The 57,671-nt window shown below is 63.0% G+C and carries 49 protein-coding genes and 1 riboswitch (1 of these 50 only partly in view); of the genes, 15 read left to right on the top strand and 34 right to left on the bottom strand.

Annotated features, from left to right (window positions below):
• Positions 1-34: 34 nt before the first annotated feature.
• From ABEA02_RS13270 to tssA, 12 genes are all read right to left on the bottom strand, one after another.
• The gene (locus ABEA02_RS13270) at positions 35-1,054 is read right to left on the bottom strand and encodes a M35 family metalloendopeptidase (protein WP_345533501.1); all 1,020 of its coding nucleotides are present in this window, start codon (positions 1,052-1,054) and stop codon (positions 35-37) included.
• 22 nt (positions 1,055-1,076) lie between these two features.
• On the bottom strand, positions 1,077-3,800 hold the full coding sequence (gene tssH / locus ABEA02_RS13265; protein WP_345533499.1) for a type VI secretion system ATPase TssH: 2,724 nt from the start codon (positions 3,798-3,800) through the stop codon (positions 1,077-1,079).
• Positions 3,801-3,893: 93 nt separating this feature from the next.
• Complete coding sequence (locus ABEA02_RS13260; protein WP_345533497.1) at positions 3,894-4,334, bottom strand: GIY-YIG nuclease family protein; 441 nt, start codon at positions 4,332-4,334, stop codon at positions 3,894-3,896.
• Positions 4,331-5,410: a type VI secretion system baseplate subunit TssG gene (gene tssG, locus ABEA02_RS13255; RefSeq protein ID WP_345533495.1), complete on the bottom strand. Its 1,080-nt coding sequence runs from the start codon at positions 5,408-5,410 to the stop codon at positions 4,331-4,333. The genes ABEA02_RS13260 and tssG overlap by 4 nt, the downstream gene beginning before the upstream one ends.
• Positions 5,374-7,248, bottom strand: coding sequence for a type VI secretion system baseplate subunit TssF (tssF, locus tag ABEA02_RS13250; RefSeq protein WP_345533493.1), 1,875 nt, complete (start codon positions 7,246-7,248; stop codon positions 5,374-5,376). The genes tssG and tssF overlap by 37 nt, the downstream gene beginning before the upstream one ends.
• Complete coding sequence (gene tssE, locus ABEA02_RS13245; RefSeq protein ID WP_345533492.1) at positions 7,248-7,760, bottom strand: type VI secretion system baseplate subunit TssE; 513 nt, start codon at positions 7,758-7,760, stop codon at positions 7,248-7,250. The genes tssF and tssE overlap by 1 nt, the downstream gene beginning before the upstream one ends.
• A 4-nt stretch (positions 7,761-7,764) precedes the next feature.
• On the bottom strand, positions 7,765-8,601 hold the full coding sequence (locus ABEA02_RS13240) for a type VI secretion system accessory protein TagJ (protein ID WP_345533490.1): 837 nt from the start codon (positions 8,599-8,601) through the stop codon (positions 7,765-7,767).
• A gap of 99 nt (positions 8,602-8,700) precedes the next feature.
• Complete coding sequence (locus ABEA02_RS13235; protein WP_345533488.1) at positions 8,701-9,249, bottom strand: Hcp family type VI secretion system effector; 549 nt, start codon at positions 9,247-9,249, stop codon at positions 8,701-8,703.
• Between the two features lie 122 nt (positions 9,250-9,371).
• Positions 9,372-9,857: an Hcp family type VI secretion system effector gene (locus tag ABEA02_RS13230; protein WP_345533486.1), complete on the bottom strand. Its 486-nt coding sequence runs from the start codon at positions 9,855-9,857 to the stop codon at positions 9,372-9,374.
• A 57-nt stretch (positions 9,858-9,914) separates the two neighbouring features.
• A complete protein-coding gene (gene tssC, locus ABEA02_RS13225; RefSeq protein WP_345533484.1) occupies positions 9,915-11,402 on the bottom strand; it encodes a type VI secretion system contractile sheath large subunit in 1,488 nt (495 codons plus the stop codon).
• 47 nt (positions 11,403-11,449) lie between these two features.
• Positions 11,450-11,950 (bottom strand): type VI secretion system contractile sheath small subunit, encoded by a 501-nt coding sequence (gene tssB, locus ABEA02_RS13220; RefSeq protein ID WP_345533482.1) that lies wholly within the window; start codon positions 11,948-11,950, stop codon positions 11,450-11,452.
• Between the two features lie 48 nt (positions 11,951-11,998).
• The gene (gene tssA / locus ABEA02_RS13215) at positions 11,999-13,045 is read right to left on the bottom strand and encodes a type VI secretion system protein TssA (RefSeq protein WP_345533480.1); all 1,047 of its coding nucleotides are present in this window, start codon (positions 13,043-13,045) and stop codon (positions 11,999-12,001) included.
• Between the two features lie 368 nt (positions 13,046-13,413).
• On the opposite strand from tssA, the gene tssJ reads away from it, so the two are divergent.
• The 5 genes from tssJ (at position 13,414) to tagF (ending at position 20,937) form a co-directional block, all read left to right on the top strand.
• Positions 13,414-13,908 (top strand): type VI secretion system lipoprotein TssJ, encoded by a 495-nt coding sequence (tssJ, locus tag ABEA02_RS13210; RefSeq protein ID WP_345533478.1) that lies wholly within the window; start codon positions 13,414-13,416, stop codon positions 13,906-13,908.
• Positions 13,909-13,956: 48 nt separating this feature from the next.
• Positions 13,957-15,291 (top strand): type VI secretion system baseplate subunit TssK, encoded by a 1,335-nt coding sequence (tssK, locus tag ABEA02_RS13205; RefSeq protein WP_345533477.1) that lies wholly within the window; start codon positions 13,957-13,959, stop codon positions 15,289-15,291.
• A gap of 85 nt (positions 15,292-15,376) precedes the next feature.
• Positions 15,377-16,681, top strand: coding sequence for a DotU family type VI secretion system protein (locus ABEA02_RS13200; RefSeq protein ID WP_345533475.1), 1,305 nt, complete (start codon positions 15,377-15,379; stop codon positions 16,679-16,681).
• Positions 16,682-16,696: 15 nt separating this feature from the next.
• The gene (gene tssM / locus ABEA02_RS13195; RefSeq protein WP_345533473.1) at positions 16,697-20,269 is read left to right on the top strand and encodes a type VI secretion system membrane subunit TssM; all 3,573 of its coding nucleotides are present in this window, start codon (positions 16,697-16,699) and stop codon (positions 20,267-20,269) included.
• 2 nt (positions 20,270-20,271) lie between these two features.
• Entirely contained in the window at positions 20,272-20,937 is a 666-nt protein-coding gene (gene tagF, locus ABEA02_RS13190) for a type VI secretion system-associated protein TagF (RefSeq protein ID WP_345533471.1), read from the top strand.
• Positions 20,938-21,220: 283 nt separating this feature from the next.
• Here the strand turns inward: tagF and ABEA02_RS13185 are convergent, their stop codons facing one another.
• The 4 genes from ABEA02_RS13185 to ABEA02_RS13170 all read right to left on the bottom strand — a co-directional run bounded on the left by ABEA02_RS13185 (position 21,221) and on the right by ABEA02_RS13170 (position 25,731).
• On the bottom strand, positions 21,221-21,970 hold the full coding sequence (locus tag ABEA02_RS13185; RefSeq protein ID WP_345533469.1) for a SprT-like domain-containing protein: 750 nt from the start codon (positions 21,968-21,970) through the stop codon (positions 21,221-21,223).
• A gap of 75 nt (positions 21,971-22,045) precedes the next feature.
• Entirely contained in the window at positions 22,046-22,879 is an 834-nt protein-coding gene (locus ABEA02_RS13180) for a hypothetical protein (protein ID WP_345533467.1), read from the bottom strand.
• 482 nt (positions 22,880-23,361) lie between these two features.
• Positions 23,362-24,939 carry a hypothetical protein gene (locus ABEA02_RS13175; protein WP_345533465.1) on the bottom strand — a complete coding sequence of 526 codons (1,578 nt, stop codon included), beginning with the start codon at positions 24,937-24,939 and terminating at the stop codon, positions 23,362-23,364.
• Positions 24,940-25,053: 114 nt separating this feature from the next.
• On the bottom strand, positions 25,054-25,731 hold the full coding sequence (locus ABEA02_RS13170; RefSeq protein ID WP_345533463.1) for a cysteine hydrolase family protein: 678 nt from the start codon (positions 25,729-25,731) through the stop codon (positions 25,054-25,056).
• 354 nt (positions 25,732-26,085) lie between these two features.
• Between ABEA02_RS13170 and ABEA02_RS13165 the strand changes: the two genes are divergently transcribed.
• Positions 26,086-27,036: a GAF domain-containing protein gene (locus ABEA02_RS13165; protein ID WP_345533461.1), complete on the top strand. Its 951-nt coding sequence runs from the start codon at positions 26,086-26,088 to the stop codon at positions 27,034-27,036.
• A 334-nt stretch (positions 27,037-27,370) separates the two neighbouring features.
• On the opposite strand, the gene ABEA02_RS13160 is transcribed toward ABEA02_RS13165, so the two are convergent.
• Positions 27,371-28,135, bottom strand: coding sequence for an SDR family NAD(P)-dependent oxidoreductase (locus ABEA02_RS13160; RefSeq protein ID WP_345533460.1), 765 nt, complete (start codon positions 28,133-28,135; stop codon positions 27,371-27,373).
• 308 nt (positions 28,136-28,443) lie between these two features.
• Here ABEA02_RS13160 and ABEA02_RS13155 point away from each other — a divergent pair, with 308 nt between their 5' ends.
• From ABEA02_RS13155 to ABEA02_RS13145, 3 genes are all read left to right on the top strand, one after another.
• Positions 28,444-29,358 (top strand): LysR family transcriptional regulator, encoded by a 915-nt coding sequence (locus ABEA02_RS13155; protein ID WP_345533459.1) that lies wholly within the window; start codon positions 28,444-28,446, stop codon positions 29,356-29,358.
• Positions 29,359-29,982: 624 nt separating this feature from the next.
• Positions 29,983-30,681 carry a hypothetical protein gene (locus ABEA02_RS13150; RefSeq protein ID WP_345533458.1) on the top strand — a complete coding sequence of 233 codons (699 nt, stop codon included), beginning with the start codon at positions 29,983-29,985 and terminating at the stop codon, positions 30,679-30,681.
• Between the two features lie 18 nt (positions 30,682-30,699).
• The gene (locus ABEA02_RS13145; protein ID WP_345533457.1) at positions 30,700-31,512 is read left to right on the top strand and encodes an abortive infection family protein; all 813 of its coding nucleotides are present in this window, start codon (positions 30,700-30,702) and stop codon (positions 31,510-31,512) included.
• 349 nt (positions 31,513-31,861) lie between these two features.
• Here the strand turns inward: ABEA02_RS13145 and ABEA02_RS13140 are convergent, their stop codons facing one another.
• The 4 genes from ABEA02_RS13140 to alc form a co-directional block, all read right to left on the bottom strand.
• Positions 31,862-32,086 (bottom strand): SDR family oxidoreductase, encoded by a 225-nt coding sequence (locus ABEA02_RS13140; RefSeq protein ID WP_345533641.1) that lies wholly within the window; start codon positions 32,084-32,086, stop codon positions 31,862-31,864.
• Between the two features lie 491 nt (positions 32,087-32,577).
• Positions 32,578-33,081, bottom strand: a complete 504-nt coding sequence (locus tag ABEA02_RS13135) for an ureidoglycolate lyase (RefSeq protein ID WP_345533455.1) — start codon at positions 33,079-33,081, stop codon at positions 32,578-32,580.
• 108 nt (positions 33,082-33,189) lie between these two features.
• Positions 33,190-33,489 (bottom strand): GIY-YIG nuclease family protein, encoded by a 300-nt coding sequence (locus ABEA02_RS13130; protein ID WP_345533453.1) that lies wholly within the window; start codon positions 33,487-33,489, stop codon positions 33,190-33,192.
• A 99-nt stretch (positions 33,490-33,588) separates the two neighbouring features.
• The gene (gene alc / locus ABEA02_RS13125; RefSeq protein WP_345533452.1) at positions 33,589-34,596 is read right to left on the bottom strand and encodes an allantoicase; all 1,008 of its coding nucleotides are present in this window, start codon (positions 34,594-34,596) and stop codon (positions 33,589-33,591) included.
• A gap of 182 nt (positions 34,597-34,778) precedes the next feature.
• On the opposite strand from alc, the gene ABEA02_RS13120 reads away from it, so the two are divergent.
• Positions 34,779-35,522 carry a hypothetical protein gene (locus ABEA02_RS13120; protein WP_345533451.1) on the top strand — a complete coding sequence of 248 codons (744 nt, stop codon included), beginning with the start codon at positions 34,779-34,781 and terminating at the stop codon, positions 35,520-35,522.
• Between the two features lie 53 nt (positions 35,523-35,575).
• On the opposite strand, the gene ABEA02_RS13115 is transcribed toward ABEA02_RS13120, so the two are convergent.
• The 4 genes from ABEA02_RS13115 to ABEA02_RS13100 form a co-directional block, all read right to left on the bottom strand.
• On the bottom strand, positions 35,576-37,714 hold the full coding sequence (locus ABEA02_RS13115) for a glycosyl hydrolase family 28 protein (protein WP_345533449.1): 2,139 nt from the start codon (positions 37,712-37,714) through the stop codon (positions 35,576-35,578).
• A 180-nt stretch (positions 37,715-37,894) separates the two neighbouring features.
• Positions 37,895-38,656 carry an ABC transporter permease gene (locus ABEA02_RS13110; protein ID WP_345533447.1) on the bottom strand — a complete coding sequence of 254 codons (762 nt, stop codon included), beginning with the start codon at positions 38,654-38,656 and terminating at the stop codon, positions 37,895-37,897.
• The gene (locus ABEA02_RS13105) at positions 38,653-39,597 is read right to left on the bottom strand and encodes an ABC transporter ATP-binding protein (protein ID WP_345533445.1); all 945 of its coding nucleotides are present in this window, start codon (positions 39,595-39,597) and stop codon (positions 38,653-38,655) included. The genes ABEA02_RS13110 and ABEA02_RS13105 overlap by 4 nt, the downstream gene beginning before the upstream one ends.
• Positions 39,598-40,254: 657 nt before the next feature.
• On the bottom strand, positions 40,255-43,398 hold the full coding sequence (locus ABEA02_RS13100) for an EAL domain-containing protein (RefSeq protein WP_345533443.1): 3,144 nt from the start codon (positions 43,396-43,398) through the stop codon (positions 40,255-40,257).
• A gap of 331 nt (positions 43,399-43,729) precedes the next feature.
• Between ABEA02_RS13100 and ABEA02_RS13095 the strand changes: the two genes are divergently transcribed.
• Entirely contained in the window at positions 43,730-44,434 is a 705-nt protein-coding gene (locus ABEA02_RS13095; RefSeq protein WP_345533441.1) for an HNH endonuclease, read from the top strand.
• 294 nt (positions 44,435-44,728) lie between these two features.
• Here the strand turns inward: ABEA02_RS13095 and ABEA02_RS13090 are convergent, their stop codons facing one another.
• The 6 genes from ABEA02_RS13090 to thiC form a co-directional block, all read right to left on the bottom strand.
• Entirely contained in the window at positions 44,729-45,280 is a 552-nt protein-coding gene (locus ABEA02_RS13090) for a lipocalin family protein (RefSeq protein ID WP_345533440.1), read from the bottom strand.
• Positions 45,281-45,534: 254 nt separating this feature from the next.
• Positions 45,535-46,023, bottom strand: coding sequence for a DUF6152 family protein (locus ABEA02_RS13085; protein ID WP_345533438.1), 489 nt, complete (start codon positions 46,021-46,023; stop codon positions 45,535-45,537).
• A gap of 29 nt (positions 46,024-46,052) precedes the next feature.
• The gene (locus tag ABEA02_RS13080) at positions 46,053-46,508 is read right to left on the bottom strand and encodes a DUF6644 family protein (RefSeq protein ID WP_345533436.1); all 456 of its coding nucleotides are present in this window, start codon (positions 46,506-46,508) and stop codon (positions 46,053-46,055) included.
• A 15-nt stretch (positions 46,509-46,523) separates the two neighbouring features.
• Positions 46,524-47,099, bottom strand: coding sequence for a histidine phosphatase family protein (locus tag ABEA02_RS13075; protein WP_345533435.1), 576 nt, complete (start codon positions 47,097-47,099; stop codon positions 46,524-46,526).
• A 69-nt stretch (positions 47,100-47,168) separates the two neighbouring features.
• Positions 47,169-48,188, bottom strand: coding sequence for a metal-dependent hydrolase (locus ABEA02_RS13070; RefSeq protein WP_345533434.1), 1,020 nt, complete (start codon positions 48,186-48,188; stop codon positions 47,169-47,171).
• A 27-nt stretch (positions 48,189-48,215) separates the two neighbouring features.
• A complete protein-coding gene (gene thiC / locus ABEA02_RS13065; RefSeq protein ID WP_345533433.1) occupies positions 48,216-50,141 on the bottom strand; it encodes a phosphomethylpyrimidine synthase ThiC in 1,926 nt (641 codons plus the stop codon).
• Between the two features lie 51 nt (positions 50,142-50,192).
• Positions 50,193-50,304: riboswitch (TPP riboswitch) on the bottom strand.
• A 129-nt stretch (positions 50,305-50,433) separates the two neighbouring features.
• Here thiC and ABEA02_RS13060 point away from each other — a divergent pair.
• Both ABEA02_RS13060 and ABEA02_RS13055 read left to right on the top strand, forming a co-directional pair.
• A complete protein-coding gene (locus ABEA02_RS13060) occupies positions 50,434-51,039 on the top strand; it encodes a hypothetical protein (RefSeq protein WP_345533432.1) in 606 nt (201 codons plus the stop codon).
• Positions 51,040-51,151: 112 nt separating this feature from the next.
• On the top strand, positions 51,152-51,862 hold the full coding sequence (locus tag ABEA02_RS13055) for a hypothetical protein (RefSeq protein WP_345533431.1): 711 nt from the start codon (positions 51,152-51,154) through the stop codon (positions 51,860-51,862).
• A gap of 61 nt (positions 51,863-51,923) precedes the next feature.
• On the opposite strand, the gene ABEA02_RS13050 is transcribed toward ABEA02_RS13055, so the two are convergent.
• The 3 genes from ABEA02_RS13050 to ABEA02_RS13040 all read right to left on the bottom strand — a co-directional run bounded on the left by ABEA02_RS13050 (position 51,924) and on the right by ABEA02_RS13040 (position 55,323).
• A complete protein-coding gene (locus ABEA02_RS13050; RefSeq protein WP_345533430.1) occupies positions 51,924-53,603 on the bottom strand; it encodes a TRAP transporter large permease in 1,680 nt (559 codons plus the stop codon).
• The gene (locus tag ABEA02_RS13045; RefSeq protein WP_345533429.1) at positions 53,600-54,208 is read right to left on the bottom strand and encodes a TRAP transporter small permease; all 609 of its coding nucleotides are present in this window, start codon (positions 54,206-54,208) and stop codon (positions 53,600-53,602) included. Before ABEA02_RS13045 ends, ABEA02_RS13050 begins: the two co-directional genes overlap by 4 nt.
• Before the next feature lie 101 nt (positions 54,209-54,309).
• Positions 54,310-55,323, bottom strand: a complete 1,014-nt coding sequence (locus ABEA02_RS13040; RefSeq protein ID WP_425584681.1) for a TRAP transporter substrate-binding protein — start codon at positions 55,321-55,323, stop codon at positions 54,310-54,312.
• A 192-nt stretch (positions 55,324-55,515) separates the two neighbouring features.
• Between ABEA02_RS13040 and ABEA02_RS13035 the strand changes: the two genes are divergently transcribed.
• Both ABEA02_RS13035 and ABEA02_RS13030 read left to right on the top strand, forming a co-directional pair.
• Positions 55,516-57,516, top strand: coding sequence for a sensor histidine kinase (locus ABEA02_RS13035; RefSeq protein WP_345533425.1), 2,001 nt, complete (start codon positions 55,516-55,518; stop codon positions 57,514-57,516).
• A protein-coding gene (locus ABEA02_RS13030; RefSeq protein WP_345533423.1) for a response regulator transcription factor crosses the window boundary here: on the top strand, positions 57,513-57,671 show its 5' end (the start). Its footprint extends 480 nt past the window's final position; the window shows 159 of its 639 coding nt (coding positions 1-159); it begins with the start codon at positions 57,513-57,515; its stop codon lies off the right edge, out of view. The genes ABEA02_RS13035 and ABEA02_RS13030 overlap by 4 nt, the downstream gene beginning before the upstream one ends.

The raw sequence follows: 57,671 nt of genomic DNA, 5'->3' as shown, positions 1-57,671 counted from the left end.
GCCTGCGCTAAGCGCGGCACATAGCAGCGCAAAATTAGCGAGCCATCGCATTTTTGATCAGCGCATCGGTCAATGCGCCACCGCAATCAGCACAGAACCAGGCCCAACTATCCGCATTCTCGATCGCTTTGGAGGCAGTCAATTTGCGGGGATTGATGCCCTGGTGTTCGTAGGCATGATCTTCGGTATCAAGCTCGCGGTGAGTGAGCTCATGCACCACGATGCGCGCCCAATTGGTAAGGCCGGTAAGTGTATTACGCGCACCGAAAAACTCTTCTTCGATGTACACCACATCAAGCGGGTCGCCCCAGACGAAGGCCTCCACCCCATCGTTATCAGTACCACCGCGCTCGGACACAGAGTCTGTATAGATGAGGTGACCTGACATCAGCTTGGCGGCAATTTTTTTCAGGCCCGCATTGAGCGTTGCCGCAGCGGCCACCACGTCAGCATCGGTACTGGATGCGTCGGCGAACCAGCGGGCAACCTTCGCGAAGTTAGTGTCTTTCTTGACATTGCTGCAAACCGTCATGGCACGCTGCACCCACTTCATCCCTTCGGCCGAGGCATCACTGAGATTCTTGCGCTGCTCCAGTGAGAAACGTTCCGTCGTGTCAGCAAGCTTAGTCGTCGCACCCGCGAGGCCACCCTTGAGCGCCTCGTGAGGCCAGTCGGTGAAAGCCGGCGGAATCGACACGCACCATACTTTGTGCGCACCAAACCGCTTGAGCAAATAGGTGTGACGCAAGGTTTTGAAGGCGCCGAGGCGCCGCGCAAGATCCGCATCGATCATCACGCCAGCGCCCTTACCACTCAGATCCTCGCCGGCCGCTTCGAGCAGAGATACTGCTTCATTCGTTCCTTTCACTGCAGCCACAGAGAGCTTTGCACGTAGCTCATTCACCACACTGGCTTCACCCACATTGAAGCCATCAATGGCTGCGAATTTGCGCGCGCGCACGATGATTGCCTGCCACTTGTCGTCTTTCGACAGCTTCTTGCTGGCAAGGCCATCGAGCACCTCGCTATAGGCCTCTGAAAATCGGGTTCCCATCAGATTGTTCCAATGTCAGGTTTCAGTTGAAGTCATAGGCAAAACTTTCGCCCGTTACAGACACACGGACCCCTGCAATTTCCTTGCCTTCCATCATGCGGGTCAGGAACTCGCGCGAGATGTCCGGCAGCATGGTGTTGGTGAGGATGGCGTCGATCATGCGGCCGCCCGATTCGCTCTCGGTGCAGCGCGACACGACGAGCTTGACCACATCGTCGCCATACTCGAACGGAATCTTGTAGCGGGCTTCAACGCGCTTCTTGATGCGGTTGAGCTGCAGCTTGACGATCTGGCCGAGCATGGTGTCGGACAGCGGGTAGTACGGAATCGTCACGAGGCGACCGAGCAGCGCGGGCGGGAAGATCTTAAGCAGCGGCTCTCTCAATGCCTTGGCCATGCCCTCGGGATCGGGCATCAGCTCGGGGTCCTTGCACATGCTGGCGATGAGGTCGGTGCCGGCATTGGTGGTCAGCAGGATGAGGGTGTTCTTGAAGTCGATGAAACGGCCTTCACCATCTTCCATGAAGCCCTTGTCGAAGACCTGGAAGAACATCTCGTGCACGTCAGGGTGAGCCTTTTCGACTTCGTCGAGCAGCACGACGGAATACGGCTTGCGGCGTACGGCTTCGGTCAGCACGCCGCCTTCGCCGTAACCGACGTATCCGGGAGGCGCGCCCTTGAGCGTGGAAACGGTGTGCGCTTCCTGGTACTCGCTCATGTTGATGGTGATGACGTTCTGCTCGCCGCCGTACATGGCCTCGGCCAAGGCGAGCGCAGTCTCGGTCTTACCGACACCCGAGGTACCGGCCAGCATGAACACGCCGATGGGCTTGCTCGGATTGTCGAGACCGGCACGCGAGGTCTGGATGCGCTTGGCGATCATCTCCATGGCGTGGTCCTGACCGATGACGCGCTGTGCGAGGTGGTCGGCAACCTTGAGGATGGTCTCGATCTCATTGCGTGCCATGCGGCCCACAGGGATGCCGGTCCAGTCGCCGACGACAGCCGCGACAGCCTGGTAGTCAACGGTCGGCAGGATCAGCGGCGACTCGCCCTGCAGCGTCTGCAGCTTCTCCTGCACGGCGCGCAGCTGGGTTTGCAGGCTCTCGCGTTCGGCGTCACTCATCGCGGGAGCAGCGGGTGCGACGGCGGGCGCCGCTTCTGCGGCAGCGGCTTCGAGGTTGCTGCCCGTGCCTTCAACGGGCTGGATACCGGCACGCAGCTTCTCGCGCAGGGCGAGCAGCTCGTCGACGAGCGCCTTCTCTTCGTTCCAGCGTGCGTCCAGCGCAGCGAGGCGTTCCTTCTCGGCAGCCAGCAGCGCCAACGTGTCGGTCTCGCGATTACCGATGACGACACCGATGGCCTTCTCGCGGCCGATGATGCCCAGCTCCGTTTCCAGGGCTTCGATGCGCTTGCGACTGTCATCGACTTCAGCGGGTGTGGCGTGCAGGCTGACGGCAACGCGCGCGCAGGCGGTGTCGAGCAGGCTCACGGATTTGTCCGGCAGCTGACGTGCAGGGATGTAGCGATGTGAGAGCTTGACGGCGGCTTCGAGCGCTTCGTCGAGAATCTGCACCTTGTGGTGCTTCTCCATTGTCGAGGCCACACCGCGCATCATGAGGATGGCCTTGGGCTCGTCGGGTTCGTCGACCTGCACGGTCTGGAAGCGACGCGTCAGCGCGGGGTCTTTCTCGATGTGCTTCTTGTATTCAGCGAAGGTCGTGGCACCGATGGTGCGCAGCTGGCCGCGCGCGAGAGCGGGCTTCAGCAGGTTGGCCGCATCGCCCGTACCGGCAGCGCCACCCGCGCCAACGAGGGTATGCGTTTCGTCGATGAACAGGATGATGGGTTTGGTGGAGGCCTGCACTTCGTCGATGACCGAGCGCAGACGCTGTTCGAACTCGCCCTTCATGGATGCGCCAGCCTGCAGCAGGCCGACGTCGAGTACCAGCAGCGACACTTCCTTCAGTGAAGGCGGCACGTCGCCGCGCGCGATGCGTTGCGCAAAGCCTTCGACCACAGCGGTCTTGCCGACGCCCGCTTCGCCAACGAGGATGGGGTTGTTCTGGCGGCGACGCATGAGGATGTCGACGACCTGGCGGATCTCGTCGTCACGGCCGACGATGGGGTCCATCTTGCCGCTGCGGGCCTGCTCCGTAAGGTCGGTGGTGAACTTCTTCAGCGCCTCCTGCTTGCCCATCTGCGCAGGCGCCAGGGCGCCGCTGGCTTCACCGGGCGCCGCCTCGCTACTGGTGGCGACCAGGGCATCTTCGGGCGACCCGCCGACGATCTTCGGCAGTGACTCGGCAAGATCGTCGGCCTTGATGCGTTCGAACTGGCGCGAGATGGCGTACAGCGCATTGCGCAGGTAGTTGGTCTTGACCATGCCCAACAGCAGGTAGCCGGTGCGCACGTTGTTGTCCTTGAACATCAGTGAGCCATACACCCAGCCACGTTCGATGGCATTTGAGATGTTCTCGGCGATGTCGGAGATTGCTGTCGCCCCACGCGGCAGGCGATCGAGCGCCGCAGTGAGGTCGCGCGCCAGCACGGCTTCATCAACGCCATAGTGGCGGATGATGCGATGCCAGTCCGAGTCCTGCAGTTGCAGCAGCTGCGCAATCCAGTGTTCCAGCTCGACATAGGGATTGCCACGCAGCTTGCAGAAAACGGTAGCACCCTCGACGCCCTTGTAGGCCAGGCTGTTGAGTTTGCCGAACAATGCGACACGACTGATTTCACTCATGCTCAAAACTCCCTGTCTGTACTCGCTGAATTTTCGTAACAAGAGAACCTGAAGAAAACCTCAACACGCATTCCAGATTCCCGGCTTCCTGCTTCATTTCAGTTGTTTGGTGTTGAATGCTGGCTGCAGATACTTGATGAGATCGTCCTCAAGCACTTCAGGCGCCGTCTTCACAAGCCAGCGCACCCAGATGCCGCAGGGCACACACCCCAGATTCATCCGTTGTGCAACTTCTACCAGCAACTGTGCCTTGCCCGGATGCTTGAGCGTACTCGACACGCGCGTCCCGCCAGAACGCCGGGAAAATATCTGTACATCCGTCGGGTCAGCCAGGTAGCTCTGTACGCGCTGATAAAGCGACAAACCCGCCTTGCCGACATACAGCACGCCAGTGTTCTTCTCCAACGCAAAGTCGTAGTTGGTAAAGACATAGATGCCGGCTTTGCGCGGCAACAAGCCTCGGTTCTGGCGCAGATCCTCGATCTTCACCGCGTCCGACCAGCGCAAGGCACTGAACCAGGCGGGCACGCTCATGCCAGCGCTCCGTGTGCCGTGCGTTGATGACCTGTTCCGTCCTTGCGCGCTCTCATCACACGCTCCGCGTCCAGCACGAGGTTGTCGATATCGGTCTCTTCCTGCGGTTTGCCCAGCCAGCCCGTCCAGCCAAGCTGCCCGGTGGCTCCGAGCGCCATGGGTTTCACGTCCTGACGACGCAGAATCAGCTGCACATCCCAGAACAGTTCGCCACCGGTATAGAACCTCACCCAATCGACAAGTTTCGGCAGCGCTGATCCATCCGGCAAAAAATCTGCGTACTGCCGGGCATCCAGCGGGCCGATGCGAATGCGGAATTTGCTCTGGCGGTCCCATACGCGGCTACCCAGAACGGCATTACGCGCCAGCATGCTGCTACCCAATCGCGACTGGTCACCCGCTTCGATGGGCATCCAGTGCCCCACGTACTGTTCGATCTCGACCGGCAGGCCAAAGTATTCGGTGAGTGCCGACTCCAGGCTGTCGGCGTTGCGCACGTTGCGCACCATCGCCCCGGCGTTGAAGCGTCGCGCGTTGTCAGGCACGGCATCGCGCTTGAGCAATGCGGGCTGGCCGAAGCCGCAGAGCGCACCGACGTAGTGAGCGAAGCGGTCTTCCTGCGGACGGTCCAGGCTCACCGTCGGCTGGGCCTGTGCCCAGGCGCGATAGAACAGCGCCGTCATGCGGTGATGGATGATGTCGAGGAAGCGCGAGAAGGTCGCATCACCCTCGTGCAGGATGCGCTGGCGAGCGTGATCGGTGAGGTGCAGGGGCAGCGGGCCGTTGGGGCCGAGCAGGCCGAAGAAACGGATCTCCAGTCGCGGCGGTCGTCCACCCTCGTTGCGCGAGAACGATGACAGACTCGACGGAGCAAAGGCCATCGTCGGCTCCTGCGCGAGCCGCACCGGCTCATCTGCCGGGCGCAGTGCGGTACCCCAACGCGGCTTGTCGCTGTGCAGACACTCCAGACGCCGCAGGGTCTGGTAGAAGTCGTGCGCGAACGGCTCGGCTTCGAGCTTCGCGTAGAAACTGTCGTGCGTCACACTATCGGCCGCTGTCCGCATTGCGGTGCCCATCGCATGATCTGGCCACGTGCCTGCGAACGCAGCACGGTCTGGGTGAAGCTGTTGAGCGAGGCGTGACGCGCGAAGAAGTGGCTCAGCACATGGCCGAACAGGAAGGCGCCACCGCCTTCGAAAGCCATTTCGTCGACTTCAAGATTGATCTCCAGCCCGCGTCCGAAACAGATCGGGCCAGGCATGGGCAGACGCCGCACAACCGACGAGACGCCAACCGATTTGAGCCCCTCGATCTGTCGTTTGAGGCCGGCATCACCGGTGCTGGCATAAAGCTCCAGCATCTCGCGCAGCGCGACGGCCCCCTCCTCGCTGTTGGTATCGAGCAGCGACAGATAGTTGAGAGACAGCTGACTGATGAGGCGCCAGGCGACGGAACCCTCGGCAAGCATCGAGTAGGGCCGCGAGGGCCCCTTCACGCAGCGCACACTCTCGACGGGCGCAGCCACATCGAGCGTGAAGTCGGTCGGCCCCATGCCCAGCGGCATCAGGATGGGCAGATCACGATTGGTACACAGCGCCTGCAGGGAGAGCTGGCGCAGGTCGCCGCTATAAGGTGCTTCGCGCGGGTCGACCAGCGAGACGAACATTTCGCTGCCGATGTAGCCTGAGCGCGAACCCGTACGCTTCTGCTTCTCGGATGGCAGGCGTGGCTCGCGACGCGTCATGTAGTAGGCCTGATCACCCGATACGTCCGAGTGGTAGTCGGCATAGAACGGCAGGAAGCGCTGTTCGGCACGCCCCGCTCCGCCGTGGCCGATGACTTCGCTGAGCTCGTAGACCTCGTAGTCGATCGGATGCGTACGGTCCGGTACGACGTGGAATTCGTGGCTCGCATCCGTGACATGGATGCGGTCCAGACGACGCGGAAACAGATTGATCGCGGGCGTGCAGTGGAGCAGGAAGTTGTTGGCATCCACCACGCTTTCCAGCACGGCGTCGCCCTGGCCGAAGAGCAGTACGACTTCGAGCTCATTGCTCGTGCGTCGCGACAACGCGGGCTGCAGTCCGTCGACATCGACGAACATGAAACGCTCGGGGAAGGAGAAATACTCCTGCACCAGACGATGGCCGCTGAAGCCACGGCGACGCGTCGGCAGCAGAGCCTGGTCGTCGCCGAAGCCGGAGAGACGCACGCGCGATGCCGGCAGGAATTCATGTGTAGCGTTCGGTTCGCCGACCGGCATCACGAGCACACCCAGCAACGAGGCGCCGATGAGCTCGTAGAGTTTGAACGCGACTTCATTTGCCCCGGCGAGATGAAGCTGCAGCGTGTCGAGCGCGATCTTGCTGAACTGTGCGCCGGGCGAGCATTGCAGTTTGAGCCGCACGCCACCCTTTATGCGCGACGGCAGGTTGAGCTTCGACAGGGGCAGGTCTGGCGCGACGGAGAAGTAACGCGCCTGCGTCACTTCCAGCGGCCACAAACGCAGGGCATGTGCCGTACGGAATTCACAGGGCGCCGAATCGCCTTTGACATTGGCGCTGCGGAACGGCGTACCGCGCGGCACCAGCGCGCCCTTCATCAGGTTGCCGTCGCCTGGCACCGGATTGAAGCGTGCGATGAGCATGGCCGGCGTCGGTGCCAGATAGTGCGGGTACACCATCTCCAGCAGACGCTGGGTGAAACGCGGAAACTCCGCGTCCATGCGCAACTGGATACGTGAAGCGAGGAATGCGGTGCCTTCGAGAATGCGCTCGACGTAGGGGTCGGCGACTTCGATGCCGTCCACGCCCAGGCGCGCAGCAATCTTGGGAAACTGCCGCGCGAACTCTGCGCCCATCTCGCGCAGGTGCAACAGTTCCTGGTTGTAGTACCGCAGCAGACGCGGATCCATCAGCTAGCTCCCAATTCCTTGACGTCGATCTGCCCGGTTTCGAGATCCACGTCGGTACGCAGCAACAGGTCCAGCGGCACGGGCTGCGCCCACACGGTCGCTTCAATACGCATGCTGATCTGGTTGTGCCAGTCGAGGACGCTGCCTTCCTGCACGCCCTGGACGCGCAACGAACTCGCGTTGATGCGCGGCTCGAAGAGGATCAGCGCCTCGCGCACGGCACGCTCCAGGTCAACAATGTCCAGCGTCGAGGCTGTCTCACCGGCGAACGAAGGCATGCCGAAGTTGAGTACCGATTTCTGCGCCTCGGGCCAGGCACCCAGGCCCTCTGCATCGGTGGGCCGTGCTGCGTTGAGCAGGAAGCTCAGGTCACGCAGCACCGCCGCACGAAATTCGGAGCGGCTGAGCATGCGCCGCTCCTTGGGCTCAGGTTGCTGGTTGGTCGGATCGTTGTCGGTCAGACGATCCAGCAACGCAGGCTGCAGTCGATCAAGAGGCTGCAAGTCCGCCATGGGCTCACTCCTCGCCGCCGGCCTCGCCTGCTTCGCCTGCGACCTCGTCCAGCTTGATGGTGCGCACATCCAGCAGCGCGAATTCGCCGGCGTCAGTGGTCAGCACACGCTGACCGAGGCCGGTGAAAATGCCGCCTGCAGCTTCCACCCAGTCCGTCTTGCGTGCCAGACGGATGAGACCGTCATCGCTGGTTTCGGACCCCGGATAACGCGTTGGAATTACGCCGATCGACTCGCCACCGTTCGAGAACACGAAGTGCGCAGGGCACCACACCTGGTCGCGCAGGTCTTCGGGCTCTTCGATATCGATCTGCACGAGGTTGGAGTACGGCAACCAGTAGTACCGACCGTTGATGACGGCTTCGCAGACCGGGCCGAGGCGCATGTCGGCATCAGCGATCCAGCTGAACGGCTGGTCATTGATGCTGCCGCTGGTCGTCGGTGCCAGCTCGAATGCCTGTTCGCGCAAAGCGGCAGCGTGCTCGGCATTGCCATGACCAGCCTGCAGCAGCGATTCGATGAGCAGCGCCAGCCATTGCTCGGGCTGACCGAAAATGACGGGTGACTTGCGGCCGGCAAACACCTCAGCGCGCAGCAGCTCGCACTTGAGCGCTTCGCGATACATCTGGGCCATGGCCAATGCGCTGGCATCCAGCTCGGCCGAGACGTTGAGCTGATTGAGCGCACGCTCCCAGCTACCCTGCACCGACAAGAGCTGGAACAGGAAGATGCGCAGCTTCGCATCTGAGGGTTTCTCGCGCACCGCGTTCTGCAGTTTCTGCAGCGCGGCTTCCGGATCTCCCGCACGCAGACTGGCTTCTGCATCGGCGATGTGACTCATGCAACTCTCCGTTGGGGTGTTTCAGCATGTTGCCGACGGGCCGCAGCGCGCCGCCTGCCGGCAATGAAATGACTCTCCCGACGCATCCGCGCCGGCAGATCACGCGTCCTTGTTGAATTCTGCCGTGAAAGAACTCGTGGCGCCGCTGTTGCCCGCCGTACCCTGCGAACGGTAGTCGACCGTGATGCCCTGGAATACGAAGCCGATGCGTTCGACCAGCGCCTCCGACACGCCACCCGCGCCGGACTCGATGTTCAGCGATTTGACGCGCGCATTGGTCAGCGTGATCTTGAGGTACTCAACGGGATTGGCCCCGCCCGCCTTGCGCACTGACAACACAGCTTCTTTGAGCATCTCATTGTTGCGCAGGGCGCCCATCAGGGTCGTCGTCGCACTATCGACGCGCTTGACGATTTCCAGCTCGCGCGCACTCACCTGGCTCACGGCGCTGGTGCGCCCACCCGAAGAAGCCGACGCGCTGGCGTTACCCGACATACCCCATCCCCAGGAGACGACCTGGATCTCGTCGAGGTGCGCAGGATCGCGCGACTCACCCTTGAACGCCCCCGTCCGGGAGCCCTGAATCTTCAGGAACATGTCGCCGCCACCGGCGGCCAGCACGTCCGGTCCGTTTGCTGCACTGGGCATTTTGCGCTCCTTGGCTACGCGATTCTTGAACAGCAATACGCGCACGGCGCCGTTTGGCGCCGTGCGCGATCAGGCAAACCTGCAACGCGGCATGGCTGATGCCGCCGCGTTGCCCGCCATCATCAGCCCACCGGCTTGTTGGCGGGGATGTCCCAGGCTGCCGTGGTCGCTGCGCCGCCGGCACCGGTTGCGAGCTGCTCGGTGTACTCCACCTTGAACTTGGCGAAGTTCAGCACGACGTTTTCGGTCAGGCGATCTTCACCACCGCTACCGCCGGTCTGCACCGACGACACCAGCACGTCCGTCAGCGTGATCTTGATGTACTCAAGGGGCTTGTCGCCGGCCTTGCGGACGGTGAGCTTGGCTTCCTTGATGTGCGTGCCCTTGCAGGCTGCGAGGAGCAGAGCGGTGGACGACTTGTCGACCCACTTGGTCAGGCTGAGATCCTGCACGTTGACCTTGCCAGCACCGGCACCCGTACCGTGGTGGGCGGTACCGGACTGGGACAGACCCCAGCTCCAGGCCAGAACATCGACTTCATCGGCATGCTTTTCGTCTTTCGACTCGCCTTTGATGTCGCCAATCTTGATGAACATATCTACAGCCATTTTTACTCTCCTGTGAGGGCGCCGACCCGGATGGGCCGGTCAATGGTTACCAAACGATCAAGCACCCTTGGCCGAAGGCAGCTTCGATACCAGGCGCAGTGAAACGGTCAAGCCTTCCAGCTGGTAGTGCGGACGCAGGAAGAACTTGGAGGTGTAGTAGCCGGGATTACCTTCGACTTCTTCGACGATCACTTCTGCCGCAGACAGAGGACGGCGTGCCTTGGTGTCGTCGGAGGAGTGCGCAGGATCTCCGTCCACATAGTTCATGATCCATTCCTGCAGCCAGCGCTGCATGTCGTCGCGCTCCTTGAACGAACCGACCTTGTCACGCACGATGCACTTCAGATAGTGCGCAAAGCGGTTGCAAGCGAACAGGTACGGCAGGCGCGCGGCCAGGTTGGCGTTGGCCGTCGCATCGGGATCGTCGTACTCGGCGGGCTTCTGCAACGACTGAGCGCCGATGAAGGCCGCGAAGTCCGAGTTCTTCTTGTGAATCAGCGGCATGAAGCCGTTACGTGCCAGCTCGGCTTCACGACGGTCGCTGATGGCGATTTCGGTCGGGCACTTCATGTCCACACCACCATCATCGGTCGGGAAGCTGTGGACCGGCAGACCTTCAACGGCGCCACCCGATTCGATACCGCGGATGCGCGAGCACCAGCCGTATTCCTTGAACGAGCGGTTGATGTTGACGGCCATGGCGTAAGCCGAATTGGCCCAGGTGTACTTGCTATGGTCGGCAGCGCCCGTATCTTCTTCGAAGTCGAACTCTTCAACCGGATTGGTCTTCGCACCGTAGGGCACGCGAGCCAGGAAACGCGGCATCGCAAGACCGAGATAACGGGCGTCGTCAGACGAACGCAGCGAGCGCCAGGCCGCGTATTCGGGCGTGCTGAAGATCTTGGTCAGGTCACGCGGGTTGGCGAGCTCCTGCCAGGAATCCATCTGCATGATGTTGGGCGAAGCGCCGGCGATGAAAGGCGAGTGCGCAGCAGCGGCCACCTTGGCCATCTCGCTGAGCAGCTCAACGTCGGGCGGGCTCTGATCGAAGTGGTAGTCGCCGACGAGACAGCCAAAGGGCTCGCCACCGAATTGGCCATACTCTTCTTCGTAGATGCGCTTGAACAGCGGGCTCTGATCCCAGGCCGTGCCCTTGTAACGCTTGAGGGTCTTGCCCAGATCAGCCTTGGAAATGTTCATCACGCGGATCTTGAGCATCTCGTCGGTTTCGGTGTTGTTGACGAGGTAGTGCAGACCGCGCCATGCGCCTTCCAGCTTCTGGAAGTCTTCATGATGCATGATCAGGTTGATCTGTTCGGACAGTTTCTTGTCGAGCTCGGCGATGATGGCTTCGATCGACTTGACGACATCGGAACCAATAAGCGTCGTTTGCGACAGGGCTTGCTCGGCCAGCGTGCGCACAGCACGTTCCACCTCGCCACGCGCTTCATCGGTCTTGGGTTTGAACTCGCGCTGCAACAGCGACTCGAGATCGCTACCTTCCAGTACTGCGCCGCCGAGGGCGCTCTTTTCCAACTCAGCCATGCTGAAACTCCTTGAATTCGTATCGGTGTGGATGTCCGGGGAGGGGATTATTCACCCTCGGGCTTCGGGGCAGCCGCCAGCGTATTGAGCAGGGCCGGATCGTTGAGCACCTTGGAGATGAGCTCTTCAGCGCCGCTCTTGCCATCCATATAGGTGACGAGGTTGGCGAGTTGCTGACGGGCTGTGAGCAGCTTGTTGAGCGAATCGACCTTGCGCGCGATAGCAGCGGGCGTGAAATCGTCCATGCTCTCGAAGGTCAGCTCGACATTGAGGCTGCCGTCGCCCGTGAGGGAGTTCGGCACCTGGAAAGCCACACGCGGCTTCATCGACTTCATGCGGCTGTCGAAATTGTCGACGTCGATTTCAAGGAACTTGCGGTCAGCCACCGGCGCAAGGGGCTCAGCCGGCTTGCCGGAGAGATCGGACAGGACGCCCATCACGAAGGGCAGTTGCACCTTCTTTTCGGCGCCGTACAACTCGGTGTCGTACTCGATCTGGACGCGGGGTGCGCGATTGCGCGCAATGAACTTTTGACTACTGGTCGCCATGCTAGCTCTCCGTCGTGGAATTCAATCTGACTGCTGTCTTACAACTTCTTACTCGCCTGAGCCCAGCTGAGCCCCTGTACGTTGCTCCGCTTGCACCACACCATCCGGAGCAAGCTCCTGGATGGCTTCGAGGAAGTTCATGTCCATCACGCGCCGGGCGCGACGCAACAGCATTGATGCCGGATTGGTCGGTTCGGTACGTTCAAGATATTGGATCAATCGTTCGAGGGTTGTCACTACGTCCTGTCGGGAAGCAATTTCGCCCGGACGGGCAGCCCTGCCGCCACCACCACCGGACGAGGTACCCTCACCCTCTTCGGCACCAACTTCGGGGTCGGTTGCGGCGACGCCTTCAGGCAGCGCGCGCTTGACGCTGAAGATGATGTCTTGCAACGGACGCAGGTCTATCGAGGCCGATGCGCCGACGCGATCCTGCAGCAGGGACGACAACTGCTTGACCAGATCCAGCGCGCCCTGCACGGAAGCAGCAAAGCTCTCGTCCTGTGCCATCGCCTCGGTCAGCATGCCGGCCAACTGGCTCTCGGAATACACATCTTCGCCGTCGCGAGCGGACAAGCGGCCCTGGCAAACCTCGATATTGCGCACGGTCAGCACACCGGACTGGCGCGAACGCAGCAACCATGAAGCACGCAGGTCATCGATCAGCGCATCGCTGGCCACCAGAGGTGCCAGCGAATTGATGCGCATGGTGGGATCGTTGTCATCATCGGGATCGAGCTGCGGATGCACATGATCCCAGTGGGTTTCCAGCAAGCCGTGAATTAGCTTCAAGCCAGCATCAAGCCCACCAAAACCCTCGGTGCGCAGCAACGCACGCATGTAATAGACGGCAACGCGCAGATCGCGCGTGCGCTGGAACAAGGCTTCGGCGAGGCGACGCACTTCGCCCCAGTCTGCGCCCTGGCCTTCGATGGCCAGCACACCACCACCGTCGTTACCGAATTCCTGCCCGGGCTGTGAGCGGGCGGCCTCTTCAAGGGCCAGGAACTCGGCGTCGTATTCCAGGTTGGGACCACAGGGTGCGTCATCGCCCAAAGACGACAGCAGGCTGCTCACATCCACATTCAGCGACATTCGTTCTCCCGTGTTTCAGGCAGTTGGTGTTTTATAGCTGTCGGATACTGCGCGGACCGGCGCGCCCTAAGAGGCAGGGCTGGCGGCCAGTTCCAGCCAGCGCACTAATATAGTCTAGTCACAAGCTCGTGGGTATATCGCGTGCAGCAGATGATGGGCATGCCAACCTCGCATGTCCCAACTCCTCGCAAAGTTGCACGCAAAGTCACGCGGATTCTTGCCCGAATGGCCGTTGCTGGTCAGAATCATGGCGGTCCGGCCATCTGACATCGCCTGCGGCGCTTGCCAGTCGGAATCCTTCGTTCAACGAACGCCCCGGAGTCGGAACCGGATATGTACCTCCAACAAGAGACACGAATGTGAATGCCATGTACGAAACACAACGCCGCCTCCCTCCCTCCCTGACCCGGGCGCTGGGCACCCTGCTGCTGCCCGCCATGTTGCTGGGCGGCTGCTCACTGTTCAGCAAGGCGCCAACGACGGCCCAGATCACGGTCAAGGCCGACAACGAAGTGAACGTCGATAGCCGCAAGCGCGCTACACCGATCGCCGTACGGGTATACCTGCTGCGCAACACGACGGCCTTCGGCACGGCCGACTTCTTCTCGCTGTGGGAAAAGGAACAGCAAACCCTCGCCGAGTCCATGCAGTGGCGCGAAGAGCTGATGCTCAAGCCGGGCGAATCGCGTGTACTCGATAAGCGCGAGACGGCCGATGCCAAGTTCGTCGGCGTGGTTGCAGCATTCCGCAACATCGACAAGGCAAGCTGGCGGGCTTCGGAAGTCCTGATCCCCAACAAGCTCAACAAGATCGTCATCACCGCCGTGGGCGACAAGGTCAGCATCACTGTCGCCAAGGACTGATCGTCCCGCGCCCCCCATTCACCGTCATCACATCAACCGAGCAAATACATGTCCTGGTTCAGCAAGGTAGTCTGGTCCGAAGGTCTGTTCCTGCGTCCGCAGCACTTCCAGCAGCAGGATCGCCACGCCGAATGGCGACTCGATGCGCGCACGCGCAGTCTGGCTCCTTTCTACTGGGGCTTTCTTCGCCTCGAGATCGATGACGCTGCGCTGGCGCTCGGCAAGGTCGCCATCAAGCAGGCCTCGGGGGTCCTCCCCGACGGCACTCCCTTCGACTTTCCTGCCGGCCATGCTGCGCCACTGGCCTTCGACTTCCCGGCCGACACGCGCGACGCCCTGGTCTGCCTGGGGCTGCCGCTGCGCCGTGGCTTCGCCACCGAAGTCAACGACAGCAACAGCCAGGACCCGCTGGCGCGCTACAGCCTGAGCGAAGAAACCCTGCCGGACGCGGCCTGCGCCAGTGCCGCCAGCGAGGTAGTGCAGACCGGTGAGCCGTGCCTGGTGCTGGACGTCGAATCGCGTCTCTCGGATGCCTACGTGAAGATTGGCGTGATACGCGTCACCGAGCGCCGCCCCGACAACTCCCTGCTGGTCGACCGCGGCTACATCCCGCCGATGCTCGCCGCACGCAGCAACGACCAGCTCGAATCCATGCAGCGCGAAATCATCGGCCTGCTGCGCCAGCGCGGCGACGCGCTGGCCGGCCGCATGTCGCAAGCCGGTCACGGCGGCGTGTCGGAGATCGCCGATTTCCTGTTCCTGCTCGCCATCAATCGCCAGCAACCGGTCTTCGAACATCTGGCCTCGATCGAGCAACTCCACCCCGAGCGCCTCTACACACAGATGCTGGAACTCGCGGGCGAACTCGCTACGCTGACCGCAGACAAGCGCCGTCCAACCGACCTGCCGCTGTATCAGCATGACAACCAGCAGCTGTGCTTCGATGGCACGATGCGCCAGATCCGCCGCGGCCTGTCGGTCATCCTTGAGCAGAACGCCATCCAGATCGAACTGGTCGACCACAAGCAAGGCCGCTACGTCGGCACCATCACGGATCGTGGCCTGCTGCGTCAGGCCGGCTTCGTGCTGGCGGTTGGCGCGCAGGTACCGAGCGAAGCGGTGCGTAGCCGCTTCCCGGTGCAAGCCAAGCTGGGCCCGGTCGAGAAGATCCGCGAGCTGGTGAACCTGCAGCTGCCGGGCATCGCCCTGCGTCCGCTGCCCGTTGCGCCGCGCCAGATCCCGTTCCACGCCGGCTTCAGCTACTTCGAGCTCGACACCTCGGGTGACCTGTGGAAGCAACTCGACAGCTCTGGCGGCCTGGGCATGTATGTGTCTGGTGACTTCCCCGGACTGGAGGTTTCGCTGTGGGCCATCAAGTCCTGATGCCGATAGCCGCCCTCACGCACTGAATCACTGATCGCTGCAAGACACGCCACGCCGGCGTGCTTTCCTGAAAGAGTTGGGCACCATGACTGACAACGATCCCTTCGCACCACTGGCCCCGCAAACGCAGAACTTCCAGATCCCGACGCCCGGCGCCCGCGCAGCACAGCCCGCCGCAGCGGCCCAGCCGGCTGCGGCGCGTGGCAGCTTCGAGCGCGTTGAGCTCTCGGCACTCGACTGGAACGCCGGTCTCAATCCACTGGTCGCGGCGGCCAGCCCGCTGCTCAATCTCACGCCGCAACTGCGCGCGGTGCATCACCCGGACCCGCTGGGTCTGCGCGAGACGCTTACCAAGGCTATCCAGACCTTCGAGCAGCGCGCACGTGAAGCCGGCATTCTCAACGAACACGTCATTGGCGCGCGCTACGCGCTGTGTACCTTCCTCGACGAAACAGCCGCAAGCACCCCGTGGGGCGAAAAGATCTGGGCCCAGCGCAGCCTGCTGGTGCAGTTCCACAACGAAGCCTGGGGGGGTGAAAAAGCCTTCGCGCTGCTGGGCAAGCTCGCCGAACAACCGACCCAGCACCGCAACCTGCTGGAACTCTTCTACATCATCCTCGCGCTGGGCTTTGAAGGCCGCTTCCGCGTCATCGAAAACGGCCGCGCGCAACTCGATGCCGTGCGCGCACGCCTCGCCCAACTGCTGCAGAAAGAGCGGGGCGAGCCGACGCGCGAGCTCTCGCCCGAGTGGCAGACCACGGCGCGCGCTACGCGCCCGCTGCGCGACAGCATCCCGCTGTGGGCCATCGCCGCCATCGCAGCACTGTTGTTGTTCCTGATCTACCTCGGCGCCTCATGGCACCTCAACCGCAAGTCCGACCCCACCTTCTCCGCAATCCTCGGCCTGCAGGTACCGCCACCGCCGCCACCCAAGCTGGCGCCCAAGATTCCGCCGCGTCTGCAGACCTTCCTGCCCGAAGAAATCCGCAAGGGCGAAGTCGAAGTACGTGACCTGTCCGACCGCAGCATCGTGCTGGTGCGCGGCGACACGCTGTTCGCCGCCGGCAGCGCCGACATCTCGGCAAGCTTCGCCGAGCTGCTGACGCGTATCGGCAACGCTGTGGGCAAGATCAACGGGTCGATTCTCGTGCGCGGCCACTCCGACAACGTACCGATCCGCAGCGCGCGCTTCCCGTCGAACTGGCACCTCTCGCAAGCTCGCGCGGACGCCGTGCGCCAGGCCCTCGCACAGCAACTGGGCAGCGCCGTGCGCATCCAGGCCGAAGGTCGCGCCGACAGCGAACCCGTTGCCCCCAACACGACACCTGAAAACCGCGCCCTCAATCGCCGCGTGGAGATCATCGTCTTCCCCGCCGCCGGCACCAACTGACACCGAGAGCCCGCGATGAAAGCCTTCTTCAAGATCCTGTTCCATCCCGTCCTGCTGGGCATCCTCGGCCTGCTGTGTCTTGCCCTGGTGATCTGGTTCGTCTTCCCGCTGATCTCGATTGCCGATCGCGCGCCCTTCGACCCGGCCTGGGTACGTCTGACGCTGATTGTCGTCGTTGTCCTGTTCTTCATTCTGCGCGCCGCGCTGCGCTACTGGAAAGCCAAGCGCACCAACGCCCAACTGCTCGATGGCCTCGTGCGCACCAACGAGCCGGCGCCGGTCGAAGGCCACACCGTCGCATCGAGCGAAGGCGCCATCCTGCGCGACCGCTTCCAGGAGGCGGTCAAGGTGCTGCGCCAGTCGCAGCTTGCCGCTGCCGCCAAGAAGGGCGCCTTCGCGCGCGTCAAGGCCATCGGCTCATCGAAGCATCTCTATGAGCTGCCCTGGTACGTCTTCATCGGCGCACCAGGCTCGGGCAAGACCACGGCCCTCGTGAACTCCGGCCTGCGATTCCCGCTGGCCGAGAAGATGGGCACCCATCACCTCAAGGGCGTTGGCGGTACGCGTAACTGCGACTGGTGGTTCACCGACGAAGCCGTGCTCATCGACACGGCCGGCCGCTACACCACGCAAGACTCCAACCAGGCCGTCGACCGCGAAGCCTGGGTCGGCTTCCTCGGCCTGCTGCGCAAACATCGTCCGCGTCAGCCCCTCAACGGCGTGCTGCTCACTGTGAGCCTGGCCGACCTGCTGAGCATGAACGAAGAGAGCGCGCGTCGCCACGCCGAAACGCTGCGCACCCGTGTGCAGGAGCTCTACGACGATCTTGGCGTGCGTCTGCCGATCTACGTTCTGGTCACCAAGGCCGACCTCATCGCCGGCTTCAACGAGTTCTTCGCCGACCTCGGCAAAGAGGCACGCGAACAGGTGTGGGGCACGACCTTCCCGCTCGAACTCGACACCGACGGCGCCGTGACCAGCCTGCCCGACAAGCTCTACGCCCTGCGCCAGCGCATCGAGAACCTGCTCATCGCGCGCCTCGAGCAGGAACCGGACGTCGCCAAGCGTGCCCTCATCTCGGCCTTCGACCAGCAGATGGCAATTGCCCTGCGCCTGCTGGGCAGCATGATCGAGAAGGTTTTCGCACCCTCCGGCTTCGAGCACACATTGATGCTGCGCGGCGTCTACCTCACCAGCGGCACGCAGGAAGGCTCGCCCATCGATCGCGTCATGAGCAGCCTCGGCGGCGCCTTCGGCCTCGAACGCCGCGCACTGCCGCCCGCCTCGGGCAGTGGCAAGAGTTTCTTCATCAAGCGTCTACTGGCTGATGTGGTGTTTGCCGAACAACGCATCGGCGGCACCAACCTCAAGTGGGAACGCAGCCGCAGCCTCGTGCGCATGGGGGTCATCGCCGGCATCGCCCTGGTGACCATTGCGCTGATCGCGGGCTGGGTACTCAGCTCGATCCGCAACGACATGTACGTGCAGGATGTTGCCGAACAGGTGAAGGCGGCGCAAACCGTGCTCAACGACGCGCGCACCGCCAGCTCCGACGACCTCGTAGGCATCCTGCCGGTCATCGATACCGTGCGCAACATCGCCCGCACGCCGATCACGGCTGACGGCACACCCTTCACGATGCGCTTCGGCCTGTTCCAGGGCGACAAACTCGACGCAGCCGCCGAGCAGGCTTACCGCACCATGCTGCGCGACGTGTTCTACCCGCGCATCGCCCACCGCATCGAAGGCCAGCTGCGCGCCGCCAACGAAACCAATCCCGAATTCGCCTACGAGGCCCTCAAGGCCTACATCATGATGTTCGACGCCGAACACTTCGATGCCGAAGGCCTGCAAGCCTGGATTGCGTTCGACTGGGAGCAGAACCTGCCGGGCAGCACCACGCCCGAACAGCGCACGGCACTCGGCGAGCACCTGCAGGCCCTGTTCGCACAAGGCCCCGTGCTGGCACCAATCCAGCAGAACAAGGATCTCGTTGCCAACGTGCGCAACCAGCTGCTGCGCTTCCCGCTGCCCGAGCGGGTGCTGAGCCGCTTGAAGCGCCAGGGCGTGGGTAGCGACATTCCGGAGTTCAGCGTCGAGCGTGCCGTCGGCCCAGCCGCTGTCACCGTGTTCGCCCGCAAGAGCGGAAAGCCCTTGTCGCGTGGCGTACCCGGCCTGTTCACGTTTGATGGCTACTACAAGGGCCTCGACAAGGCGATCAATTCCGTCACCAGTCGCCTGCTCTCCGAAGAGCCTTGGGTGCTGGGCATCGAGACCAAGTCGCGCCCCGATGACAGCGTCAAGAGCGAGCAGGAAGTACGCCGCATCTACCTCAACGAGTACGTGCGCGTTTGGGACGCCTTCATCGACGACGTGACCATCGCGCGGGCCGAGAATCTGCAGCAAAGCATCCAGATTGCCCGCGTGCTGTCCTCGGCCGATTCGCCGCTCGCCAAGCTGATGCGTGCCATGTCGCGCGAAACGACGCTCACCAAGACCAGCTCGCTCGACAGTGTCAACAAGGCCAAGGAGGCCCTCAACGACGCCAAGAGCGAACTCGGCAAGATGTTCTTCGGCAACGAAACCGCGCCGAAGGCCGCTGCGCCGGGCACGCAGATCGAAAGCATCGTCGACAGCCACTTCTCCAACCTGCGCGCCATGGTCGGCAACCCCGACGACAAGAGCACGCAACTGTCGGCCACCGTGCAGCTGCTCAGCGACGTCTACGCTTTCCTGTCGGCAGTGGAAACGGCGCAGCGCGACAAGGTCGCCATGCCGCAGAGCGACGTGCCCAACCGCGCCAAGGCCGAGAGCGCGCGCCTGCCCGAGCCCACACGCGGCATCCTGCAGCAGCTCACCTCGGCCGGCACCGGTCAGGCCCTGCAGAACCTCCGCCAGACCCTGTCTGCTGATGTGGGTGCCCAGGTGGGCCAGTTCTGCGCACAAGCGATCAACGGTCGCTACCCCTTCGTGCGCAGCAGCCCGCGCGACGTGACGCGTGACGACTTCGCCGCACTGTTCGGCCCCAACGGCAAGATCGAGGACTTCTTCAACCGCAACCTCGCGCAGTTCGTCGACACCTCGACGCGCCCCTGGTCGTTCAAGCGCGTGCAGGAGCAGTCACTCGGCGACCCCGGCAACCTCGCCCAGTTCCAGCGCGCGCAGGTGATCAAGGACGTGTTCTTCCGCAGCGGCCCCACCATGCGTCTGGACTTCAAGCCGGTCGAAATGGACCCGGCGATTTCCAGCTTCACGCTCGACGTCGACGGCCAGATCGTCAAGTACAGCCATGGTCCGCAGCAGCTGCAGAGCGTGCAGTGGCCCGGTCCGCGCGGCGGCCTGTCGACGCGTGTACAGATCACGCCGGCCGGCCCCAGCGGCACTTCCGGTGTCGCCATCGACGGTCCCTGGGCGCTGTTCCGCATGCTCGACAAGGCCAACATCGAACCCGGTGGCGCACCCGAAAAGTTCCGCGTGAGCTTCAACGTCGATGGCCGTGTTGCGGTGTTCGATGTCACGACGAGTAGCGTGCAGAACCCGTTCCGTCTGCGCGAGCTGACCGAATTCGCCTGCCCGGCAGGGCTCTGACCATGGGAACCGCAGCGCCCGGCTGGTACGGCAAGCTCCCCTCGCTCGGCGACTTCGCCAGCCGCCGTCTGTCCTCATCCTTCATCCAGGATTGGGACGGGTGGCTGCAGCGAAGCATCTCCAGCAGCCGCACCATACTCGGCGAGCAATGGCTCAACACCTATCTCACCAGCAGCATCTGGCACTTCCTGCTCGGTCCGGGAGTGGTCGGTGACAAAGCCTGGGCCGGCGTGCTGCTGCCCAGCGTGGACCGCGTTGGCCGCTACTTTCCGCTGACGGTAGCCGCCGACTTCGCCGCCGACGCCCTGCCCGATCCGGGTGACGCAAACTGGTCGGGCGCACTGGAGAGTGCCGTGCGCGTAGGTCTCGACGCCAACGCCGGTGTTGATGCCTTCGACAACACCCTGCAACGCATCACTGTCGGCCGCACGCTGAGCCGTGAGGCCGTACTACAGGCCGCCCAGGCCGACGACGAAACGCGTCCCTTCCCCAAGCCAGGCAGCCTGCTACAGGCGCACCCGACCGAACGCTTCGTCATGAATCCCAAGGGGCACTCGCTGTGGCTCTGCGGACGCACTTCCGGGGAAGGCTCCGGGTTCGTGAGTCGCGGACTGCCGACCATTGATCTGTTCGTACGCATGCTGGAGCACAACCCCGACGGTGAGTGACGCACCGCGCGGACTTCAGCCGCCCAGCCCAAACGCCGTGCCTCAATAGCAGGCCAGACAAACGGTGGGTGGGCACGCCCCGCTGCCTGAAGCTCACCCTCACCCCCTGGCCGGAACAAGCCGTCGCTTCGCGAGAAACCATGACGGCTTGCGCTGACTCCCGGGCGAGCCAGATGTCATCGAACAGGTCTTTGCCGACTGCGCACGGGTTGGCGACGTCTGTGGCTCTGCTAGGACGGCACCCAACTGTTCTGGCGACGTACGCGTGAGCCGGATCTGGCGCTCAGCCCTCACTCATCGGCACGTGACAGTCGCCACAGCTTAGCGACACCTCGGGCCCCGTCCAGGCTTTTGCCTTGCAGGTCGGGCAGACCTGGCGGATGCGCTGCGCTGCGGCGGAGGTGCGCGGCGCGGGCGGGGCGACGTCGAGCTTGATGCCCGTCACGGCGGCACGCTCGATGGGCACCTCTTCACGTACTTCACTCACGTAAGCCTGACCACTGACCGCGAGTTCTTCGCGCTTGCTGGCAACGACTTCGGGGGCAACCGGCAGGCGACTGTCCAGCCAGGGCAAGCGGATGCCTTTTGTCTTCAGCTCGGCACACGCATGGATGAACGGGCCGTCGGGCAGGATGAAGTCGTTCATGCTGCGTCCGGTGCGTTTGCCGCCAGGCAAACCGGTATCGCTTGGCATGAGGCCCACGGCCTCCATCTTGTCGGCCCATTCCTTGTTGTGCGGCATGGACTCGGACGGCGTACCGAAATGGTTCTGCCAGTGGTGCACCATCTCGTGCACGACGGTGGCCATCACTTCTTCAATGGATTGCAGGGCGAAGTAGCCGGGGTTGATGCCCAGCTCGTCAATGTGCTGCCCGTCCACGCTGACGAAACGGTCCTTGTGCATGTAGCCATACGCACGGCTCGAGGAGCGCAGGGTGATCAGGCATTGCGGCAATTTGCCTTCGAACAGCTTGTCGTTGAAGTGATCAAAAGCGGTCTGCAGCGCGGTATAGATTTCAAGCGTCGGAGTCATGCCGGATTATCCCGCAGGAGCAGGACGATCCGGAACCTGTCAGGGGAGTTTTGCACTCCCCTGACGGCGCACCCATCAGAAGTGCACTTCAGCCTTGAACATCGCAGTGGTTGCCTTGGTGCCCGTACCCGGCACATTGCCGAACTTGTTGCGCCAGTATTGGTAGCCCGGGCCGATGAGCACCGTGTCCTTGTAGCCAGCGACCTTGCCCACATCCACCATCAGGAAAGTTTCCATCAGCGTCTCGGGGCCGGTCTTGTTGCCGAAGCCGTCTTTGCCCTTGGAGGCGGTGTAATTGAGGAAGCCGTTGAACTTCAGCGGCAGCGGGCTATCGCTCAGGAAGCTCAGCCCCCAGGCGGTGCCGATGCGATAGGTGCTGTCAAAATCGACACCGACATTCATGATGCCGTTGTGGTTCTTCTCCTTGTAGTACAGGAAGGACAGGTCAGCCCAGCCGTAACTGCCGCCGAACTTGATCGTCGGGCCGGTGATGATCTTGCGCACTCTGGGAGCAAACGCATCGTTCTTGGCGTTGAAATCAAAGCCAGTGCTCCAGGCAAAGTCCGACACCGGGCCAAAGCCCAGCTTCTTCTTGAAGATCTTGCCGAACTGCAACTGGTTGGAATAGACGACGTACACCTCCTGCGCGCCACCGCCACCGCCCTTGGCGGGGTCTTTGTAGTCGGACTGCAGCATGTCTACGTTGAAAAAGTTGCTGCCCAGCTTGTTGCCGCTGACGTGGGTCAAGCCGTAAATGTGCTTGGCGATGTTTTCTGTATTGGTAGGCTCGCGAAAGTGCTCACCGTAGCGATAGCTGATGGAGGTGTCACTCCATTCCGCCGCACTGACATTCGTGCCGAAAGCCATCAGGCATGCTGCGGCGAGCCCCGTGAATTTGATCTTGGACATGCGTACTACCTCCAGAAGTCGATTGTGAAAAGTCGATCGTGAATCGCGCCGGACGCGAGTCCGGTTTGCAAGTCGATTCTATGGAGGCATGACAGAGCGATTGCGGATAGTGCCTATACGTGTTGCGGCATGCAGGGCCACAGCGTCTTTACAAATCATGGCACGCACCTTTGCCGGGCATTCTTTCGTCATACAAACGATAAAACAGGCTGAAGAACGGCCTCCACAAAGGCTCTCCGGGCAGGCCCTCAGAGGTTCGATCATGGCGCACAACATGATCCCGCGTGGTGCGCCGCGTGACGCAACGAGAGATAGCGTCTATTCAGGAAAGACATGTTGTCTTGTGCATGAATGCAACACTGCACGCCAGCGCCGAAACAGAATGACAAAAGAATAGGCCGGCTTGCGCCGGCCTCAAATTGCCCTTTTCCTTGCCTCTGCAAAAGCCGACGCGCTGGAGACAGATCGCGTCGGCGCCTGCTCTATGTCGCGACGGCGTGTGCGCCGTGCTCGACCTCTGGCGGCTTGCTCTCCACCATCGCGAATTTTCCGCAGCCGGCGAGGACGCCCGCCACGACCAGATAACTCAGCGCCATCAGCGGACTCTGACCGAAGCCGATCGCCTCGCCGTGCATGAATCCGAAGAAGGTCAACACGGCCGCAACGGCTGCGAACGCCGCCGCCTTCATGAAAGTTCGATCAATCACGCAGACGCCGATGGCACCAAGCATGAGGCCGCCGAGAATGGCGCCGCCTCCCATGACCTCAAGCCCGTGGTAGAGCACCCCGACCTGGCCCAGCTTGTCGAAACCCACCGCAGCTGCGTTGGTACCCGCAGCGCCGAGCGCGTTGTCGATCATCAGCTTGCCCCAGGCAGCGAGGTGCGGCGTCAGCGCGAGGATGATCGCTGGAGCATGGCTTTTCGGTGTCTCCTGGAAGGCCTGTGCGCCGATCAGCATGCCGATGTAGAGCAGGATGGGCGAGATGGCCACGACGGGAATCAATGCCATCATCAGGGCGATGATGCCGAACCACGCCAGCGCGATGACCACTAGCCCGGTTGCGGCAGAGTAGCCGATGCGTCCCCCCATGGCTTTCCAGCCCGGGTGACCGATGTACACCGCGTTGATGAAGGGGTTACCCATCAGGCAGCCAACGAGGCTGATGACGCCGTCAGCCGTGAGCACGCGCGTCGTCGGGAAGCTGTCGCCCGCCACCGATGCGCTCTCGACGTTGTCCATCGCCTCGACAAGGTCATAGATGCCGAAGGGGATCGCGGTGACGAGGATCACACCGAGGAAGTCAAAGCCCGAGAACACATGGCCGAAGGCTGGCAGCGGGATCGAAAAGCCGAAGCTCGACAATGCCTGTGTCACGTTCGCCACGCTCATGCCACCGTAGTTGTAGCCGGCGGCCGTCGAGCCCCAGGCGATGAGGCTGCCCGCCGCGATGGCAACCAGCCCGGCCGGGATGCCCTTGAAGTAGCGCACGCCACCAAACCAGCTGACGACGATGACAGAGAAACAGACAAGACCGATCAGCGGCGTGATGAACATTTCCTGCGCGGGTCGCATCGAGATGAACGCGATGGACACACCCGCCAGCGTGCCGAGAAGTGCCGCACGTGGCGTGATCTTGCGGATGTAGGGCGCCACGAAACCCCCAATCATCAGCACGAAACTCTGCACAAAGACCCAGGTGAGCCCGGCCTCCCAGCCCTTGATGGGATCGCCCGTCTTGAGGGCGATGGGCAGCATGATCACAAACACCACCACAAACATGTGCGGCACGCTGATGCCGGAGGGCAACGCGCAGACATCCGTTCGCCCGGTTTTCAGCGCCAGCTGGTAAGCGAGGTAAGCGTAGTAAAACGTCGACAGGCACATCATCAGACCCACAGCGGGGAGGATGCGACCGAAGACAATGTCATCCGGCATCTTGAGCACGAATCGCAAGAGACCGGTGAGCACCAGCATGTTGACGAGGATGTTCGTGCCGAAGCCGAACAGCGCATTCCAGTCGCCCGGCACCCAGAGCCGGGGCTTTGCCATCGCAGTCATAGATTCTCTCCAGTTGGCGCGCCATGCAGCCTTCCCTGATGGCGCTTGTCCGTTACTCGATTGACCGCCCGCCTCGCCCGTCGCGCGGGCAATGGCAATGCCGTCGCCCCGTTCTCAGTGGTTTGCACTCAATGCGGAGAGGATCCGCCCCGAATCCGACACCCAGCCAAAGATGCCGCCCTGTGCGCAAACCATGCGCAGGGCCGTCTCATGAAACTCCGGAAAATACGAAGCACAGCAATCCGCCGGCACCACGCAGCGGAAACCACGGTCATTGCCTTCGCGCACCGTGGTGTGCACACAGACCTCAGTGGTGACGCCGCACACGATCAGGGTGTCAATGGCGCGATTGACCAGCACCAGCTGCAGATCGGTCGCATAGAAAGCGCCCTTGCCGGGTTTGTCGACGATCAGCTCGCCCGGCACGGGCGCCAGCTCGGGGATGATTTCGTGACCAGGTTCGCCGCGGATGAGGATGCGCCCCATCGGCCCCACGTCACCGATACGCATGCTGGGCGCACCACGCGCCACCTTGGCGGGTGGGGCGTCCGCCATGTCCGGGCGGTGCCCCTCACGGGTGTGGATTACCAGCATGCCCAGTTCGCGAGCCCCGGCCAGCAGCGCCTTGATGGGTTCGACCGCTGAACGCAGCAGCGACACATCATTGCCCAGCGTCTCGCCGAAACCGCCCGGCTCCATGAAGTCACGCTGCATGTCGATCACGATGAGCGCGGTACGCGCCGGGTCGATGGCTATTGGTCCCGGTTCTGCATCGATCAGTGCTGCACTCATCACCCGCTCCTTGCTGTTCCAGACTTCCCGGGCCAACAAAAGCAAGAGCCGAACCAGTTGCATACAAGATTGTCGACAAGAAAAACAGGTCAACAAAACAATACGTTGCGATAGCCAAGGGGTTCTCCGGGCTGGCAGGCTCGCACCGTGGCAGTGCAAGAAACCCGTGTGTCGTGCGGTACGCAAGCCGCCCTCGGCTCGCGCCGCAGCGCATCCGGTCCTGCCGGCGCAGGGGGCGTCTCGGATCGCGGCGATATGAAGCGTATTACTCCCACGCAATAGGCCACATTGGCGTGAAGGCGCAGAATCAGGACACATGCGGCGTAGCAGGCGCGAGGCAAGGGGACAGCAGCCATGGCAAAGAAACGCACCTTCATCCAGATCACGGAAATCTGGACGCCCTCGGCAGACCGGACCATCCTCGAGTACCACGGCGGCCTCTTCGGCAAGCACCAGAGCTTCCGCCTTGCCACTCACAAACTCTGCTTCGGCTATGACCAGGGCCTGCCCGGCAAGGCCTGGGCGGCGCGCCACCCCATCGTCTTGCGCGATCTGCAGAACACGCCCTGGTTCAAGCGCGGTGAGGCCGCCGCAAGGGCAGGCCTCACCTGCGGCGTCGCGATGCCCATCTTTGCGGGCGACTACCTGCTCGCCGTCGTGGTTTTCTTCTGCGGGGACGACGACGACCACGTTGGCGCCATCGAGCTGTGGCACAACGACCCGACGCGTTCCGCCGAGATGAAAATGGTCGACGGCTATTTCGGCATCGTCGAGAGCTTCGAATTCACCGCCAAGCACACCTCGCTGATGCGAGGCTTCGGTCTGCCCGGCATGGTGTGGGACAGCAGCATGCCCATCCTGCTGCCCGACCTCGGAAACGCCGAGCGCTTCCTGCGCCGCGAAGATGCACGCCGCGTCGGCATCAACAAGGGGCTGGGTTTGCCGGTGCCGTACACGCCGCACCAGACCTGGGTGATGACCTTCCTGTCAGCGCTGGGCACCCCCATCGCTCGTCGCTTCGAAGTCTGGGTGCCGGATCCCGCACGTGGCGGTCTGGTATTGCAGGACGGCCTCTGCGACATAGAGCCCGCCTTTGCCGCCCGCTACAAGGGCGTCGCCATCGAATACGGCTGGGGCCTCATCGGCCAGGTCTGGCAGACCGGTCTCCCCGCCGTCAGCGAACACATCGACACCGAGCTGACCCCCGTCGGCGTGGCGGCCTCAGCGGCCAGCCTCAACGAAGTCATCGCCATCCCGGTGCTGGAAGCCGGCCGCATGAAGGCCATCGTCACGATGTACTTCTGAAGGCCGCCCGCCGCGACACAGGGGTGACGCTGCGTCGAAACGCCTCACTGACAAGCGGGGGCTGAGAGGTAAAGCCGCTCGCGCCAATTTTTGACTCCCCCGACATCGTCATTCCCGCCGGCTTTACGTATGGCGTAGCCACACGACGCACCCCTCTCCCGTGAGCGGGGCGAAGCAAGGGTTTCGAGTTGCATGCAACTCGCTTGCGAAGCCGGAAGGCAATGCATTGCATTCCGTGGGGCGCGGAGCGGGGGTTGGGGGAGAGGGCTGCGGCGGGAATCCAGCGTCGTTCGATAAGTCACTGGGTTCCCGCCTTCGCGGGAACGACAGGATTTCAGAGGTGGATACCACCCGCCGCCTCAATGCGTTGCCCGTTCACCCAGCCCGTGCCCTCGCCAAGCAGCGAGGCGATGAGGCCACCGATGTCATCCGGCAAGCCGACGCGGCCCAGCGCAGTCTGCGAGGCAATCATCTCGTTGAGCGCCTTGTTGTCACGGATCGCACCACCACCGAAATCGGTCTCGATGCCACCCGGCGCCACCGTGTTCACCGCGATGCGACGCGGCGCCAGCTCCTTCGCCAGATAACGCGTCATCACCTCGATGCCGCCCTTCATCATCGCGTAGGCCGAGTAGTTCGGATACGAAAAGCGCGCCAGCCCGCTGGAGAGGTTGATGATGCGGCCACCATCCGCCATCAGCGGCAGCAGCTTCTGCGTGAGGAAGTACGGCCCCTTGAGGTGCACGCGCATCAGCTCGTCGAACTGCGCTTCAGTCGTTTCGGCAAAGCTGCCATACAGACCAACGCCCGCGTTGTTGACGAGAAAGTCGAAACGCTCACGCTGCCAGTGCCCGGCCAGCGCCGTCGCCACACCATCAGCAAACGCACCGAAGCTCGCACTCACGCCCACATCCAGTTGCAAGGCAAGCGCCCTGGCACCCAGCGCCACGACCTCGGCCACCACCGCATCGGCCTCGGCCTTCTGGCTGCGATAAGTGATGATCGAATCGACACCCTGGCGCGCCAGCTGCAGCGCCGCGCTGCGTCCAAGGCCACGGCTGCCGCCGGTGATAAGGGCAATCTTTGAAGAAGTGTTCATGTCTGGCTCCTGAGTCAGGTTGGGGGCTGCAGCAAGCCGGGCTTGTCTGCAAAGTGGAGCCAGCTTATTGTTCAGACCAAAGCAGATAAATCGCCAAACCTTGATTTGACTGTTCGCAGAATCCGAACAATCCACTTCGCTCGTCATTCCCGCGCAAGCCCTCATCCCTAGCCCTTCTCCCGCAGGGAGAAGGGGACAGAAGCCCTCTCCCTACGGGAGAGGGTTGGGTGAGGGAGGCTTTTTGACTCGGCTCGTTCGACGCCCCTTGCAACGCGCTCGCCCACGCCACACAGAAGCAGGAGCCCCCCATGGAACAACTCGACGCCATGCAGATCTTCGTCCGAGTCGCCGAACTCGCCAGCTTCACGCAGGCCGCCGACAGCCTGGGCCTGCCCAAGGCCAGCGTGTCAGGCGCCGTGCAAAACCTCGAAGCACGGCTAGGCACACGCCTGCTGCACCGGACCACGCGCCGCGTGCAACTCACGCAAGACGGCCAGGTCTTCTACGAACGCGCCAAGGACCTCATCGTCGACATGGACGAATTGCGCAACCTGTTCCGCCAGGACCAGGGCCAACTACGCGGCCGCCTGCGCGTCGACATGCCCCTGCGCGTCGCGCGCGACTTCGTCATCCGCCGCCTGCCGGAATTCCTCGCCGCACACCCCGAACTGGATGTCGAACTCTCCAGCACCGACCGCCGCGTCGACCTCGTGCGCGAAGGCTTCGACTGCGTGCTGCGCGTCGGCGCCCTCAGCGACTCCAGCCTCGTCGCCCGCCCCATCGGCCAGTACACGATGATGAATGTGGTCAGCCCCGACTACATCGCCACCTGGGGCACGCCGCACACGCTGGCCGACCTCGCACAGCACCGCCTCATCCACTACGTGCCCGTGCTCGGCGCGCGCTCGGGCGGCTTCGAATACACCGATGACGATGGCAAGACGCATCACCTCGCCATGGCCGGCGCACTGACGGTCAACAACTCCGACGCCTACCTCGCCGCCTGCCTGTCCGGCCTCGGCATCGCCCAGGTGCCCGAGGTCGGCCTCGACGGCCTGCTTGAAGGCGGCCACCTCGTGCCCGTGCTCCCGGCCCACCGCGCCCCCGCCATGCCCATCCACCTGCTCTACGCCAACCGCCGCCACCTGCCCCGCCGCGTGCAGGTCTTCATGGCTTGGCTCACGCAGATCATGGGGGAGAGCTTGTCGGGGGTGGTGGTGTAGGTCGTGCGGATTCCGATGTGCTTTAACAGGCGGCAATGCACGGCCTAAAGGCGGCGCAGCGAAGCATGCCCCCAGCCCTGAGCGGCGCGATCGTTCAACTCGTGATTTTCCCGTGACGCGCTCTGGCGTCGTAGCCATGCGGTTGTGCATCCAGCTGCCAAAAATTCAAACGCACTTCCCCGACGAAAGACACGGAACGACTCCTTCCACTTAAACACAGCCCCCTCTGCGCCCCCTTAACCCCCGGAGCACAGCGAGCACATTGGAGCACAGAGAACACAGCGAGCACGTTGAGCACCGTATCGCGCCGGGCAGTCCGCATGGGCACTCTCTTCAGGCCGTTCTGATGTTGGCAAGCGCGCAAACTTAGATTGTGAGTTGTTTGAAAATTGGTTAAGTATGAATACGTGTAACGGCATATACGACAACGTAGAACTGGGCTGCAGAATTGCAAGCCTTTGATTTTTATATACTTTGTGTCAAATTTCTCTAGCCCGAACGCACCGCTGTCTGAGAGCCTCCAAAACCCTCACCAGCCAGTCTCCAAACCTGAAAGGTGCGGAGCAACCGGACCCGGTAGATTCCGGTTGCTCTGGGCAGCTTCAAGATAGAAGAGAGTTGAACATGACCACGAAGAGCAAGGCCGCACCTTTGCAAACGACTGCGGCGGCGAAGGGGATGAAGAACATGACCACCGCAAAGCCAGCGCAGAATGCCCTCGTCAAGCAAACCGCACCCTCGAAAAAGGGCAACGTTCTAGTGACCGCATTAGAGGGCATCCTGAATGAGAAGCAAGCCCGTGCGCGGCGCAACGGAGCAACCGAGAGCAACTTAAAGATGCGCGCACATCTGTGGCCCGGGCTCGATGAAAAGCGTTTGTGGCTACGCACCGACAAAACGCGTAAGGGTTTCACCACGATGCCGCGGACTATGGCACTCATCGTCAACCTGATTGATGACATCTCCAAGCAGGTAACCAGCGGAAAGGCCGTGCCTGCGGGCAAGGCTTATCTGGTGCTGTGGTGCCGTGTATTCGACGAAGGCTTCGTCAAGATCGACAACGAGGCTGCGGCCGCTTTGGAAGCCGGTTACGCCGGGGAGCGCAACGTCACAACGTGGCGACAACATTTGGCGGTCCTGCGCGATCTGGGATTCATTGACTGTAAGAACGGGCCGGCAGGGCCTTATCAGTACATCCTGCTCTACAACCCTTATCAGGTGATCAAGAACTTGAACGCTAAGAATATGATCCAGCAGGGTGCATATACGGCACTTTTCCAACGCGCGATCGACGTACGCGCGACCGATCTCACAGAAGAATGACGATGCCCGGAGCCTGACATGTCAGATCTGACCTCCAGTGAAAAGCGCAAGCTCGAACGCCTGTTCGGCATGGGTAGCGGCTACGTCCTCGACTTTTCCAACCGTACGTTTGCTGAGTTCATCGAGGAAAGCGTGAGGCGTGACATCTATGACGCCCGGTACGAGCATGGGAGCGGATCCAAGGCGAACCGCCTACGTGGCTTCTGGAGCCTTGAGAGCAACCCGATAGTGGGAAAACTCATTGGAGATTTGATTGAGTACGGTAAGGATCTCAACGCTTTCAAGAACGATGGCAGTCTTCCCGACGAGTGCCTGAAGATCGTCGCACGCCTGAGACAAGCGAACCCCGTAGCCGATATCGACGCACTGAGTGCGACAGTTGACGAGCGTGACTTCGAGACCGTAGCTAACCATATCCGCGACATCATCGAAAAGAATGAGCCGGAAGCAGGTCTCGATCGCTTGCACACGTTCATCATCAAATTCGTGCGCACGCTGTGCGCAGAGCATGGCATCACAGTTGCCCGGGATAAGCCGCTGCACTCGAGGTTCGGTGAATACGTGAAGCGGCTGCGCGACTCCGGACAGCTCGAGTCTGAAATGACGGCACGTATCCTAAAGTCAGCAATCTCCGTATTGGAAGCTTTCAACGATGTGAGGAATAACCAGAGCCTCGCGCACGACAATCCGATCCTGAACTACGACGAGAGCCTCCTTATTTTCAATCACGTGGCGAGTTCAGTACGCTTCATCCAGACACTGGAAGATCGGCGCAAGCGTGCGATGCCTAATCCAGAACCAGTCATGACGAACGACGACATTCCCTTCTGATCGGATCTGTAACATGCGTCCGTTATTTTCTGTATCGGCAAAGGCTATCCGTAGGACTCTCAATCCGGCATTTCCAGATATCTCGTTTAAGCAAGGTCTCCCGTGGAAAGCCGTCAAACACAGTCCGCTTTGAGATCGCAAGCGGGCAGCTCTGGGGCAGAAGCGGTCATCAATTTTCTGAGTTACAACCGACCACTTTGGCTGAATAGCCTTTATCCACTACCGTTGCCTGAACAGGCCGCTCCATCGGCCTGATTGACGCCATTCAAGCCTCTGGTCATTTGTCACCGGTACCTGCATGGCACACACGGGACAGCGCATCCGCGTTGCCCCGTGATGCCCACCTCGCTCAAGCATCAAACCCGCCATCCACCTTGAGCCCTGCGCCCGTCACGTTGGCGGCATCGTCGCTGGCGAGGTAGGCCACCAGGCTGGCCACCTGTGCACCCGTGCCGTACTTGCCGGTGGCGGGGTAGCTGCGCATGGTTTCGGCGAAGGGGCCGGCGGCGGGGTTCATTTCGGTGTCGATCGGGCCGGGTTGCAGGTTGTTGACGGTGATGTGGCGTGCGCCCAGGTCATGTACCCGGGCGCACGCCCTGTCGCTACGGGGAGGTGGCGCATTGAGGGTCTGCTTCGCGAGCCGTCGACGACTGATGCCTTCGTGCAGGCGGTTGTTCGTGGATCAATGCATAGCGCGCTTTGCGGAGAGCGGGCTGGCGGGCAAGTTTTCGGCGCTTCAGGGGCGGCTGCAAAAGCACAGCGAACCACACGCGACGGGCCTGTCGGCGTCATTCCCGCGCAGGCGGGAATCCAGTAACTTTGACTCGGGTGGGAACGACGCTGGATTCCCGCTGAGCCCTCTCCCCCAACCCCCGCTCCGCGCCCCACGGATGGCAATGCATTGCCATCCGGCTGCGCAAGCGAGTTGCATGCAACTCGAAGCCCTTGCTTCGCCCCGCAAGCGGGCGAGGGGAGCGGGATGCAGCTACGCTGCTTGTAAAGCTGGCGGGAATGACGGAACGTTGGGGGTGACCGCAGGGGCTTTTCAATGAGACGCCCGTGCGTTCAGATGGCGGGAATGATGGCCACGGGGTCGAGCATCACTTCGTCGCAGTTGGGGCTGCTGCCGCTGCGGTCGACGACGAGGAAGTCACTCACTGCATGCAGGGCCAGCAGCGGATGGTGCCAGGTGCCGGCGGCGTAGTTCACGCCCTGCTCGGCCTTGGCGAGGAAGCAGCGCAGGTCGCCCGCCGTGGGCGCCTCGCCGGGCCTGGCCACCACCACGAGGTAGGGCAGGCCCGACATGGGCACGAAGGCCTGCGAACCGTGCGGGTGACGTTCCATCATGCTGATGGTGAAGGGCAGCGCGCGCGGCTGGCCGCGGAAGATGCTCATGATGAGGCGCCCGTCGTGCGCCTCCAGCTTTGCGAGGTCGTGAAAGCGCTCGGTGTTGCCCGCGTTGATGGGGAAGTGGCGCACGGCATCGCTGGCTTCGATGACGTCACCGAAGGGGGCGAAGGCTTCGTGGGTGAGGGGTTCGATGGTCAGGATATGTGCAGTAGGCGTCATCGCCAGCCCCAGTCTCGTCATTCCCGCGAAGGCGGGAATCCAGTGTCGTTACCGTACGCGCTCAAAGCCACTGGATTCCCGCCTTCGCGGGAATGACGGGGCTGCGCGTCAGTTTGCGGTGATGTCATGCCAGAGATCTTTCCAGTAAGGATTGGAAGTCTCGATCAGGTTCAGCTTCCACTTCCGGTTCCACTTCTTGATCTGCTTTTCGCGAAGGATTGCGGACTCCATCGTCTCGTGTTGCTCGAACCACACCAGATGATGCACAGCGTGTTGCTTGCTGAATCCCTCAATCACTTCATTCCGGTGTTGCCATACTCGCTTCACCAGATCGGACGTAACCCCCACATACAAAGTGCCGTTCCGCTCACTGGCGAGCAAATACACACAAGGCCTGATCTCACGCACACCCCACTCCGTCATTCCCGCGAAGGCGGGAATCCAGTGGCGTTTGCACAGTGACGTACAGTCGCTGGATTCCCGCCTTCGCGGGAATGACGGCTTGCATCACGCCCCCGCCACCTTGCCGAACAGGCGCAGGCGGCTCACGCCACCATCGGGGAAGATGTTGAAGCGCACGTGCGTCACCGGGCCCAGTGCGGCGAGCTTGTCGAAGCTGTGCACGGCGTCCATCGAGAGTTTCTGCTGCGGCAGCAGTTCCTGCCAGAACATGCTCTGCGTGATCAGCGATTGCTCGGTGCCGCCGCTCATGCGCGCGGCCTGCAGCGAGCAGGCGTCGGGGAAGTTGCCCTTGAAGTGCGCGGTGTCGACTTCGACGCGTTCGATGATGCCGGGCGCGGCCAGCGCGACGATGCACCAGTCATTGCCCGGCTCGCGGCGGCGACGCGTCTCCCAGCCGTCGCCCATGTTCACGCCACGCCCCGGCAGCAGCAGGGTGGAGGCGAGGCCGAAGTGTTCGTTGTTGGTGCCCACCACGTAGGCGCCGTTGATGGCGGCAGCGAGGTCCAGCTCGGCGCCGGCAATCGTCGCGTCGGAACTCGGGCGACCGTAGATGCGCAGGCGCGCGACGCCGCCATCGGGGTAGATGGAGAGACGCACGTGCGTCCAGGTCTCGTTGCTCGCCACGGTGTGGTAGTGGTGGCTGTTGCCCTTGAGCGAGACGGTGGGCAGCAGCGGCGTCCAGCGCACTTCGGCGCCGGGCACGTCGGCCGCGCTGTAACAGGCCTCCAGCGAGGCGCCCGGCGGGTAGTTGCCGGTGAAGTGGCGCGTGTCGATGTCGACGCCGAAGATGCGCCCGGGGCGCGCCAGCTTGACGACACACCAGTCGTTGCCCGGGCCGCGCTTGCGGCGCGTCTCCCAGCCATCCATCCATTTGCCGTGGTCGTCGTACTTGCCGACGATGAACACCGGCTCGACCGGGTCGAGCATGCGGCCCATGGGCGCAAAGAACTCATCACTCGCCGCAACGGCTGCCGCACCCAGGCGCGGGTCGGCGAGGTTGGTATAGCGACGGGTGAAATCGGGGGCATCCGGATCCAGGATCACGACGGCCATGGCAGTACTCCAGCAAGACGTATGCTGCAGCATAGCGCGACTGCCCGACGCCGGGAGTGATGACGACTATCCACGACCTGCGGCTTTGCAGAAATGGTCGGGATGAGCCAACCATGGCATCTGTTTGCGCGCTCTGGGCCACAATGGTCCATTGCTTTCCAGCCTCTGCCCCGGTCACGAACATGCTGCGCACCTTCCTCAAATTCGCTCTTGCCGGCAGCCTGGCCCTGCTGGTGGTCAGCCTGTGGCTCAGCGAAGCACTGCCCCCACCCGCCGAGCTGGACAGTGCCCTGCTGCGCGAACCGATCCAGCGCCTGGCGCAGGAGCGTGCGTTCGACACCACGGTTGGCGGCATCACCTACACCGTCAAACCCCTCTATCGCTACGAGATCACCGGCCTCGTCGTAAGCCGGCACGACGCCGGCAGCTGGCGCGACGTGCTGCACAAGGACTGGAACGACAAGCTCAACGTGGCCGATATCTGCGTCGTCTGGGGCCACAACGCGAACACCGGCATCTACCGCAACCTGAGCTTCTGGAACGGCCAGTTCACCTGCAACTGGGAGGCGCCCAGCATGGAGGCCTACGAAGGCTTCGACGAAACGGCCATCTCCAATAACCACCTGCTGACCGCCAACACGCATACCGCGCGCCGCATCCGCGAAGCCCGCGTCGGTGACCAGATCCGCATGACCGGCATGCTCGCCGAGTACAGCCACAACCACGGCTTTCCGTTCAAGCGCGGCACCAGCATCACCCGCAGCGACACGGGCAATGGCGCTTGCGAGACGATCTATGTCGAGGACTTCAGCATCCTGAAGACCGGCGGCGGCCCGTGGCGCAGCTTGCGCTGGGTGGCCGGCGTGCTGCTATTCCTCAGCCTGCTGGGCTGGTTCTTCCAGCCGCCCAGGTTCGACCACACCTGACAAACAAACGGGGCTGCCAAGGCAGCCCCGTTTGTTTGCCATGCCTCGCGCGCTCAGGGGGCTGGGGTCACGTTCGTGAAGGTCACGCCAGTCGAGTTGGTCACAGACCACATCGTCGCGCTGGAATTCGTGATCGTCACATTGCTGAAGCTGCTGTTCTTCAGCCTATCGATTGACGCTGCCTTCACGTACTTGAACTTCACCGTGTCGAAAGAGATGTTCTCGTGATACGACGCAGCGAAGGTCAGGCTGCTGTCCGATCCGTCATACGCATCGACCTGGATCATCTCGCCACCTGATGATGTGCTGGAGCCATCTACAGTCACGTTCTTGATCGTGATATCGCGGAACTGCGCTGCAGTGCTGGCATTCGTGAATACGTTGCTGCCCGCGGTGTAAGCCAGAGTGAAGATGAACGGATTGCCCTCGGTGTTGTTCGAGAAACTGCGCCCCCCAGCCGTCACCGTGTTCTTGGTGCCGACATTGCGCATTGCGTTGTCGCGGAAGACGACTCGGCGTGCGCCGCCGCCCGTGGCCGGCGTGCTCTTCATGCGCAAGCCATTGTCGGTGAGGAACATCACGTTGTCTTCGGCAAGGATGTCCTGGATCCAGCCGCCCGTATGACTGCCTGCCACCACGCCACCGTGGCCTTCGCGCATGTAGTTGTTGAAGATCCAGGCGTTCTGCTGCGCCGGTCCGCTGGCGTAGTCGGCACCCTGGCCTGCGGCGAAGTTGACGCAGTCATCGCCGCTGTCGACAAAGTTGTTGAACACGAAAGCGTTGTCACTGTTGCCAAACTCGACGCCGTCACCGTTGTTCACGTCAAAGCTCTGCGTGATGGTGTTGGCGAACACCATGTTCTCGCTCTCCAGGAACATGACGCCGTGGTAGGCCGGGTTGATCACCCGGAGCCCGCCCACATAGATGTTGCGCACGCCACGGAAGGTCGCGAGGCTGGAGCGACGGTTGCTGTAGTAGTTGCTGTGCGCCGTCGAACCAACCGTAGCACCCGTAGCCGCAAGCTGGTTCTTGGCCAGCAGACCCTTCGATGCCACATTGCTGGCGCTGCCACCTTCGAACTGCGGCAGAGCCTTGCCCAGCTCATCCGTCGCGTCACTGAGTCTGACCCAACCATTGCCATCCAGCGTGCCGGTGCCCACCACGCGGATGTTGGTGAAGGTGCCGCGAGCCTCGTCGTAACCATTGTGGTCGGTCAAGGCTGTCGAGCCGTTCATGCGCGCCGGGTTCAGTGCGTTGAGCAACGAGGGCGGGCGACGGTCATCCGTGCTGTTGGTGAAGTACTTGTAGAGCTGGTAGCCCTTCTCCAGCGGATAGTCCGCCGCAGCCGTAGACCCGCGCAACGTGGCGCCGTCGGCGATTTCCAGCGTCATGTTGCTCTTCAGGAACAGGGCGCCGGTCAGGAAGATCTTGCCCGTCGCGCTGTCAGCAGGGATCAGCACCTTGCAGCCGTATGCCGAGGTCGAGCTCGCCGAGCAGTTGTCGATGGCCTGCTGGATGATCGTCGTGTTGAGCGTGCTGCCGTCACCCTTGGCACCCAGCGTCGCAACGTTGTAGATGTTGGTGATGGTCGTTGCGGTCTTGTGCACCAGAGCCGCGCTGTCGGCCGATTCGTTGCCCGAGGCGTCGACCGAACGCACCGTGAAGGTATAGGAGGTGTTTGGCGACAGCCCGGTGACCTTGAAGTTGTGGAACGTCACCTTGGTGTGGAAGCCGGCCGTGTCGTCGGCGTAGAACTGGTCGATGTAAGGCTTCGCTGGCGAGTTCGTCGTGTTGTTGGCCGCAGCGCCGCCGAGCTTCACGCCGTTCATGTAGACGTTGTAGTCGGTGACCTTGCTGTAATCGGTCGGCTTCTTCCACACCAGCGCAACGCTGGTGTCGTCGTAGGCCAGGGGCGGCACCTGCAGATCTGTCGGCGCCGCAAGGCTGGTGCTGGTCGACGAAGAGGCGCTGCTGCTCACCGAGCTGGAGACACTGCTGGACGAAACTGAGGAAGAGGACGAGGTCGACGAAGCCGCTGCGCTGGACGCCACACTGCTGGCGGTGCTGCTCGATGAGCCCGCTGCGCCGCCCCCTGCACTTCCACCACCACCACCACCGCCTCCACCGCAAGCCGTCAGGGACAGGGCGAACAGAACCACTGCGGCATGAAGCCGCGTCAAACCGAAATGCACGTTTCTCTCCAGTCACCGGTCACTTGTTTCGACGTGGGTTTGTACCCATTCGACCGGCCGCCGAATTATGTGGACGCGACTCACGTCCGCCAAGCGTTTTTTTACCTGTTGCGCGAGGACCGTTTTTTTGCCGCCGTGCACAAAACCTGTGTTTTCCCGATCTCACGGGAAAAGTCGCTCTCAAGCCTTGATCTTGTAACCCGTACGGAACATCCAGCTCACCACGGCCAGCGAGCCCGTCAGGAATACCGCCGTCGCCAGCACGCTCAGCCAGATGCTCACGTCACCCATGCCATAAAAACTCCAGCGGAAGCCGCTGATGAGATAAACGACCGGGTTGAACAGCGAGACGCCCTGCCAGAACGGCGGGAGCATATCGATGGAGTAGAAACTGCCGCCCAGGAAGGTCAGCGGCGTCACCACCAGCAACGGCACCAGTTGCAACTTCTCGAAACCATCGGCCCAGATGCCGATGATGAAGCCCAGCAGGCTGAACGTGACCGAGGTGAGCACAAGGAACAACACCATCACCACCGGATGCTCGATGCGCAGCGGCACGAAGCACGCCGCTGTCGCGAGGATGATGCTGCCGAGGATGATGGACTTGCTGGCCGCCGCGCCGACGTAGCTCATGACGATCTCCAGCGGCGACACGGGTGCCGACAGCAACTCGTAGATCGTGCCCGAGAAGCGCGGGAAGTAGATGCCGAACGAGGCGTTCGAAATGCTTTGCGTCAGCAGCGACAGCATGATCAGCCCCGGCACGATGAAGGCGCCGTAGCTCACGCCCGCCACCTCGGGGATGCGCGAGCCGATGGCCGAGCCGAACACCACGAAGTACAGCGAGGTCGACAGCACCGGCGAGATGATGCTCTGCATCAGCGTGCGGCGCGTGCGCGCCATTTCGAAACCATAGATGGCACGGATGGCTTGCCAGTTCATGCCGACACCTCCGCACCACGACGCTCTTCGAGCAGGCCCACGAAAATGTCCTCCAGCGAACTCTGCGCCGTCTGCAGGTCGCTGAAGGCAATGCCCGCCTCACCCAGCGCCTGCAGCAGGGCTGCGATGTGGCCGCCCTGCTGGCTGGCCTCGTAGTGGTACACCAGCTCCATGCCGTCAGCAGACAAGGTCAGGTTCCAGCCGGCCAGTGCCGCCGGCAGCGCATCCAGCTTCTGCGCCAGATGCAGGTTCATCTGCTTCTTGCCCAGCTTGCGCATCAGCTCGGCCTTGTCTTCGACGAGGATGATCTCGCCCTTGCGGATCACGCCAATGCGATCAGCCATCTCTTCGGCCTCTTCGATGTAGTGCGTGGTCAGGATGATGGTCGTGCCGCCCTGCTGCAGGCGGCGCACCAGCGCCCACATGTCCTGCCGCAACTGCACGTCCACGCCCGCCGTCGGTTCGTCGAGGAACAGCAGTTCCGGCTCGTGCGACAAGGCCTTGGCAATCAGCAGACGGCGCTTCATGCCGCCCGACAGGGTCATGATGCGGCTGTCCTTCTTCTCCCACAGCGACAGCTCGCGCAGGATCTGTTCGATGTACGCCGGCCTGGGCGCCTTGCCGAACAGGCCGCGCGAAAACGATACCGAGTTCCACACCGTTTCGAACGAATCCGTCGTCAGCTCCTGCGGCACCAGGCCAATCAGCTGCCGCGCCGCACGGTAGTCGCGCACGATGTCGTGCCCGCCCACCAGCACCTGCCCTGCGCCGGGCCTCACAATGCCGCAGATGGTGCTGATCAGCGTCGTCTTGCCCGCCCCGTTGGGGCCCAGCAGGGCGAAGATCTCGCCGCTCCGGATGTCGAGATTGATGTTGCTCAGGGCCTGATGGCCCGAGTCATAGGTCTTTGACAGACCTTTCACGGAAAGGATGTTCTGCATGATGGATTGCACGATGGGGGCGAGCTACCTTAACGCAATTGGATGACGGCGTCTGCTGACATGCCCGCCCTGAGCCGCTCGCCGGGCCAGCAACCAAGAGAGTCATCGCGCCCTGTGCAAACCGGCCGGCAATCGCCTACAACAGAAGTGCAGGCACCCCTGCGAAATTTCAAGGAAAGCTTATCGGCCTACCCATAACCGCGAAGAGACCCTGACCAACCCGGCTGGACCGGGCGCCGGTGGTGGATCCACCGACACGAGACGCCGCATCACCATGTTGATGCGGCGTTTCATTTTCTGGCCAGCTTGAACCGCCACCTCTCCCATGGCACCCATGGCGCCCGTCGCGGCCGGTTGAAACCGGCCCCACCAACCCGGCACGGCTCCCCTCCGAAGGTGCGGATTCATCCGCACACCCCCACCCCGCAACCCGCCCCATCATCCGCCATGCACCCGTGATGGCCGGTCAAAACCGACCCTGCCAACCCGGCACGCCCCCCTTCGTAGGAGCGGATTCATCCGCACAACCCCACGCCGCAAACCGCCCCATCATCCGCCATGCACCCGTGATGGCCGGTCAAAACCAGCCCTGCCAACCCGGCACGCCCCCCTTCGTAGGTGCGGATTCATCCGCACAACCCCACGCCGCAAACCGCCCTACCTCCGCCGCCGACGCTCCACGACCGGGCTGACGTGCTGCATGTAATGCCTGAACTCCTCCAGCGGCAACGGGCGGCTGAAGCAATAGCCCTGCAACTCGTCACAGCCCAGCGCGGTAAGCGCCTGCGCGGCGCCGAGACTCTCCACCCCCTCTGCCACCACACCCAGCGCAAGCGTGTGGCCAAGGCCGATGACGGCGCTGACGATGGCCGCATCGGCACTGTCGTCCATCATGCCCATCACGAAGGATTGATCGACCTTGAGCCTGTCGACCGGGAAGCGCTTCAGATACGCCAGACTGGAGTAGCCCGTGCCGAAGTCGTCGATGGCAATGCTGACGCCCAGCTCCTTCAGGGCTGCCAGCTGCTCCTGCGCCGTATCCGGATTGTCCATGAGGTGTGACTCGGTCAGTTCCAGCTCCAGCTGCTCGGGCGGCAGGCCGGTCTCGTGCAGCACCTGACTCAGCTCGTCGACCAACGCCGGGTTGGCAAGCTGCGCCACCGACAGATTGACCGACAGCGTGAGGCCACGGCAGACACCCTGCTTCTCCAGGGCCACCCAGGTCGTGCAGGCCTGACGCAGCACCCAGTCGCCAATGGCATGGATGAACCCAGCCTCCTCAGCCAGCGGAATGAACACACCCGGCGGCACATAACCCAGCTCCGCATTGTTCCAGCGCAGCAGCGCCTCCGCTCCCACCACCTGCCGGGTACGCGCATGCAGGCGCGGCTGGAAGTGCAGGCTGAACTCCCCTGCGCTCAGTGCCTGCCGCAACTGCACTTCCATCAACTGCCGCGACAGCACGCGCTGGTCAGTCTCTTTCGAGAAGAAGCGCACCATGTCGCGCCCTGCCGACTTGGCTTCGTACATCGCCGCATCCGCCCGCCGCATCAGCGAATCCGGATCGCGCGCATCCTCGGGGAACATCGCCACACCCACACTGCACGACACCGTCAGCGCATGCCCCTCGACCATCGTCGTCTGGCGCACCGAGGGAATCAACCGCTGCGTAATGAGGTTGTGCAGCTCCTCCAGATCGGTGACGTAACGCAGGATCAGTACGAACTCGTCACCCCCCAGGCGACTCACCGTGTCCTCACTGCGCACCGACTGCAGCAACCGCCGCGCCACCACGCGCAGCAAACCGTCGCCCACGTGGTGACCCAGCGTGTCATTGATCAGCTTGAAGCGATCCAGATCGACGAACAGCAGCGCCACCTTCTCACCCGTCACCTCGGCCTGCGCCAGCGCCGCCACCAGACGCTGCTGGCACAGCATGCGATTGGGCAGCTCGGTCAGCACATCATGCTGGGCAAGGAAGCGGATGCGGTCCTCATGCGCCTTGCGGTCGGTGATGTCGATCGAGATCGCGATGTAGTTCACCACCTCGCCCGTCGTCGCCTCCTTGTGCACCGCCGACACCATCAACCAGGCCGGGAAGGTGCTGCCATTCACCCGGCGGATGTGCACCTCGCCCTGCCACGACTCCTTGCTCTGCAGCTCGGCCCAGTTCATCGCCTCGGGCGAATCCAGCACGGTCGACATGTCCGCACCAACCACCTCGTAGAAGCCGTGCCCCGTGCTGCGGCAGAAGGCGTTGTTGACGCTGATGATCTTGCGCGACTCGTCCATGATGATGATCGACTCGCTCGACGCCTCGAACACCTTGGCCCACAGCTCCAGCCGCTGCTCCATCACCTTCAGCTTGTTGATCGGCGTGAAGGCCGTCAGCACCGCATCGCGCCCCTGGAACACCAGCCGCCGCGCAGACAGCACCGCCCAGGCCGGCGTGTCAGTGCCATGCCAACGCACCTCGAACTCATCCACCGCGCCATGATCCGCCAGCCGCTGGAAGAAGCGACTGCGCACGCCCGCCTCCAGCCCCTTGCGCCACGGGTCACTTGTCTGACCCGCCAACCACGGCTGCGCCGGCTGGTTGGCGTGCAACACCTCGTGGTCCGGGATCGACGTCACCACCATCGGAATCGGCAAGGCCGCCACCAGCTCGCGTTGCGCCTCTGCCGCCCCTGCGCGCGCCGCCAGCTCCTGCTGCGACTGCCTGTCCTTGTCGAGCTGCGCCAGCATCTCGTTGAACGCGGTCACCAACTGCCCGATCTCGTCGCGCGCATCCCAACGCGCCCGGTGGCTGTAGTCCGCCGTACTGCGTACCGCATCCGCCACCCGAGCCAGACTCTGCAGGGGCCGCGCAATCTGGCTCGCCACCAGATACACCAGACTCAGAATGCCCGCCAGCAGCGCCAGCGCCGTGCCAAGGTGCAACCACATACGGCTGAACAGACTATCGACGCGCAGATCCAGCAAGGTCCGCAGCTCCGCGATGCCCGTCTTCCACGTCCCGCCCAGCGTGCCCAGCACCTGCCGGTACGAAGCCTCCAGCCCCGCCGCATCAAAACGCTCATGCGACACCAGCGCCGCCAGATGCACCTCCTGCGTGTACGCCCGCACATCGCGCAGCAGATTCTGCCGCCCCTGCTCCAGCGCCGCCTTGAGCGCCGGCGACGCCGCCAGCCAGGTCTGCGCGTAATCCGCCTCCACCGCCTGCAGGTTCGCATCCAGCCGGCCCGATAAAGCCAGAATCTTCGCCGCCCTGTCCTCGCTCGACGCCAGCGCACGCGACTTGTGCAACAGAAAGTCCCGGCTCTCGTACAGCGTCTGCAGCAGCTCCGGGAAGCGCAGCAGCGTCAGCGACATCACGTAGTAACTATCCAGATCCGGATCGAGAATCAGGTTCGACTGATTGCTCACCGTCGTCAGCAACTCCCGCCCCTGCCGCAACAGCCGCGCATCCCCCGCCCCGTCACGCGGCCCCTGCAACAGCGGCCGCAAAGCCTCCGCCTGCGGCCCCGTCTGCAAAGCCTCGTCGAACTGCTCGCGCGCCGCATCAAACGACGCCAGCGCCGTCGGCGCCGCATTGCCGAACGCATCCATCAGGTTCTGCCGCACAGACTCCGCGTAGATCGTCCCCGAGATCTCCTTGCGCGCGAAGTCGATGGCCAGATACTTCTCGTGAATCAGGATCCCCGAGATGTAGATGACCGCCGTCAGATCCAGCAGATAAATGAGCGTCAGCTTGCGCCCGACACTCAGACGCCCCAACCACAGTGAAATTCTCGAAGGCATGCCACTAAACCTGAACCGGTGAGCTCGATTCTACGGTTGTAGAACGGGAGTTTTGCAGGGCGGGGAGGCGGAATAGAGGGTATACGCAGCAGCGCAGCATAATTCGACAGGTGTGTGCATAAGAGCACATCAAAATGCCCTCGCCGCAGGTATGGCAGCACCCGAAACCAACCTGAACCCAAGATTCGGGCAAGTCCAAAAATGCACGCACGTGAGTTTCCCTTTCTCGGCTTCACAGGCCCACCCACTCGCGGCATGATGCGAATTGGCCCCAGCCGCGTTGCTTAGCGGCATGCGATGAAAATGGCATTTCACGACAAGGTGTTCAGCGATGACTTTTGAAGATTGGATGCGCCACAGAGGCCTATCCGCTCGGTCAGCCCAAAGCTACGTAGGCGCCATCAAAGGCACGCTCTCCAAGTGGGCTATCGACAATGCGTTGATCGCCGGCCCGCTCACCTCACTGACCAGCCCAGACGCCTTCAAAGCAATCGACGCCAAGATCCGACAATTGCCCGAGTTTCAAGAACACGACATACGTGGCAATGGCATGTATGGCGCGGCCCTGCGCAAGTTCGCGGAGTATCTGTCCGAAGGCTTCAGCAATGACCTCGCGGACGACATTGACGCGATCGTGGAAAGCACCGACGTCGGCGAGACGGAGAAGAGCGAACTCGTTAAATCACGAATCGGTCAGGGCAAGTTTCGGCAGCGACTTCTGTCGCACTGGGACGGCTGCGCCGTCACGGGCGTGAGCGATCCCCAACTACTCGTCGCCTCGCACATCAAGCCTTGGCGCTTCGCCAGCCACACTGAACGCCTAGACCCCTACAACGGTCTGCTGCTCATCCCCAATCTCGACAAAGTATTCGACCGAGGACTAGTGACTTTCGAGCCGCACGGCCCCATCAAAATCTCTCCGTTGCTGAGCCACGCAAACGAGCTAGGCATCGCCCCGACGATGCGCGTTACCCTGTCAGAACGACATGCGCCCTACATGGACTTTCATCGTAAGGTGGTGTTTAAGGCGAGGTAAGGACTTCCGACTAGTTCGGTCGATCCTAGTGCGTAGGCTGGGTTAGCCGCAAGCGTAGCCCCCACTCGCCATCAGCATGGATGGCTTTCTTGTTCGTATTCCGAAGATGCGTCTTCCGGTTGGCCACTGGCGTGGTCGGGCGGTGGGTTACGCCGCAAAAACGCGGCTAACCCACCCTACGAAAAACGCGTCGTGTTCCGAGTATCCGGGATAGTCGCAGAGGGTGAATGCCGCGAGTGGTCGGCCAATCGCTTCACGCAAAGTAGGGCCACATGCCTTGCGCGCGCCGCCGCGTCAGTCAGCCCCCTGCAGCGTCCGCCTGAGCGGCTCCAGCGCAAAGCCCTGCTCGACCGCCTTGGCGGTGATGGCGGCGTAGGTGGCGTCGTCCATCTGCGGGCTGCGCGAGAGGATCCAGAGGTAGTCACGCCCCGGGCCGCCGACGAGAGCCCAGCGGTAGTCGGGGTCGAGGGCGATGACCCAGTAGTCGCCTTCGAAGGGCCAGAAGAAGCTGACCTTGAGCTTGCCGGGGGCGACGACGCGCGCGCGGCCTTCGGCTTCTTTCCATGTGCCGTCCAGCGTCTCCTTGCGGCAGCGGTTGAGCACGCGCAGCTTGCTGTCGGGGCGCAGGCTGTAGTCGGCACGGGTGGCCACACAATCGCGCTGGAAGCGTTGGGGGTAGGACGCAATCTCGTACCAGGTGCCGAGGTAGCGGTTGAGGTCCAACGTGGTGACGGTGGCGGGCGGCTCGGCGGCGTGCGCTGCGGGCAGGCCGCTGAGCGCGAGACTGCAGAAGAGGGCTGCGGCGAGACGCCGGCGTGTGGCGGTGATGTGCGTGTGAAGGGTCATGGCGAAGGATGGTGAGAATACGCGTAAGGCGATGCAGATCAGGCAGGTGGTAGGGCAGCGAGGGGGCGGAAAGGTTCGACGATTTGAGCCAGGGCCCGGCAGGCGGGTAGTGCGGATCGCTCAGGCAATCTGGCGCGAGGAGACGAGGGCTTTTGGCCCCTCGCCCTGCGGGAGAGGGGGTGGGGTGAGGGCCGCCTTTGTCTTGCCTTGACTGCACTATCGGCTGGCAGGGCTCTGCCGGCCCCGATGGGTTGTCAGGCTGGGGAAGAGCGCAACGGCGTGACGACCTCGCCACGAATGAGGAATTCGACGCGCAGGATGGCTTCGCCCTTCTCGCCGGCGAAGGTGTAGCCGACGAGTTCGAGCATGTCGCCCTCGCTGATCTCGGCGACGCTCCAGGCTTGCAGGCGCGTGAGGGGCGAGAGTTCGATGGTCCAGCGGGCGTCGCTGCGCGTGGGTACGACGGCTTTGGCAAAGATGGCCGGCGCGTCGACCGTGGCGGATTGTCTGGGGGCCAGGCGGCTCTTGAGGCTGGCGGGCACGGCGAGCGGTTTGCTCACGTCGAGCACCAGCTCGGCGTGCGGGTTCTGCCAGCGCACGCGTGTCGCCTTGCCAGCGAGGTAGAGGGGGCGCGTTTCGTCAAAGCTGCTCCAGCCGTGATGCGCCCACAGCGGCTGGCTGAGGAACATGGAGGGCGCGGCGGCGATGGCGGGCAGGCTGAGCACGAACTGTCGGCGTTGCATGGTGGACTCCTTTCTCTGTGGCGGGTGACTCAGGCGTAGGCAATCCAGCGACCGCAGGCGATCACGGCCATCCAGATCAGCAGCGAGGCGGCGGCCTGCACTCGGGTCAGCCAGTGCGTCGCATCCAGCGGGCCGCGGCTGTGCAGCCAAGCGGCGTTGCAGCCGGCAATCATGATCAGCAGCAGCTTGAGGGAGAACGCGCTGTTGGCGATGAGTTCGGTGGCGCGCGCGAAGAACAGGCACAGGCCGGTGAGCGCGGCCAGGGCGAAGCCGGCAAGGGTCCATGGCAGCACGGCGCGCGCCAGCGCAGCAACATCCATGCGGCGGATGATGCCGAGAAGGCTCAGTTCGACAATCAACAGGCTGCCGAACAGGGTGGCGATGCCGAGGATGTGCGCAGTCTCCAGCACGGGGTAGGCAAGGCTGTTGCGCAGCCAGACGGCGAGCGGGTGGTGCGCCAGCGCCAGTATCGGGTCGGGTGACATGTCCGGGCTCATCAATCAGGCGGGCCAATGCGGGCCAATGCGGCCCAGTACGCGCACGCCGCCCTGGCCATCAGGCTTCAACACGACGGCCTCGCCCATGGCGAGGAATTCGCCGGTCAGCGCGGTCACGTTGACCTGATGGCTGACCCACACGGTCACGCCACCTGCCGGGATGCGCTGCAGGGCCTCACGCAGCGCGGCCGTTTGCGCAAGTTCGCGGCCATCGGTCTCGGCAAAGAAGGAGTTGAGCGCAGGCAGCTGCTTCACCGGCAGCGCAGGAAAAGCCAGCGTGGCGGTGTCGACGCAGCGGCACCAGGCACTGCTGAACACGGCCGTGGGTTGCACCCCGAGTCGCGTCAGCCAGGCACCGATTGCCCGGGCCTGCGCGCGCCCCTCCGCCGAGAGCTGGCGCTGGGTGCTGCAGTCATCAAGGCGAAAGCCGGGCGGGTCGCCCGTGCCGGGCTCGGTGATGGCGTGGCGGATCATCAGCACCACGCCCCCTTCACGCAAGGCGTGCTCGGGGCTGGCCGCCATGGCGTGGCCCGCGAGCAACAGGCACACGGTGACACATCGTTTGATCAGGCTGCGCATCGCCGGGCTCCACTCCGCACACCCTGCACAGACGTTGCGCCGTGCCGGGGAGTTCCCGCCCCGCGCGCCCTATCGTGTGCCGGGAGGCGGCACATCGTGCCCGGCAACGCGCTGCGTCAGCCATTGCCAGGCCTCGCCCACGTCGCCGCGTGAGCCGACAGCACGCGGCAACTGGTTGCGCAGGCTGCCGTCGGCCGCGCGCTCGGCCACCGTGAAGCTGAACACGTAATAGGGCTCCTGCCCCATGCGCAGGTCAGTGATGCCAATCACCCCGGCCTGCTCGTCGAAGCGCACGAAGTCGCTGGCGAAGGCCTGCAGACGACGCGCCGGGTTGTCGGCCGGTAGCGCGTTGGCGAGAGCCGAGCCGGTGTCATACCGCCGGAAGCGGATCGGTCCCGGCGCATCGAAGAGCGAGTAAAAGCCCTCGAAGTAATGCGTGTCGTTCTGCGCCACCACGCGCCACAGCACGGTATTGAGTGGCGCTGGCGTGACCAGCAGGCGCAGCGCGCTGCCCTGGGCCTCCGCCGGCAATGCTGCAAGGGCGAGGCTGCGCACATGCGCCTGCACACCCAGCCCCCAGGCAAGGTAGGCCGTCGAGACGGCGATGCCCACCGCATTCCAGCGCAGCCCGCTACCAGCGCCACGCCACAGCGCGGCCACGACGCCCACGCACAGCGGCAGGGTGTACAGCGGGTCGATGATGAACACGCTGCCAGTGCCGTAAGCATGGTCGGTGAAGGGCAGCAGCAGGCGCGTGCCGTACACCGTGCAGGCGTCGAGCAGGGGATGGGTAATCAGGGCCAGCCAGATGGCGAGGCCCCAGCGCTGCAGCGGCGCCTGTCGGCCATGGATGCGCCACACCAGCCAGGCCAGCGCGGGGGCCAGCAGGCTGAGGTAGATCAGCGAATGGCTGAAGCCGCGATGACCCACCATGTTGGCAAGCGGGTCGCCGTAGTCGATGAACACATCGAGGTCCGGCAGGGTACCCGCCACGCCGCCCCACAAGGCAGCCTTCCACACTGCCGTGCGGCGCCCCATGACGGCCACGCCGAGCGAGGCGCCCAGCGCCAGTTGCGAGAGCGAGTCCATGACCCGAAGCTCAGCGGCGCGGGGCGATCACACCTTGTGATACACCTTGGCGCCGGTCTTCACGAACTCGACCGACTTGGTCTCCATTCCCTTCTTCAAGGCGTCGATCTCGCTGATGCCTTGCGCGGCCGCGAAGTCGCGCACGTCCTGCGTGATCTTCATCGAACAGAAGTGCGGGCCGCACATGGAGCAGAAGTGGGCGACCTTGGCGCCTTCCTGCGGCAGGGTTTCGTCGTGATAGCTGCGCGCGGTGTCGGGGTCGAGGCCGAGGTTGAACTGGTCTTCCCAGCGGAACTCGAAGCGCGCCTTGCTCATGGCGTTGTCGCGGATCTGGCTGGCAGGGTGGCCCTTGGCGAGATCGCTGGCGTGCGCGGCGATCTTGTAGGCGATGATGCCGGCCTTGACGTCATCCTTGTTCGGCAGGCCGAGGTGTTCCTTGGGCGTGACGTAGCAGAGCATGGCGCAGCCGTACCAGCCGATCTGCGCAGCACCAATGGCGCTGGTGATGTGGTCGTAGCCGGGGGCGATGTCAGTCGTCAGCGGGCCCAGCGTGTAGAACGGTGCTTCGTCACACCATTCCAGTTGCAGGTCCATGTTCTCCTTGATGAGCTGCTGCGGAACGTGGCCGGGGCCTTCGATCATCACCTGCACGTCGTGCTTCCATGCAATCTGGGTCAGCTCGCCGAGCGTCTTGAGTTCGCCGAGCTGCGCTTCGTCGTTGGCGTCCCAGATCGAGCCGGGGCGCAGGCCGTCGCCGAGCGAGAAGCTGACGTCGTAGGCCTTCATGATTTCGCAGATCTCTTCGAAGTGCGTGTAGAGGAAATTTTCCTTGTGATGCGCGAGGCACCATTTGGCCATGATGGAGCCGCCGCGCGAGACGATGCCGGTCATGCGATTGGCGGTCATCGGCACGTAACGCAACAGCACGCCGGCGTGGATGGTGAAGTAGTCGACGCCTTGCTCGGCCTGCTCGATCAGCGTGTCGCGGAAAATTTCCCAGGTGAGGTCTTCGGCCTTGCCATTCACTTTTTCGAGTGCCTGATAGATCGGCACGGTGCCGATGGGCACGGGGCTGTTGCGCAGGATCCATTCGCGCGTTTCGTGAATGTTCTTGCCGGTGGAGAGGTCCATCACCGTGTCGCCGCCCCAGCGGATCGACCACGTCAGCTTGTCGACTTCTTCCTGAATGCTGGAGGTGACGGCGCTGTTGCCGATGTTGGCGTTGATCTTGGTGAGGAAGTTGCGGCCGATGATCATCGGCTCGCTCTCGGGGTGGTTGATATTGGCCGGGATGATGGCGCGGCCACGGGCGACTTCGTCGCGCACGAACTCGGGGGTGATCACTTCGGGGATGCTGGCGCCGAAGCTCTGGCCCTTGTGGATGCGGCCCATGAAGGCGGCCATCTTTTCGCCATTGGGGCCGGTGGCCTTGAGCGATTCGATGTAGGCGGCGCGGTTGAGGTTCTCGCGGATGGCGATGTATTCCATCTCGGGCGTGATTATGCCTTTGCGCGCGTAGTGCATCTGCGTCACATTGCCACTGAGATTGCCGCCAGCTTTGGCGCGACGGGGTTTGCGCTGCAGGTTGAAGCGCAGCTCGTCGAGCGCCTTGTCGGCTTCGCGCGCGCGGCCGTATTCGCTTGTCATGCCGTCGAGTTGCTCGGTGTCGCCACGCTCTTCGATCCATTTGGCACGGAGTGCGGCGAGGCCATTGCGCACGTCAATCTTCACGGCCGGGTCGGTGTAGGGGCCGGAACAGTCGTAGACGTAGATCGGCGGATTCTTCTCGCCACCGAAGGCGGTGGGCGTGTCAGCCTGGGTGATCTCGCGCATGGGCACGCGGATGTCGGGACGCGAGCCTTCGAGATAGACCTTGCGGGAATTCGGCAAAGGAGCGATGGCGGCTTCGTCGACGTGGGCGCTCGAAGCGATGAATTTTTCGTTGGCGTTCATGGTGTGGCTCCTCGGGTGACAGGGGTACAGCGGAGAGGAGCCGCGCAGGCAGGGCGCCGGCGCTTGCTTTCCCTACGCCGGTATCACCCGGATCAGGTTCAAAGGGTATTTCTCACTGTTCCACCCCGTAAAAACCGGCGTGTACAGACCCCCAGCAGTGCCCCGCACCTTACTGAAAAGCACGCTCACAGGCAAGCAGCGGCCCTTTATCGGCCCGGCTTGGCGAAGCGCTTCAGCGTCGGCCTGAATATCCGTAAACCGATCATTGGATACAGTCATTCCGAGGTAGATCATGCGTTTGACGATTCTTGCCACCAGTTTTGCCCTCGTGCTGTCTGCCTGCGCCATGACGCCAGAAGCGGACACACCGCCCCCCGCCAGCGTCGCAGCGGTACCGACCCCCGCCGTGTCAATGCCGGTGGCGCCCGAAGAGACGGCGCCGGCTGTCGAGCGGCCGCTGGTCGTGACGCCCGCTCCGGAACGCAAGCCTGTCACCGCCAAACCAAAATCGACTGCAGCCAGCGAATCCGCCGACAGCAAACGCAGCGCCGTCCGCACCACGACCGCCGGCAGCCCGACCGTTGCTGTCGCGCCAGGGGCCAAGCCCGTGCCCGGCCCGGAGACCGGCATCATGCGCATCTCGATGACGACCAACAACACTCCGCCCGTGGTTGCCAGGGCGCCGCTGCAAGGTCCATCCTGGCTCAAGTCCTGCAAGAACCGCCAAGACCAGGGCGACGTGATCATGTGCGATGCCGACACCCTGCTGGCCTACCCCGGCGAGAAGGTGCTGGTGTATTCGCGAGATGCCCGCAAGGTCGGCAAGCTGCCCAATGGCGGCAAGGTCGTGTTGCGCGAGAGCCTGCCGAATGTCTATCGCTTCTTCGTGTTGCAGTAGGCGGTTTGGCCAAGTGACTGACGGCACTTTCTAATCAATCGGGTTTTCCCGTATCGTTACCGGGAACAAGCGCTTGGCGCTTGCCCCGTCGCCAGCCGATACGGAGTTGCCCGTGCGCCACACAGCCTCAGTCATTTCGGGTTCATGCCTTGCCATTCTCTTCGGCTTGTTCAGTGCCTGCGCGCAATTCCCGGATGTCGGGGAGGCAGACGCTGAAGCGCCGACCGTCGCCGCTCAATCGGCGCCCGTGTCGCAGGAGCCCTCGCCAGCAAGCTCCGGCCCCGTCGCGCCCAAGGCTGAGTCCGCTCAGCCCGCCGCACCGCCCCCCGCCGACCAGTCATCCGACCCCGCTGAAACGCCACCCACGGTTGAGCAGTCTTCCGCTGTGCCTGACCCTGTGCCCGCTACACCTGTGCCCGCACAGGACGAGGAGCGTCCCGCATCCGGGCTGGTCCTGCCGCCCTCCTCTGCGGACCCCACAAGCCCACCTGCAAGCCCCATCGCCCCCAAGGCGAAGCCTGCGACACCAGCGTCCCCACCTGCTGCCACCAGTGCAAGCCGAAGCAGTGCGGCTTCGTCGAACGCAGCAGCAAGCATTGGCGCGCAACCTGCGCCGCCGATCACCGGGCCGGCATGGCTGAAGGGCTGCAAGTCGGTACAGCGTCAGGGCACCGTGATCATGTGCGATGCCGACACGCTGCTTGCACCACCGTCAGACAAGGTGCAGGTCTATACCCGCGACCCCAGACTGGTTCCGAAATCTGGTGGCATGGGCGTACGCGAGAGCCTGCCCGCACAGTACCGGTTGTTCATCCTGCAGTAGCAAAAACTGCCTCGAAAAAAGAAGGGCCGGTAATGCCGGCCCTTCTCTTTTTGCCCGCTGATCAGTTGATCATGCCAAGGGTGCGCGGCAACCACAGCGAGAGATCCGGCCAGTAGGTCACGGCGCCGAGGAAAACCAACATGGTCAGCAGCCAGGGCCACACGGCCACGGTCAGCTCGGTGATGCCCATCTTGGCGATGCCGGAAGCGACGTACATGTTGAGCCCCACCGGCGGGTGGCACATGCCGACTTCCATGTTCACCGTCATCATGATGCCGAAGTGCACCGGGTTGATGCCCAGCTTGATGGCGACGGGGAACAGGATGGGCGCCATGATCAGCACGATGGATGAGGGCTCCATGAAGTTGCCCGCCACCAGCAGCATGACGTTCACCGCCAGCAGGAAGGCGATAGGCCCGAGGCCTTGCGCCAGCAGCCAGTCAGCGAGGTGCTGCGGGATCTGCTCGTTGGTGAGGATGAAGCTGAACATCACGGCATTGGTGATGATGTAGAGCAGCATCGCGCTCATGTTGGCCGAGGACAGCAGCACGCGCGGCACGTCGCTGATCTTGAGGTCCTTGTAGACGAACACGGCAACGACGAAGGCATACACCGCGCTCATCGCGGCAGCTTCGGTCGGCGTGAACACGCCGCTGTAGATGCCCCCCATGACCACCACGATGAGCAGCAGGCCCCACACGCTCTCCCAGTAGGCGCGCCAGACTTCGAGCGACTCCCACAGCAGTTCGAAGCGGAAGGTCGGCGCGATCTGCGTGTGCGCACCGCAGGCCTGGATGAGCGTGATCCAGCCCAGCATCACGGCGGCGGTCAGACCGACTGCCGGGCCCATGGACTGGATCTCGAACACACTCAGGGCCGCAATGCTTGCGTAGATCGGCACTGCCACCACGATGAGGCCGATGTAGACGATGCGCGTGGCCCACTTGTTCTTCGTTGCCCAGGGCACCAGCGCGAGCCACACGAGACTGGCGATCACGTAAGGCAGGCCACCTTCGAGCCACAGCGACAGCAGCTTGCCGATCACAAAGGGCGGCGCCACCGTGAACATCAGCGCGAAGAAGGCGCCGAAGGCACTGCCGATGGAGGCCTGCAGGCTGCTGCGGTCCTTGAACATCTGCACGCGCGGATAGCCGTGCTTGCGCGCGAGGTACCAGGTGGTAGCGCCCAGCATGGTGGCCAGCACCAGCCCGGGGATGACGCCGGCCATGAACAGCGCACCGACCGAAGTGTTGGTCGCCACCGAGTACATCACCATCACGATCGAGGGCGGGATGAGGATGCCCAGCGCACCCGAGGTGGTGATGACGCCGGCACCGAACTTGTTCGGGAAGCCCGCTTTCACCATGGCCGGCATCAGAATGGAACCGATCGCCACCACCGTTGCCGGGCTGGAGCCCGATACCGCCGCGAACAGCGCACAGGCCACCACGCCCGCCAGACCGAGACCGCCCGGCAGATGCCCGACCACCGAGGTGGCGAAGCGGATCATGCGCGCGGCCACCCCGCCATGGGTGAGGAAGTTGCCGGCAAGGATGAAGAACGGGATCGCCATGATCTCGAACTTCTCGATACCGGTGAAAAGCTTCAGCGCGACGGCCTCGATGGGCACCTGCGTCATCGTGAAGAGAAAGGTCAGCACGGTCAGGCCCAGCGAGATCGAGATGGGCATGCCGGTGAGCATGAGGGCGATGAGTAGCCCGAAGATGATGGCGCCGTTCATTTCGCGGCCTCCGGTTGTTCCTGTTCATCCATGCCATCAACGTGGGCATGGTCGTGATGCGGCAGCTCACCCGTGCGACGGAAATTCCACGCCACCTGCAGGAAGCGGAAGCACATCAGCGAGGAACCAAGCGGAATGGCGAGGTAGACGGCCCACTTGGGCCAGTCAAGATCGCTGGTGTTGCCGCCTGACAACGCGTCGGTGGTCAGGCCCAGCGACGAGAAGGTGAAGTAGTGCATGCCGCCGTCCCACACCAGCTTGGCGCCCAGAGTGGCGACAATGCCGGTGAAGACCGCACCGGCCAGCAGGCCGAACAGCACGAATTTTCTGCGCCATGGTGCGGAGAGCTGGTTGATGACGACATCAACCCCAACGTGGATGCCGGTGCGCACGCCGTAGGCTGCGCCGAACTTGGCCATCCACACGAACATGATGATGGTGAGTTCCTGCGCCCAGGACAGGTTCAGGGAGATCAGCCAGTCCTGCAGACCGGGAATCGCATACCCGGAGAGGTAACGGTGCATCACGGCCACAAAGACGATGAGCGTCGCCGCTCCCATCAGGGTCGAGATGATCCATTCCTCGAGGTGGTCGAGAAATTTCATAGGGTCGAGTGAGGCGTAAGGAGTGAGGAGCGAAAACCGGGCAAGTGTGGAAAGAGGCGAGGGATTAACTCCTCACTCCTCTCTCCTCACTCATCCCTGCCTCAAAGCTTGTCCGGGTCGAAGCCGGTTTCCTTGTAGATCGACTGCAGCAGCTCGGCGCCGATGCGGCCAGCGTGCTCCTTGTGCACCTTCGCCATGGCCTTCTTCAGCTCCAGGCGCTCGGCAGCGGTCGGCACGATGATGGTGGTCTTGCCGGACTTGCGCACGGCTTCGACGTCTTCGTCGTTCTTCTTCTTGGCGATGTCATTGGCGTACTTGGTCGCCTCGACCATGGCTTCGTCAAGAATCTTGCGCTGGTCTGCCGGCAGGCCGTCCCAGAACTTCTTGTTCACGATCACGGCGTAGCCCAGATAGCCGTGCTGCGAACGCAGCATGAACTTCTGCACCTCGTGCATCTTCTGCGTGTAGAAGTTCGACGGCGGATTCTCGGTGCCATCCACCACGCCCGTCGACAGTGCCTGATAGACCTCGGAGAAGGCCATCACCTGGGGATTGACGCCCAACGCACGCATCTGGCTATCGAGCACTTTGGAGGACTGGATGCGCATCTTGAGCCCCTTGAAGTCTGCCGGTGTCTTGAGCGGCTTGTTCGCGGAGAAGTCCTTGAAGGCGTTGTCCCAGTAAGCCAGGCCGACGATGCCCTTGGGTTCGAGCTTCCTGAAGAGAGCTTTGCCGATCGGCCCCTGGGTTACCTTGTGCAGCTCGGCGTAGTCATCAAAGATGAAGGGCAGGTCGAAAGCCTCGAAGTCAGGCACGCCCAGCGGGCCGAACTTGGCCAGCGAGGGCGCCAGCATCTGCACCGAACCGAGCTGCAGCGCCTCCATCTCCTCGCCATCCTTGTAGAGCTGGCTGTTCGGGTAGACCTCGACCTTGAGCTTGCCGCCGGAGCGCTTGGCGACCAGATCGGCGAAGTAGTCGGCGGCAAGGCCCTTGGGAGTGTCCTTGGCCACCACGTGACTGAACTTGATGACAACGGGGCTCTGGGCCGCCGCCGGCAATGCCGCGCAGAGCAGACTCAACGCGCTGGCGGCAAGAAAAGAACGACGAATCATGATGGTGTCTCCGTTATTGTGTGAGTGGCGCGCACGGCAGTCGCCGAAGCGGCCTGACACACGCGGCGGACTGGCCTTGTTAGGGTCTGCCCGAGCTTGCCCGACAGGGCGGGTGATGGATTTATAGTGGCATTGCCTGCGCGGCTCCATTGTGGAGTTCCACAAGACAGGCCAGCCCCTGAATGTTTCCTTCGCATGCTTGAACGCATCTTCCCTTCCACCACCAGCCATTGGCACTGGCGCCTGCCGACCTTGGTCGCGCTTGGCTTGATTACCGGTGTGGTCGGCTTTGTCGTGCTGACACTGCGTCAGGATCAGCAGGAGCAGCGCGCCGCGATGCTGTCCGATGTACTCTGGCTGGAGCAGAACCTGCGTTTCCAGTTCGAGCGCAATGAAGAGCTGCTTGGCCGTCTCGGCGCCGACCTGCTCAGCAATGGCAGCAACGCCGCTGCAATCAGCCGTGCAAAGCAGGCCCTCACGCAGGACACCGGCCTGGGCGACCTGATCTGGCTCGATGCACGGCGCCGCGAACTGGGCCGCCTGCCACCACACGAGGTGGTTGCGAGTCCCGCCCTGCAAGCCTCGATGGGTTCAGCCATCCAGCGCGCACGCGCCTTCGGCAAGCCAGCGTATTGCGAAGTCGCCGAGGACCTTGGTGGCACCAACCTGTGCGTTGTCGTACCCAGTTTCGAAGGCACTGAACTGCAGGGCTACGTCGTCGGCCTCTACCCGCTGCAGCGCCTGCTCGGCAGCCAGGTGGCCTGGTGGTTCTCGGAGCGCTATCGCCTCACCGTGCAGGATCAGCAGGGCCGCGAAATTGCCAGCAAATCCCGCGTCGCCGTACTCAACCCGCAGCTCAGTTACGAAGTGCCCTTCGACCCGCCCGGCAACGGGCTGATGCTGCACGTCGAGGCCTACAAGACCGGCTCGCGCGTTGTGCCACTGATTTTCGGCGCGGCTGTCATGCTGTTCGCTGCCGCCCTGCTGTGGAGCCTGTGGGCACTGCTGCGCCACATTCGCCGCCGCCATGACGCCGAGCTGGCCCTGCAGCGCGAATACAACCTGCGCCGCGCAATGGAAGACTCGTTGCATACGGGTCTGCGCGCGCGGGACCTTGCGGGCAACACGACCTACGTCAATCGCGCTTTCTGCGAGATGGTGGGCTGGTCGGCAGAAGAGCTGATCGGCAAGAGCTCGCCGATGCCTTACTGGCTGCCCGAGGAGATGGAGACCACGACCGCCATGCACCAGCGCGTACTCGCTGGCGAAGTGTCACATCAGGGTTTCGAGCTGCGCTTCCGCCGCAAGAGTGGCGAAGTGTTCGATGCGCTGATCTACGAAGCACCGCTCATCGATGGCGAGGGCAAGCACTGCGGCTGGATGGCCTCGGTGCTCGACATCACCGACCGCAAGCGCGCCGAAGACCTTGCCCGCACGCAGCAGGAGCGCCTGCAGGCCACGGCGCGCCTCGTGACGACTGGCGAGCTGGCGTCCACTCTGGCGCATGAGCTCAACCAGCCGCTCGCCGCCATTTCAACCTATGCCAGCGGCTGCATCACGGGCCTCGCCAATGGCGTGCCGCATGCGCAACTGACCGAGGTGATGCAGAAGATCTCGCATCAGTCGCAACGTGCCGGCAACATCATTCGCCGCATCCAGAATTTCGTCCGTCGCAGCGAACCTCGCATCGAAGACGTCGACCTCATGCGCGTCGTGCGCGAAGCCGCTGCCCTGCTTGAAAGCGCCGCCCACAAGCGCCAGGTACGCATTGCACTGGCCTTTCCGCACGAAATACCCAGCCTGCGCGGCGACAACACCCTGCTTGAGCAGGTCGTCGTCAACCTCATGCGTAACGGCATGGACGCCATGAACGAAACACCGGTCAACGAACGCCAGCTGCGCGTCAGCGTCGCGCGTCTGCCTGACACCATCGAAATCAGCGTCAGCGACCGCGGCTGCGGCATTCCGGAAGAAAGCCTCGAAAAGCTCTACTCCCCATTTTTCACCACCAAGCCCGAAGGCATGGGCATGGGCCTCAATATCTGCCGCTCCATCATCGAATGGCACCGCGGCCGCCTGGGCTTCATCCCCAACCCCGGCGGTGGCACCATCTTCCAGGTCAGCCTGCCCCTGCCTGGCGCCCCTGCCATTACGAGCAGCGACACACCACGCGAAGCCGAAGCCACACCCACATGAACCATCACGCCACCATCTCCCCTGCTGCCGCTGCGCCCATCGTGCACATCGTCGACGACGACGAAGCGATCCGCGATGCACTGGGCTTCCTGCTCGACGTGCAGGGCATTGCGCATCAGAGCTGGACGGATGCCGAACACTTCCTGCTCGACTAC

Origin of the sequence: Viridibacterium curvum, from assembly GCF_039544165.1 — a bacterium.
Taxonomy (GTDB): domain Bacteria; phylum Pseudomonadota; class Gammaproteobacteria; order Burkholderiales; family Rhodocyclaceae; genus Viridibacterium; species Viridibacterium curvum.
Note: the sequence above shows the minus strand (reverse complement) of the source record. Positions and strands in the feature narration are given on the sequence as shown.

Bases quoted from the DNA above. Each gene is read 5' to 3' on its own strand.
- tssH (WP_345533499.1), bottom strand. From the start codon at position 3,800: ATGAGTGAAATCAGTCGTGTCGCATTGTTCGGCAAACTCAACAGCCTG.
- ABEA02_RS13110 (WP_345533447.1), bottom strand. From the start codon at position 38,656: ATGAACTGGCAAGCCATCCGTGCCATCTATGGTTTCGAAATGGCGCGC.
- ABEA02_RS13235 (WP_345533488.1), bottom strand. From the start codon at position 9,249: ATGCCCAGTGCAGCAAACGGACCGGACGTGCTGGCCGCCGGTGGCGGC.
- ABEA02_RS13145 (WP_345533457.1), top strand. From the start codon at position 30,700: ATGTCAGATCTGACCTCCAGTGAAAAGCGCAAGCTCGAACGCCTGTTC.
- ABEA02_RS13155 (WP_345533459.1), top strand. From the start codon at position 28,444: ATGGAACAACTCGACGCCATGCAGATCTTCGTCCGAGTCGCCGAACTC.
- tagF (WP_345533471.1), top strand. From the start codon at position 20,272: ATGGGAACCGCAGCGCCCGGCTGGTACGGCAAGCTCCCCTCGCTCGGC.
- alc (WP_345533452.1), bottom strand. From the start codon at position 34,596: ATGGCCGTCGTGATCCTGGATCCGGATGCCCCCGATTTCACCCGTCGC.
- ABEA02_RS13120 (WP_345533451.1), top strand. From the start codon at position 34,779: ATGCTGCGCACCTTCCTCAAATTCGCTCTTGCCGGCAGCCTGGCCCTG.
- ABEA02_RS13035 (WP_345533425.1), top strand. From the start codon at position 55,516: ATGCTTGAACGCATCTTCCCTTCCACCACCAGCCATTGGCACTGGCGC.
- ABEA02_RS13075 (WP_345533435.1), bottom strand. From the start codon at position 47,099: ATGCGCAGCCTGATCAAACGATGTGTCACCGTGTGCCTGTTGCTCGCG.
- tssA (WP_345533480.1), bottom strand. From the start codon at position 13,045: ATGTCGCTGAATGTGGATGTGAGCAGCCTGCTGTCGTCTTTGGGCGAT.
- ABEA02_RS13230 (WP_345533486.1), bottom strand. From the start codon at position 9,857: ATGGCTGTAGATATGTTCATCAAGATTGGCGACATCAAAGGCGAGTCG.
- thiC (WP_345533433.1), bottom strand. From the start codon at position 50,141: ATGAACGCCAACGAAAAATTCATCGCTTCGAGCGCCCACGTCGACGAA.
- ABEA02_RS13050 (WP_345533430.1), bottom strand. From the start codon at position 53,603: ATGAACGGCGCCATCATCTTCGGGCTACTCATCGCCCTCATGCTCACC.
- tssF (WP_345533493.1), bottom strand. From the start codon at position 7,248: ATGGATCCGCGTCTGCTGCGGTACTACAACCAGGAACTGTTGCACCTG.
- ABEA02_RS13080 (WP_345533436.1), bottom strand. From the start codon at position 46,508: ATGTCACCCGACCCGATACTGGCGCTGGCGCACCACCCGCTCGCCGTC.
- ABEA02_RS13135 (WP_345533455.1), bottom strand. From the start codon at position 33,081: ATGACGCCTACTGCACATATCCTGACCATCGAACCCCTCACCCACGAA.
- ABEA02_RS13060 (WP_345533432.1), top strand. From the start codon at position 50,434: ATGCGTTTGACGATTCTTGCCACCAGTTTTGCCCTCGTGCTGTCTGCC.
- tssB (WP_345533482.1), bottom strand. From the start codon at position 11,950: ATGGCGACCAGTAGTCAAAAGTTCATTGCGCGCAATCGCGCACCCCGC.
- ABEA02_RS13180 (WP_345533467.1), bottom strand. From the start codon at position 22,879: ATGTCCAAGATCAAATTCACGGGGCTCGCCGCAGCATGCCTGATGGCT.
- ABEA02_RS13070 (WP_345533434.1), bottom strand. From the start codon at position 48,188: ATGGACTCGCTCTCGCAACTGGCGCTGGGCGCCTCGCTCGGCGTGGCC.
- tssG (WP_345533495.1), bottom strand. From the start codon at position 5,410: ATGGGCACCGCAATGCGGACAGCGGCCGATAGTGTGACGCACGACAGT.
- ABEA02_RS13270 (WP_345533501.1), bottom strand. From the start codon at position 1,054: ATGGGAACCCGATTTTCAGAGGCCTATAGCGAGGTGCTCGATGGCCTT.
- ABEA02_RS13200 (WP_345533475.1), top strand. From the start codon at position 15,377: ATGACTGACAACGATCCCTTCGCACCACTGGCCCCGCAAACGCAGAAC.
- tssC (WP_345533484.1), bottom strand. From the start codon at position 11,402: ATGGCTGAGTTGGAAAAGAGCGCCCTCGGCGGCGCAGTACTGGAAGGT.
- ABEA02_RS13175 (WP_345533465.1), bottom strand. From the start codon at position 24,939: ATGACTGCGATGGCAAAGCCCCGGCTCTGGGTGCCGGGCGACTGGAAT.
- ABEA02_RS13165 (WP_345533461.1), top strand. From the start codon at position 26,086: ATGGCAAAGAAACGCACCTTCATCCAGATCACGGAAATCTGGACGCCC.
- tssJ (WP_345533478.1), top strand. From the start codon at position 13,414: ATGTACGAAACACAACGCCGCCTCCCTCCCTCCCTGACCCGGGCGCTG.
- tssE (WP_345533492.1), bottom strand. From the start codon at position 7,760: ATGGCGGACTTGCAGCCTCTTGATCGACTGCAGCCTGCGTTGCTGGAT.
- ABEA02_RS13090 (WP_345533440.1), bottom strand. From the start codon at position 45,280: ATGACCCTTCACACGCACATCACCGCCACACGCCGGCGTCTCGCCGCA.
- ABEA02_RS13095 (WP_345533441.1), top strand. From the start codon at position 43,730: ATGACTTTTGAAGATTGGATGCGCCACAGAGGCCTATCCGCTCGGTCA.
- ABEA02_RS13160 (WP_345533460.1), bottom strand. From the start codon at position 28,135: ATGAACACTTCTTCAAAGATTGCCCTTATCACCGGCGGCAGCCGTGGC.
- ABEA02_RS13105 (WP_345533445.1), bottom strand. From the start codon at position 39,597: ATGCAGAACATCCTTTCCGTGAAAGGTCTGTCAAAGACCTATGACTCG.
- ABEA02_RS13170 (WP_345533463.1), bottom strand. From the start codon at position 25,731: ATGAGTGCAGCACTGATCGATGCAGAACCGGGACCAATAGCCATCGAC.
- tssM (WP_345533473.1), top strand. From the start codon at position 16,697: ATGAAAGCCTTCTTCAAGATCCTGTTCCATCCCGTCCTGCTGGGCATC.
- ABEA02_RS13260 (WP_345533497.1), bottom strand. From the start codon at position 4,334: ATGAGCGTGCCCGCCTGGTTCAGTGCCTTGCGCTGGTCGGACGCGGTG.
- tssK (WP_345533477.1), top strand. From the start codon at position 13,957: ATGTCCTGGTTCAGCAAGGTAGTCTGGTCCGAAGGTCTGTTCCTGCGT.
- ABEA02_RS13100 (WP_345533443.1), bottom strand. From the start codon at position 43,398: ATGCCTTCGAGAATTTCACTGTGGTTGGGGCGTCTGAGTGTCGGGCGC.
- ABEA02_RS13085 (WP_345533438.1), bottom strand. From the start codon at position 46,023: ATGCAACGCCGACAGTTCGTGCTCAGCCTGCCCGCCATCGCCGCCGCG.
- ABEA02_RS13185 (WP_345533469.1), bottom strand. From the start codon at position 21,970: ATGACTCCGACGCTTGAAATCTATACCGCGCTGCAGACCGCTTTTGAT.
- ABEA02_RS13045 (WP_345533429.1), bottom strand. From the start codon at position 54,208: ATGAAATTTCTCGACCACCTCGAGGAATGGATCATCTCGACCCTGATG.
- ABEA02_RS13240 (WP_345533490.1), bottom strand. From the start codon at position 8,601: ATGAGTCACATCGCCGATGCAGAAGCCAGTCTGCGTGCGGGAGATCCG.
- ABEA02_RS13150 (WP_345533458.1), top strand. From the start codon at position 29,983: ATGACCACGAAGAGCAAGGCCGCACCTTTGCAAACGACTGCGGCGGCG.